Raw genomic sequence first — 55,727 nt, forward strand, 5'->3', positions numbered from 1 at the left:
GACTTCGCCAACACGAACGCAGCCGCAGTCAACGGCAACGGGCAGGTCGGCGCACTCGATGCGACAGCCCTGTTGAACCTGGCGGTCAATTTCGCCCTCGGCGAGAGCGGCTGGACGCTCTATGGCACGGTCAAGAACGCCACGGACCGGACGTACATCGCCGATCGCACGCGCGGAATCCTGCCGGGCGTGGGACGGCAGGTCGTGCTGGGTGCGAGCTATCGCTTCTGATCCCTCAGTGCGCCGTCTCGCTTGCCTCGGTCGGCCCGCCGCGGCTCAGATAAAGTGCAACTCCCCGTCTGTGGGGTTGTTGCCCTTGACGTCCTCGTACTCGGCGACGAGCTCGAAGTACGGATGGGTCTCGGTGAGCTGCTTGCGCTCGGCGAACCACAGGCGCTCGTAGGGCTCACCCTTGAAGTCGAAGTGGCAGAAGATGTGCGGGTAGCCGTAGAACTTGTCCCCATCGAGGTTCACCTCGACGATGGCGTCGTAGGGCACGTTGCCGATCAACAGCACCGTGCGGTCGGCGGATTCGTCGTTCACGTAGTCGACGAAGCGAAACCCGCCCTCGCACTCTTTCAGCCCGCCATAGCGCAGGCCCAGGCAGATGCCGCGCTCGTAAGTGTCGATCAGGCCGACGCGGAACCAGGCGGAGATGCCCTTCTCACCGGGATCGGCGTCGGGATAGACGTCCACGCGATCGGCATCTCGCACGATGACATCCTGTCGCAGTCCCTTGGCGCGGCAGGTGTAGATCTCCTCCTGCAGCAGCTGCCGCAGGCGTTCGCGATGACGCAGGCGCTCGGCCGGAGACGCGAAGCGATCCCCGGGCCCTGCCGGCACGCGTCGACGATAGATCTCCAATCCCGCGGTTGCTACCAAAACCAGCGCCAGGGCAGGCTCCCAGCGCCCGCCCGGGTCGGCGTTCCAAATCAGCGCGAGCGCCAGCGTGGCGATGAAGAACGCCACCTCCAGCACGATCGTCAGGCGCAGCGAGGGTCTGGGCAGCATCGTCGTCAATCCGGCCACATCCGCCGGATTGTGGCAAACGGCCGTCGCATGCCGTGACCCCGGTGCATCGACCCCCCAGCGAGGTGCCGTCCGCCGTTGGACGGCCCCGGCATCCCTCGATGCGAAGGAGGCCGGGCATGCGGTGTACAGCTTGGTGAATTGCTCCCGCCACGCATCCGTCGCGTCCTCTGGGGCCTGAGCAACGGGCTTGCCCACTCGATCCAGTTCGGGCGGCATGTAGATCTGCCGGGCGTCTTCGCCGACTGCGGTGATCCTGCCGCGAAACGTGTCCGACGTGATCTTGGTGGCGGGTACGACCTCGGAGCCCCGTCGATTGGGCGCGACGGGATGGCGCACTCGGATGAGCACGTCACGCGCCTTGCCGCCATCGACGGTCGTCAGCCGGCAGACTCGGTCAGCCTCAGGCGTCGAAGTCATCGAAGGCCACGCGATCGGGCGTCACGCCGATCTGCGCGAGCAGCTCGCGCGTGGCCTTGAGCATCGCCGGCGGCCCACACAGGTAGAACTCGCATTCGGCCAAGGCGCCGTGCGAGCGTAGTAGGCCCTCGTGCACCGCTTCGTGGACCCACCGCGGGCCGAATCCGCCGTTGTCGTCTTCGGAATAGACGACGTGGAAGTCGAATTGATCATGGGCGGCCGCTAAAGAGCGTAGCTCGGCCTCGTAGGGCACTTCGCCTGCGCGACGAGCGCCGTACCAGAAGTGGATGCGCTCCTTCCCGCCAGCCTGCAGGGCCTCCCACAGCATGGCGCGCAGCGGCGCCATGCCCGCACCGCCGCCGATGAAGATCTTCTCGTGGGCGCTTGGCCTGAGGCGGAAGTCGCCAAAGGGGCCCATGTAGCGCACGCGCGCACCGGGCTGTAGCGAGAACAGCCAGGCCGTGCCGCGGCCGACGACCATCGGGCGGTCGGGCTCGACGTCGAGCCGGACGAGCAACGGCAGGCGTCCGTCGCAAAGCTGCGGGGTCAGCGAGGGCGAGTAGGCTCGCTGCAGCGGCTCGGAATTGACCAGAGCCTTGCCGACGTGGTCCAGAAGTATTGTCGGCACGGGCGCGGTGTCGGTGATCCAGCGCTCGCGCTCGATACGGTAGGCGGGGATTTCGATGAGCACATAGCTGCCCGCCCGCATCGACAGGTCGCCATCGACCGGACGCAGCACGATCTCCCGCAGGCTCGCGCTGCAACCGCGCACCTGCTCGACGACGGCCTCCTGCCACCCGGGTCTCGTTCCCGACTCGATGATGTCCACGCGCAATCCTTCGCTGATGGGGAGTGTGCAGCCCAGGCGCAGGCCGGCCTGCAGTTCTTCGGATGTAAGCAGGCGGCGATCGCCATCGCTGATCGGTGCAGCGCCCGACGACCGTACGACGCACAGGCCACAGGTCTGGCCGCCGCCGCACCGCGATGGCAGCGGCCGGCCGCTGCGCGCGAAGGCCACGAGTACGGTTTCACCCGCACGTCCCGACAGGACCGAGCCGTGGGCATCGGCGGCTCCGCCAATCGGCACCGCGATGCGCTGCGCGAGCCAGCGCGGGCGCAGGTGGCCGGCCTTGATCGCGTAGCCCAGCAGCCACAGGCCGCTCAACGTCATCCAGAGGCCGGCAACGGCAAAAGTCACGATCAGCGGGTGGTTGAAATCCTCCCGCCCCGTGTAATCCATGATGTGCAGCGTCCAGGCGATGTCGAATACGCGCCACGTGTCGTTGCGCCGCTCGAGCACCGCGGCGTCCTGCGCATCGATGTACAGGCTCGTGCCGGCCGCATCATCGAAATCGACCTGCCACACCGGGCCCTCGTGGCCGCGCGCCTCCAGGGGCGCTTTCGCCCAGCGCTGCGGGCTTAACGCCCGGCCTGGCCCGCTGTAGTCCTCGCGCGCGAAGCGCAGGATCTCCTCACGGCTGGGCGTCCAGCGCGCGCCCGTGCGCGCGTCGGCGAGCCAGGTGCCCGCCTGCGTCTGCACGCGCCACACCGGGCGCTGCAGGCGCCACGTGCGCTCCACGAGCAGGACCTTGGACGCGCTGCGCGCGACGATCGCCTCCGGCGCCACCGCCCGCTCGGGCCAGTCCTGCGTCATCTCCGAGGCCTGCGCGCGCGTGCGCTCGCCGCTGACGGCCTCAGGATCGAGCAGGCCCATCAACAGGCCACTGCCCAGCCAGACGACGAGCTGGATGCCGACGATGACGCCGACCCACGTGTGCAGCCGCGCGAGCCAGGCCTTCACCGCGCCCTCCCGCGCAGCGCCCAGAACGAGAGCACGAGGCCCGCGAGCGTCAGCAGCAGGCCCAGGCCTGCGGCAATGCGCAGCAGCGGATTCCCGATGTCCTCGCGGGTGCGGTAATCCATGATGTGCAGCATCCACATCACGTCGAACGCGCGCCACAGCGTGTGCCGCGTGGCGAGGCGCTCACCGGTGAACGGGGAGATGTACAGCGTCGTCGCCACGCCGTCGGCGAAGCACACCTGCCACATCGGCACCGGCCGCGTGCCGACTTCCTGCGGCGCGGTCGTCAGCCAGCGGACCGATTCGACCGAGCCATCGCCTTGGTAGAGCGACTGCGCGATCGCCTGTGCCGTTGCCTTGCTGATCGGCGTGAGCGCGGCGCCCGTGCGCGCATCCAGGAGCCGTGCCTGCGCCCCCTTGCCGACTTCGAAAACCGGCCGGCCCAGCCATTGCTTCAGGCGCAGTGCCTCGCCCGGCGCGATGCCGATCTCGGCCGGTGCCTTGAGCCCGCCGACATCCGCGAGCGCAGGTCGGTGCGTATGCGCCAGGTGGTCGCCGTGGATGACGTCGATCGAGATCGCCGTCATGTACAGCCCACTCGCCATCCACAACAGCGCCTGCACGCCTACGATCAACGCCAGCACGCGGTGCGTCCGGCGCCAGAACAATGCCTTCCCCATGTCTCCCCCGCGCCCCGGGATGCGCTCCCGGGGCGTCCTGCATTATGTGGACCGCTCGAGCATCCGCTTCATCAGCTCGATCTCGGCCTTCTGCGAGTCGATGATCTGCCGGCACAGCGCCTGCAATTCGGGATCGGCCAGCTCGGCCTTGCCGCACATCAGGATCGCGCCGGAATGATGCGGGATCATCGAGCGCAGGAACTGGCGATCGGCGACGCCCGCCTGGGTGCGGATGAGCACCCAGAACAGCACCGCGAGCGCGACGCTTGTCGCCACCAGGATCCGGTTGAGCCGGCGATCGCGATACATCGCGCCCATGATCAGAAGTTCGATCGCCACCATCGGCGCGGCCATGAGCCCGGCCATGTAGACCTGATTGATGTTGGCGTAGACGCTCGCATAGCGATCGACCATCGCGTACATCAGGAAATACATCGCGACGAACGAAAGCCCGGCCATCCACGCCAGGCGGATGTACGCACTACGTCCGCCATGCGCCGATCCGCCGCCCGCGTGCTGCATGTTTTCCATGGTCATCCTCCCGAAAGGGCGCCCGATACCCAGCGAAACGGGCGCACCGTGGTCAGCCCTGCGTCGTGGTCCCGGCCATCGGGCAGTCGCGCACCGGCGTCGGCGAGCCGACCTGCGCCACACGCGTGACGTTGAACGCACCGTTCGCCGCGGCACCTTCCAGGCGCACGTAGACCGGATCGTTCGGGCTCATGTCGCCGGCGCGGATCTTCGCGTCGATGTCGGCGGTGCGGCTGACCGTATACGTCTGCGTGCTCCCGCACGGCTGGAACGTGCCACCGCGGTACCAGCCGGCCTGCGCGCCGCCGGTGGCAGCGCCCTGCTCTGTCGCCGGCGTCGCACCATGATTCATCCCGTCCATGCTGTCGGCCTGCCCCGCGGCGCTCGCGTCATGGCCTTCCGGATGCGCACCCGGTGCCGCGCCCGTGCCCGCGGTCATGGCGGCGTGCTCTTCGGCCGACATGCCGTCCATTCCTCCAGCCGGCGCCACCCCACTGGTCGGCGCCGACGCTGCGGCTTCGGTCGATGCCGCCGCGGCGGGGGCATCGGCGGCGGCGGACGCTGCGGTCGATTCGTCAGGGGTCGCCTGGCTGCAGGCCGAGAGCACGAGCGCGCCTGCGAGGAGGGCGATGAGGTTCAAGCGCATGGTGGAGACTCCTGTGATGCGGCCCGCGGGCCGGGAAAAGGGGTGCGGTGGCCCCGTGCCGACTGATTGACGGAGAAGCTCAGTGGCATGAGGCACACCGCGTAGAAGGCGCGGTCGGCGCCGCGCGGGCGACGTCGAGACGGTTGAGTCGAAGGGCATTGGTCACGACCGAGACCGAGCTCAGGCTCATGGCGAGCGCGGCGATCATCGGGCTGAGCAGCCAGCCCGTCGCCGGATACAGCACGCCGGCGGCGATGGGCACGCCGAGCGCGTTGTAGGCGAAGGCGAACGCCAGGTTCTGGCGCATGTTGGCCACGCACGCGGCGCTGATCGCGCGCGCGCGGCCGATGCCGCGCAGGTCCCCGCGCACCAGGGTCACCTTGGCCGTCGACATCGCGACATCCGTGCCCGTGCCCATGGCGATGCCGACGTCGGCCGCCGCGAGCGCCGGCGCATCGTTGATGCCATCACCCGCCATCGCCACGCGCCGGCCCTCGGCCTGCAGGCGCCGGACGAGCTCGGCCTTGTCCTCAGGGCGGACCTCGCCGTACACCTCGTCGATGCCCAGCGTGTGCGCCACGGCCTGCGCGGTCGTCGCGCCGTCGCCGGTCGCCATCACGATGCGGATGCCGGCCTGACGCAGCTCACGCAGCGCCGTGCCACTGGTGTCCTTGATCGGATCGGTCACCGCGATCAGCCCCGCCGGCTGACCATCCACCGCCAGGAACATCACGCTCGCCCCCTGCCCGCGCAGGCGCTCGCCTTCCATGCGTAGCGCGGAGATGTCGAGACCGGCCTGCTGCATCAGCCGGGTGTTGCCCAGCAGCAGCCGCCGGCCGTCGACCGTACCGCGCACGCCAAGCCCCGTCTCGGACTGGAAGTCGTCGACCCCCGAGAGCCGCAGGCCGCGCGATCGTGCTTCGGTCACGATCGCAGCGGCCAGCGGATGCTCGCTGCCCTGGTCCAGGCTCGCCGCCAGACGCAGGACATCGGCATGCTCGAACGGCGCGAGCGCCACGAGGTCATCGAAGGCCGCGCGGCCTTCGGTCAGGGTGCCCGTCTTGTCGACGATGAGTGTGTCGACCTGGCGCATGCGCTCAACCGCTTCCGCATCGCGAAACAGCACGCCGGCCTGCGCCGCCTTGCCGGTGGCCACCATCACCGACATCGGGGTTGCGAGCCCCAGCGCGCAGGGACAGGCAATGATCAGCACGGACACCGCATTGAGGATCGCGTAGGTCCACGACGGCTCGGGCCCCAGCAGGCCCCACGCCAGGAACGTCGCCACCGCGATCGCCATCACCGCGAGGACGAACCAGAACGCGACCCGGTCGGCCATGCGCTGCATCGGGGCGCGCGAGCGCTGCGCGCTGGCGACCAGCTGCACGATCTGCGCCAGCACCGTGCCGCTGCCGACCTGGTCGGCGCGGATGACCAGGCTGCCCGTCGTGTTGAGCGTCGCACCGATCACCGCATCGCCCACGCCCTTGGCGACCGGGATCGGTTCGCCGGTCAGCATGGACTCGTCCACATGGGACGTGCCGTCCTCGACGGTGCCATCGACCGGGACCTTCTCGCCGGGGCGTACTCGCAGGCGATCGCCGACCCTGACCGCCGAGAGGGGAACATCGGCTTCGCTGCCGTCAGGCATCAGCCGGCGCGCGGTCTTGGGCGCGAGTCCGAGTAGCGCGCGCATCGCGCCGGACGTCTGCGAGCGTGCGCGAAGCTCCAGCACCTGCCCGAGCAGTGTCAGGGAGACGATGACGCTGGCGGCTTCGAAATAGACGCCGATGCGCCCGTGCTCGCGGAACTCCACCGGAAAGAGGTTCGGCGCGAGGGTCGCGACCACGCTGTAACCGTAGGCCGCGGCGACGCCCGCGGCGATGAGCGTCCACATATTCGGGGAGCGGTTGCGGATCGAGGCCCAACCGCGCACGAAGAACGGCGCACCGGCCCAGAGCACCACGGGCGTGGACAGGAACAGCTCGAGCCACGTCCGCGTGGCGACCGGGATCGCCTCCACGCGATGGCCCAGCATCGCCAGCAGCAGGACGATGACGGTCAGCGGCAGCGTCCACCAGAAGCGGCGGCTGAAGTCGACGAGCTCGGGACTGGCGCCGTCGACCTCCCTCGGCACCTCAGGTTCCAGGGCCATGCCGCAGATCGGACACGTTCCCGGGCCGGGCTGGCGCACCTGCGGATGCATCGGGCACACATACGACGCCGCGGTGCCGGACATGCCACCTTGCGCGGACGCGGTCGCGCGCGGTGGGTGCCCGGGAGGAGTCACCGTACCGCGGGGCAGCGGCACGAGAAACGTCTGCGGCGAGGCGATGAAACGCGTGCGGCAGCGCTCGGAGCAAAAAAGCACCGTCAGCCCCTGGTAGTCGGTGCGATAGCGCGTATCGACGGGCACCTGCATGCCGCAGACCGGATCGATCGCGCCGGACTTAAGCGGCGAACCCTGCCCCGTCATCGGATCGGCTCCTGCAGGTCGAACAGCGCCGAACGGATCGGGCAGCCGCTGACATGGCCCCGGCCCGGGCAGGCCTCGACCAGCCCCTTGAGCGCATCGCGTACCCGCGCCAATTGGCCGATGCGCTGCTCGATGTCCTGGAGCTTGCTCGCCGCCAGCTCGCGAATGTTGCCCATGTCGCCTTCGGCCGCGTCCGACAGATCCAGCAGCTCACGGATTTCAATGAGGGTGAAACCCAGCGCCTTGGCGCGCAGCACGAAGTTCAGGCGCGCAATGTCGCTGTCGTGATAGTCCCGGTAGCCGGAGGCGCGTCGCGCCGGCGGCGGCAGCAGTCCATTGCGTTCGTAGTAGCGCACGGTGTCGATGGGAATCCCCACCCGGCGTGCGACCTCACCAATCTTCATGATCGATGCCCTCGAAAGAGAAACCGGCCGCGAACCCTCGACTCGGGTCCGGGGTCGAGACTTGTGTCACCGGCCTTGGACGGCACTCGTGCGAAACACGGCGCACCGCAGTTCGCGGTTTCAACAAGGAGATGCCCATGAACCGCATGACCACAGCGCTGCTGGCCGTATCGATGACCGCCCTGCTCGCGATGCAGGCGCATTCGCACGAGTCCGACAAGAAGGCCGCGCAAGGACACTCGGCGAGCCACGCCGGTCACAGCGCCGGCTCCATGGAACTGCATCGCATCATGATGCAGGGGCAGAAGATGCCCATGCCCATGAGTGGCAACGTCGACAAGGATTTCGCCGCGATGATGACCATGCATCACCAGCAGGCCATCCAGATGGCGGACGTAGTGGTCAAGCACGGCAAGAGCGCCGAGCTCAAGGCGCTGGCGCGCAAGATGCAGGAGGAGCAGCGCAAGGAGATCAAGCAGTTGGCTCCGTTCGCAAAGTAGGCCAGGGCGGCCCCGCCGCGCGGGGCCGCTTCGATCACATCGAGGCCATTGCGGCGCAGCTGCGCTCGCAGCGGCGGCAAGCGTCGATGCAGCGGCGCATCGCCTCGTCCTGGCCCCCGATGCGCTCGCACGATTCGGCGCACTGCCGACAGATCTCCGCGCAGGCGCGGCACGTCGCCGAGTGCGCACGCGTGCCCCGCAGCATCGCGTTGGCACTCACCGTGCAGATCTCGGCGCACGTCTGCATCAGCCCGATGTGATCGGCGCTGGCGTGCTCGCCGCCCATGCTCAGGCAGTGGTTGATCGTCTCGATGCAGACCGCTGCGCAGTTGAAGCAGTCGGCGATGCACTGGTTCATCTCGCTGCTTTGGTGTTCGGCGCTGTGATGGCTCATGAGGTAGTTCTCCGTAAGGTTGCGGGCGTGGATCGGCGCGCCCGCTTCACCGTCCCCGGTGCTACTCCCCATGCGTGGCAAACGGCGAGGTGCTGCCGTCCGCGTTGATCTTCTCGACCGTGTAGCGCTGCACGCGCCCGTCGGGCATCTCCATGCCCGGCGAACCTGCCGGCATCCCGGGCAGCACGAGCCCCTTGGCGCCATCGTTGGCGGCGAGCAGGCGCTTGATGTCCCCGGCCGGCACGTGACCTTCGACCACGAGCGTTCCCACCTGCGCCGTGTGGCACGAGCCCTTGCCCAGTGGCACGCCCAGGCGCTTTTTGACGGGCTCGAGGTTGTCGGTGTTGCGAACGTCGACGCTGAAGCCGGCCTCGCGCATGTGCTTCACCCACAGTCCGCAGCAGCCGCAACTCGGACTCTTGTGCACGACGACCTTGGGAAGGGCCGCGGGGCCACTGGCGACGACCGTCGTCTCCACACGTGCTCGGGACGCCGCAGCGCCCGCGTTAGCAGACGTGGCCGCCGGCGAAGTGGTCCTCGACGCCGCAGCGGGCGTAGTTCCTGCTGGCGCAGCGGTTCCCGGGCCCTGCGCGCAGGCAGCGAGTGTCACGAGGCTGGCCGCGAGTACTGACAGCCCGCGCATGTTCACGGGGCACCTGCCTTCTTCGGCCGCGACGACCAGTGGATGTGCACGATCTTCCAGGCGCCATCCACGTGGCGCAGGACCATCGTCTCGGTGCTCAGCAGTGTCTTGGCGTCCTTGCCCTGCCCCGCGCGGATCTCGCTCTCGCTGCCAACCCAGGCGGTGTCGCCATAGACCTGGGCATTTCGCTGCCTGGGCGTGATGGTCGCGCCTCCGAGGAACGCCGCGTCCGAGATCGCGTGGTGGCCGAGGTACTCCTCGCGCGAGCGCTCGGCGCCACCGCTTTCCAGGATCAGCACGCGCTCATCGAGCAGACGCGTGACGGTCGCCATGTCGGCGGCCTTGAGCGCGGTACCGAACTGCTCGACGACTGCGATCGCCTCCAGCATCGCTGGATCCATCGCCGGCGCGGCCGGCTTGGCGGCGTGCTGCGACGGCTCATGCGCGCTGACGGTGCCAGACGCGCATGCGAGCGCGGTCGCGAGGGCGAAGTGAATGCTCTTCATGGGAGGCTCCTGGGTCAGTGCGTGTGCGGCGGCGCGCCGGGCGGGTCGACGTGGGCCGGCTTGGCGGGCTTGGCCGGCGTGTCGTCATGCGGCGGCGTTCCCGGGGCGTGCTCGTGGCCACCGGCCGCCGGCTTGGCCGGCGTATCGTCATGTGGCGGCGTACCCTGCGCATGACCGTGCCCATCGGCCGCAGGTGCAGGTGCGTGGTGGTCGGCGGGCGTGCCCGGCGGGTGCGGGTGGTCGCCCGCGGGTGCCGCGCCGTCGTGGTGCGGCATCGTCTCCCCGCCGCCATGCGAGTGTCCGCCGCTGGACGCGACCATCGCCTGGTACTGCGCCGCGTCGAGCGTGGGCAGCTTCTGGATGAAGGCCGCCATGTTCCAGATGTACGCGTCATCCATGCTGCCGCCCCAGGCCGGCATGCCGGAGGCCTTGATGCCGTGCTTGATCACCCAGAACGCCTCGGCGGCGTCCACTGTCTCCTTCGTCAGGTTCGGCGGCGCCGGATACAGGCCGCGGGAGATCTCGGTGGGGCCCATGCCCGGAGCGAGATGGCACTGCGTGCACATCGCGGCGTAGTTGCCCGCGCCCTGCGTGATGCGCGCCTGAGTCATCAGGTCCTTGGGCACCTCGAGCTTGCTGGCGCGCGCCTGGATCGAGGCCTCGCGCAGCTGCTCGAGCACCGCATAGGTCGCGGGCAGGTGCGGATCGTCGGCGCCGACGTTGTAGATGCCGGCGCGGACGAAGGCGATCGCCCCGCCCACCAGCGCGAGGCTGGCGACGGTGGCGATCATGAGCGGAACGATCAGGCGTTTGCGTCGTGGATGCTGCATGTGGTCCATCTCCCCTAGAACCAGAACCGGATGCCGGCGACGAGCCGGGTGTCGCGCGTGGGCTCACCCTCGAGCCGGCGAAGCTGCGCCGTCTCGCCGAACGCGCGTTCGAATTCCACGCCGACATACGGCGCGAAGCGTCGGCTGAACTCGTAGCGAAGCCGCGCACCGGCCTCGATCGTCGACAGCCCCGAGCCCACGCCGATCTCGGGATCGTCCTTGGCGTAGAGCGTGGTCTCGCCCTGCCACTGCAGGATCAGGCGGTTGGTGATCAGCGTGTCGTACTCCGCCTCCAGCGTGGCGCCGCCGCGCCCGTTGGCACCGACGAACGCGGTCGCCTCCACCTCGAACTTGTAGGGCGCGAGGCCCTGGAAGCCAAAGGCGGCATACGTGCGAGACGGTCCGTGCCCGAAGTCGTGGCGCACGCCTGCAACCGCGTCCCACCACGGGGTGATCGATCGGCCGTAAAGCACCTCGGCATTCGCCGACTCGATCTCGCCATCGCTCGCCTCGCCCTCCGTGCGCAGCCACACGCGGTTGAGGTCGCCACCGACCCATGCGAGGCCCTCCCACCCCAGGCTGCCTTCCTCGGTGTCCTGCCACTCCAGGCGATCGACCAGCCAGTACGAGAACGTGCGCTCGTCGTGCACCTCGTGCCCGTGCGCATCGTCAGGAAAGGCCGCGGCGCGGTCGGCATCCGTCAGCGCGGGAATGGGAGTGCGCGGCGCGGCACTGGCCGGGAGGTCCGGGTCAGCGGCGTGGCCCATCGCGGCGTGGTCCATGCCCGACATCGCGCCATGATCCATGCCGCTGTGATCCATCGGCTCGGCGGTCGCGGGCGTGCCGTGACCCATCGCGGCGTGGTCAACCACGTTGGACGGCGGCGTCGCGACCGGCGTCCCGTGGCCCATCGCGGCGTGATCAACAGCGGCAGGCGCAGGCGTAGCCGGCGTGCCGTGCCCCATCGCGGCGTGATCAACCGCGTCGGCCGGCGGCGTGGCGACTGGCGTCCCATGCCCCATCGCCGCGTGGTCGACGGGGGCGGGCTTGGGTGCCGGCGTGGGTGCCCGCTTGGGCGCAGGGCGCGCCGCGGCCTTGGGCTTCGCCGCAGGTCGCGTGGCCGGCTTGGCGGGCTTCGGCGCCGCAGGGCCGTGCCCCATCGCCGCATGATCGACCGCCGCAGGCGCCGGCTTGGCGCCGGCGCGCACCGCGGGTTTCGGCGCGGGCTTCTTGGCGGCCGGTTTCGGCGCAGGTTTGGGGGCCGCTTTTTTGGGGGCCGGTTTGGGTGCTGGCTTGGGCGCCGGCATCGGCATCGTGTGCCCTTCGTGCTGCGCGAACGCAGGCGCGGCAGGGAATGCCAGTGCCGCGGCGAGAAGGCTGACAGAGAGGATCTTCAGGGCGTGCGTATTCATTCGCGCACCTGCACTTCGCGCATCATTCCCGACTCCATGTGGTAGAGCAGATGGCAGTGGTAGGCCCACCGCCCAAGCGCATCGGCGCGGACGCGGTAGCTGCGCTTGGAACCTGGCTGCATGTCGATCGTGTGCTTGCGCACCAGGAAGTTGCCGTTGTCGTCTTCCAGGTCGCTCCACATGCCATGCAGGTGGATCGGGTGCGACATCATCGTGTCGTTGACCAGCGTGATCCGCATGCGCTCGCCGTAGTTGAGCTTGATCGGCCCGGACTGCGAGTGCTTCACGCCGTTAAACGACCAGGCGAACTTCTCCATGTGTCCGGTCAGGTGCATCTCGAGCGTGCGACCGGGCTCGCGGCCATCCGGGTCTTCGAACAGGCTCCTGAGCATCGAGTAGCTCAGCGCCTTGCGGCCATCGGTGCCCATGCCGTTGCCGGGGTCGGCCAGCCGCGAGGTCGGCGTCATCGCCTGGTTGTCCACCAGCGGGTTGCCGTTCTCGGTCGCCGGATGCGTCTGCATGCCGGCCATGCCCGCCATCGCCGAATGATCCATCCCCGCCATCGAACCGCCCGCCGGCGTGCTGGAGGCCATCGCGGACATGTCGTGCCCGCTGTGGTCCATGCCCGCCATGGCGGCGGCCGGTGCCGCCGGAGTTGCAGGCGCGCCGTGGCCCATCGCGCTGTGATCCATCCCGGCCATCGAGCCGCCGCCATGGGCGCCGTGGTCGGCCATGCCCATGTCGGCCATGGTGAGGATCGGCCGCGGGTCGAGTTTGGGGATCGGCGCGCGCAGGCCTTCGCGCACGGCGAGAGTCCCGGACACGTAACCCGTGCGGCCGGAGTCCTGGGCAAAGATGGTGAACGCGTCCTGCCCACTGGGCTCGACGATAACGTCGAAGGTCTCGGCCGTCGCGATGCGGAATTCATCGATCGTGACCGGATGTACCGGCAGGCCATCGGCGGCGACCACGGTCATCTTCAGACCCGGGATGCGCACGTCGAAATACGTCATCGCCGAGCCGTTGATGAAGCGAAGGCGCACCTTCTCGCCCGACTTGAACAGCCCGGTCCAGTTGCCCAGCCCCGTGGTGCCATTCATGAGGTAGGTGTAGGTGTTCGCGTTGACGTCCGAGATGTCGGTCGGCGTCATGCGCATCTGGCCCCACATCTTCCGGTCCTCGAGGGTCGCCGAGAGCCCCTTCTTCTGGGCGTCGCGCATGAAATCGCCGACGGTCCGCTTGTAGGTGTTGTCGAAGTCCGCCATCTTTTTCAGGCGGGCGAACAACTGCTCGGGATTGAGGTCGGTCCAGTCGGTCAGCAGCACGACATAGTCGCGCTGGAACGCGATCGGATCCGGTCCCGCCGGATCGATGATCAGTGCGCCGTAGAGGCCCGCCTGCTCCTGGAACGCCGAGTGCGAGTGGTACCAGTAGGTGCCGGCCTGGTTGACGTCGAATCGATAGACGAACGTCTCGTCCCGGCCGATGCCATCAAAGCTGATGCCCGGCACGCCATCCATGTTGGCGGGCAGGATGATGCCGTGCCAATGGATCGAGGTCTGGTGCCCGTGGATCGAGCCGACGGGCAGCGCGTTGCGCACGCGCAGGGTGACCGTGGTGCCTTCCTTCCAGCGAAGGATGGGCGCGGGCACGGTGCCATTGACGGTCACGCCGGGGCGGACGCGGCCGGTGAAGTTGACCGGGGTTTCGCCGATGGTGAGGTCGAAATCGGTCCCGCGCAGTGTGTTGAAGTCACCGACCCGCAAGGCGGGCTGGGACCAGGCGGTGCGCGGCAGGAACGCGGCGGCCGCGCCGCCGAGCGCGAGGCCCTGGACGAAGCGGCGACGCGACAGCATGGGCACCCCGGAGGCGGGGTCGCCGTTGAATATGGAAGACATGGAGCACTCCAAATCGATTTCAGGCAGGTCCCGTGCGGGGACCGGGAGGCGCGAACGCGCCTGCCACGCCCGGAGGGCGTGGGGAGTGCCTTAGCCGATCGGAGGTCGGATCAGATGGGGCAGCCGCGGGGACGCGTGCTGCGACGTGCCGCTCATCACGAGGATCGAGTGCGGCAAAGCGGCCCCCGGCGCGACGGCCGGGATGAACGCGGTGGACGCGTGCTGCGTGCACGCACACTGGCAGGTCGTGCCGTCGCAGCAGTCGGCCGGCTCAGCAGGCCCGCCATCGGAGACGGCGTCCAACGGGCCCGCATCGCTGTCGCCATGGTCCATGGCCGCGTGGTCCATTGGCGGCATCGATGTGTCTGCGTGGGACGCCATGGTCATGCCAGGGTGGCATTCCTCGCCGACGGTCGATGCGACTTCCGCCTGGGCGCGATGCGCTTCGTGGCTGGCGTGCGCCAACTGCATGCGCGTGGACGCCTGCGCGAACCCGACGCCATTGGCGATCAGGGTCACGCACAGGAGCACACGCAGCAGCAGCGAAAAAAGGCTCACGTCCCTACTCTATCGCGAAGTTGAACAGCCCGTGTTCAGCAAGAGTGAACTTTGGACCCGGGTCCAAGGTGCAGCGCCGACAGGCGGCATGTCAGGTCGCGCAGCTGCCACAGCAACCACTGTGCGACGCGACTTCGGCGCCGGATGCGCCGACCACGCGATAGCCTTCCCCCTCGATCGCCGCGCGAACCTGCGACTCATCCGCCAGACCCTCGACCTCGACCGTACCGGCCGCGACATCGACGCGTGCCGTTCCACCCAAAAGGCCGACGGCCCGCGTGATGGCGCGCTCGCAGTGGCTGCAGGTCATGCCTTCGACATCGAATTTCATGGTGCGTTCTCCTCGCCGGCCCCATGCCGGTGATCGAAGCCTCCGGCCTGCCCCCATGGGAAGGTCAACCACCGGGTGATGGACAGCGGGCCAACATTCACGTGCGGGCGCGGTTGACCTTCCCATCATGGCAAGCTCCACGCTGCACCATACCGAATCCGTACGGGGTGCACGATGAACGCAATGACCGCTCGTTCCGAACCGACCGCGAGCCTGCGAGTTCCTATCGAGGGCATGACCTGCGCGTCCTGCGTCGGGCGGGTGGAGCGTGCGCTTTCGAAGCTGCCCGGCGTCGAGACGGCGCAGGTGAACCTGGCCACCGAGGTGGCGGAAGTCCAGGGCGCAGGGCCACTGGACGTCACCGCCATCAGCCGCGCGGTCGAGGACGCCGGTTACCGGATCGGAACGCGAACGGTCGACCTGGCCATCGAAGGGATGACGTGCGCCTCGTGCGTGGGACGCGTGGAGCGCGCGCTCAAGCGTGTGCCAGGCGTCATGGGCGCCACCGTCAACCTGGCCACGGAGCGGGCGAGCTTGACGGCGTTGGCCTCCGTCGCCGACGCCGCGCTGCTTCAGGCCGTGAGCGACGCAGGCTATGTGGCGCGCGCCCCGGCGGCCGTGGACCCGGGCCGCGCTGGAGGCGATATCTCGCACACCGCAGCCGGCATGAGCCGGGAGGCCCGCCACCTGCTGATCGCGGCCCTGCTCTCCCTGCCGCTGGCGGCGCCGATGGTCTCGCTGCTCTGGGGCGAGCACTGGATGCTGCCCGGCTGGGTCCAGTGGGCGCTCGCGACGCCCGTGCAGTTCTGGCTGGGTGCGCGGTTCTATCGAGCCGCGTGGAAGGCCGTGCGGGCTCGAACCGGCAACATGGACCTGCTGGTCGCGCTCGGCACGAGCGCGGGCTACGGCTTGAGCGTCTACCACCTGCTGCAGCCGCCCCATCATGGCGCGGGTCCGCTCTACTTCGAAGCCTCGGCGGTGATCATCACGCTGATCCTGCTGGGCAAATTCCTTGAGGCGCGCGCCAAGCGCCAGACCACCGAGGCGATCCGCGCGTTGCAGGCGCTGCGTCCCGGCACGGCCCGCGTACGCCGGGGTGGCAGCGACGTCGACCTGCCCATCAATGAGGTGCGGGTCGGGGATGTCGTGGTCGTACGCCCCGGAGAGCGCTTTCCGGTGGATGGCCGCATCCAGGACGGGCAGACGCACGCCGACGAGTCCCTGATCACCGGCGAATCGATCCCGGTCGCCAAGGGCGTGGACGACCGGGTCACCGGCGGCGCCGTCAACGGCGAAGGCCTTGTGCTCGTCGAGACGCTGGCCGTGGGCGCCGAATCGGCGCTCGCGCGGATCATCCGACTGGTCGAGGACGCGCAGGCCAAGAAGGCGCCCATCCAGCGCACGGTCGATCGGGTCAGCGCCGTATTCGTGCCGGTAGTCATCGCGCTGGCACTCGTCACGCTGCTCGGATGGGGTTTCTATGCCGGCGACTGGACGCAGGCGATCCTCAAGGCGGTCGCCGTGCTCGTCATCGCCTGCCCATGTGCGCTCGGGCTGGCGACACCGACCGCCATCATGGCGGGCACCGGCGTCGCGGCGCGCGCCGGCATCCTGATCAAGGATGCCGAGGCGCTCGAGGTCGCGCACACGATCGACGTCGTCGCATTCGACAAGACGGGCACGCTGACCGCGGGCAAGCCGCACCTGGTGGAAGCGGTCGCGAGCAACGGCCGCACCGGGCAGCTGGTCCAGCGCGCGGCCGCCCTCCAGTCCGGGAGCGAGCACCCCCTCGCCCACGCGGTCATCGAAGCCGCATCGGCCGATGCGCGTCTGTCCGTCCAGGACGTCCGGGCCGTCGCGGGCCGCGGCCTGCGTGGCCGGGTCGAGGGCGTCGATATGCTCATCGGCAGCAGCGCGATGATGCATGAGGCCGGCGTCGACCTGACCCCGATGGCCGGTCGCGCCGAGGGCCTCCAGGCCTCCGGACACACGGTGTCCTGGGTCGCCACGAGCGCGGAGGGTACCCTACAGCTCGACGGCCTGCTCGCCTTCCGCGACGAGCCCCGTGCCGGGGCGCGTGAGGCGATCGCCCGCCTGCATGCACTCGGTCTGCGGACCGCGATGATCTCCGGCGACAACGAGGGCGCGGCGCGGCACGTCGCGCTCTCGCTCGGGATCGACGAGGTGCGCGCCAACGTACAGCCCCACCAGAAGGTCGAGGCGGTCAACTCGCTCAAGGCCTACGGCGCAGTCGCCATGGTGGGCGATGGCATCAACGACGCCCCGGCGCTGGCCGCAAGCGACGTGGGGATCGCCATGGGCACGGGCACCGATGTCGCGATGCAGGCCGCGGGCGTCACGCTGATGCGGGCAGACCTTGGTCTCGTGGCCGCCGCGCTGGACATCTCCCGCCGGACGACCCGGAAGATCCACCAGAATCTGTTCTGGGCTTTCGGCTACAACGTCATCGGCATCCCGATGGCCGCGTTCGGGCTGCTGGATCCGGTGATCGCGGGCGCTGCGATGGCCTTTTCGTCCTTGAGCGTGCTCGGCAACACGCTGCTGCTCAAGCGCTGGACGCCCACTGATCCGCATGCCCTGTCCCAGGAGGTCCGTCATGCCGCGTAACGCGCCTCGTCCCGAGCTCGCTGAAGCCCGCGAGCAGGGCCTACACAACATCGGCGAGGCATCCCAGCTCACCGATGTATCGGCCAAGATGATTCGGCACTACGAGAGCATCGGCCTGATACCGGCGGCGGCCCGCACGTTCGCGGGCTATCGCCTCTACAACGACGCGGACCTGCACCGCCTGCGCTTCATCAAGCGCGCGCGCAACCTCGGGTTTTCGATGAAGCAGATCGAGGTACTGCTGTCACTCTGGGACGATCGCTCCCGTGCCAGCGCAGACGTCAAGCGCCTGGCGCGCCTGCATGCCGACGAGCTGGCTACCAAGATCGCGGAGATGCAGGCCATGCAGCGAACCCTCGAGACGCTGGCGCGGCGCTGCCATGGTGACGGTCGCCCGGACTGCCCGATCCTCGAGGACCTTGCTGCGATTGCTCCAGACCCTCGCCCATGAATCGTCCGCTTCCCTATGAGAACCAAATCATCGGGGTATTCCTCTACGCGCTCGGCTACGCCGAGGCCGCGCGCGTCGCTCGCGAAGGGGCTGCGCCCACCGCCGACCGACCACTGACGCTCAACCTGTTCCAGCAGACGCCGCTGGACTCGGCCTTCAGCGACCTGGTGGTCGGGCGCGACCAGTGCCTGGTGATCGAGTTCAAGCGGTCGGCCGCGGAGTTCGCAGCCGAACGCGGAAAGGATCGCGCGACGCTCCGTAATGCACTGGTTGCCAGCCCCGCTTTCAAAAAGCAAAGCGCCCATGGGCACCATGTGGTCTATGCACGCCCATCCGAGCAGGGCGTCGAGCTTCGCTGTTGCACCTACCTCGACGTCCTGGGTCTGCTTGATCCGCCCAAACTCGACCGGGGGTCTGCCGAGGCGATGGTGCGTGTTCTCGTCGACCCCAAGCCCGGCACCAAGATTGGGCTCGCCGCGCCTGACATGGTCACCTACCTCGACCGCTTGCGCCGCCTTCGGGCCGAACAGGTGGGCACCGGCGGTCGGGCCGGGACCGAGGCCTGGCTGGGGCTTGCCCGCGGTGCGGATGGTCTGAAGGCAGTGGTGGCTTCGTCGCTCGACGCCTTGCTCGGACTGGATCTCGACAGAGGGCCGACGCAAACGCAGGAGCTCCCGGAGCCGGAGCGTAATCGCGGAATGGATCTCGGCCGGTAGTGCGCGTTCGCCCCCGAGCCACATGCGTGCGGACCTGATCACTATTGGAGCCAGCGAGATCTGTCTGGCCTCCCCGCCACGCGCTTCCTCGCACGGCAGGCGCGGACCCACGCATTCACCGCCTGCTCCGTCGCGGGAGGGAAAAGCGCAGCCAGTGAGACAGGCGTGGAAATACTGGGCCCATGGACCCGCATCCCGACCTCGTATACAAGCGCAATGAGTCCACGGTGACCTGCCAGTTCCGTGAGGAACTGATCGCCGCGGCGTTTTTGACGCACGATGGGCAGTGGGAGCTGACCGCGATCGACCAGCAGCCCACGCTTCATGTGACTCGATCGGATGCGGTCCTCGCCCTGCAGGCGTGGGCACGCCGCTACGCCTGGTCGCGAACGACGGTCCACTGACATGTCGGGCGTTTTCTATGATGCTGCTCGAAATCCGGACCTAGAGACGTCAGATGGCGGACGATGATCGCGTACCGAAGGGATGGTGGAGTCGGCCTCCAACGGAGGGCGACAAGCCGCTCCTGCTCGCAGTACTGGCCGTCCTCATTGCGGGCCTGTACGCACTCGACTGGTACTTCAAATATGACGTCATGGCGCGATGCGTGCCTGCCGTAGGCGGCATGCGATGCGCGGTCTCGCACACCTCGGACTCTGCGCAGGACCTGACTCTATGTGTTGAGGTCAAGCGCCTGTGCGCCAACGGCAACCCGTCTTTGGCACGTGGCTGTTTTTCTGGCGTAGTGGCACCCAAGCGCGCTGGCAGCCTGCTGATCGGCGACCGCGAGTTTTCCAATGCAAGCGACTGCGTAGTCACCAAGGAACCGCATACAGCCCGCGTCTTTCTGCCGGGGGCCGAGAAGAAGGCAGCGCCTGAGAAGGCGAAGCAGTAAGGCGTCTAGATCCGGGCGGAAACGGCAACGTTTCCAAGGCACCCGGACTCAGCTACGGGTGTTCGGCTTGGGGTCGCCATTCGAACTTGCTGGATGTCCACGACCGAGTAGCCCGTGGCCCGGATGATGCGCTCGACGAGCTCTGTATCGAGATTGTCGGTGACTTGCACCACGCCCTCGCGAATGTCGACCCGTGCCCTGCCGCGCACCGATTCGATGGCTCGCGTGATCGCTACGGCGCAGAAGCCACAGCGCAGATTTTCGACCTGGAACTTCATGGCCACCTCGCGTTTGACCGCGGGAGATTCGAGCTTGCCCCCATGGGAGGGTCAATGCCTCGCAGCGCTTGAGGTGATCGGGGAAATCCTACGCACGAATGTATGGTCGTCCGAGCGCGCAGCTGGGGCCGCATCGCCATTCTTTACTTAGGCGCGGGCCACGCAGGCGCCGACATTCCCATCGTCGGGTTCACCGCAACGGCCCGCCAATTCACCCACATACGGATGCAAACAAGCATGGATGACCTCAAGGCGCTCCGTGTCGAATCGATCGAAGCTGCTGCTCGCGGGGATGTGCAGGCATTCCTGATCGCCCAGACCCTGCCTTCCCACCTCGGCGGTCGTATCGACCGATAAGCGTGCGGGGCCGCCGTGCGCGAGAGTTTCCTCGCCCGAACGGACGCCGGACAATCAGCTAGGCGGGAACTGCGCCCTAAGGCCTCGACTGAGAAACGTCAACGCGGCCATGGCCCATGGATCTCGCTTTTGCGCTGCGAATCGCAGTGCCTGCATGTCGCGAAGATGCCAATAGGGCAGTCGATCCAAGGGCTGCCCGGAGTCGCGAATTGCACGGCACCGATCGATAAATGCAGCCATGCGTTTCCCGATCTCCACCGGCTCGATCACCGCATCGGGTTCGAAGCGCATGCGCTCGCGATAGGCCATGTACGCAGGCAGCGCTGCGCGGGTCGACCAGCGAAGGGCAGGCAGCGCGGCGGCGGGGAATGGTGACTCGATCGGCAGGTAGGCCAGACCCAGATCGATGTGCTCGTCCGACGTCGCCACCCAGTAGTGGGAGGCCTCGCCGTTGCCCGTCGTCCCGAAGCCCTGGAGGCTCAGCTGTCGGCCGTCGCGGGAAACGACCGCACACAGGAAGTCCCCGCCTGCGACTTGGGTATCGATCCCGGCGTCGCCCAGAAGGGTCGCCACGCCGAACGCGGCGTACATGCAGCGCTTGTAGTAGTCGTCTGGGAACTGGGCGCGCAGCGCTGCGTCGGTGACGGTCAGCGAGCGGGTAACGGGATCGATCGCCCTCATGGTTTGGGGTGTTGCACTGGCGATACTCCCGGCGACAGCTTCATTCCCGATGGCCCCGAAGCTCGGCGAAGCGAGTGGCGGCGCTGACCGACGCATCAAGGTCGGGAGCCGGCCGCGCCGCCAAGGCCGCAGCGAGCGCCTGCGCCTGGAGCTCATCGCGGTTGGCGACGAAGCGGTCGACATCGAGGTTGCGCTGGACAAGGTAGGAGACAGGAATCTCTTCCGCATTCTCCTTTAGGCAAGCCCAGAGCCAGATCTGTTCCTCGAGCAACGCCTGCGCTTGCGGACTGGTGCAACGCGCGGCCCATCCGGCCAGCCATTCGCGTGCATCTGAGAGGGCCTTCGGCGTGTGCTCGAGGCAAGGCTGCCCGGCAAATACCCGGCGACGAGTAATGAACACCCAGAGCGTGTGCACGTCCCCATGAAACCCGGGGCGGGCGCAGTAGCGGTGAATGGCCTTCAGGACCGCATCCCGCACGTCGCGGGCCTCGCCAAGGCGCCCCCCCTCCAGGTAGCGCCGGTAGAACAGACAGAGCAGGAGGATCGCGTCGAGTAAGCGCTTGCGCGCCAGCGACTGCAGGACGCGCCGGAAGTGCGCACGGCTGCGCTTGACGCCACGAAAGTCCGGGGCATCCAAGGTATTGAGAATGAACTTGTCCTCCGGCCCACTTTCGTACAGGGCGAACTGCTGGAGCAGTCGCGCGATCTCGCTTTCGCGCTTCGTGGGGCTCCACGGCGCTCCACTCAGCAAATCCCAGAGCGGGCTCTCGTAGGCCGCTTGCGTATGGAGGTATCCGGGCTTCGCGGCGACGCGCTCCACCACGCTCGCGCCATTCAACTTGCGGTCCTTCAAGCCCGGATTCGAGCAGTGCTCACGGATCCGCTTGAAGACCCGATACGGACCGCGCTCAGGCTTCAGGAACAACCGGTCCATCGCCGCAGGATCGTCCCACGGCGTCTGCTTCTGGGCGCAGACCAGGCAGTACCAGACCTGGCTACGAAGGCGACCGATGGGGTCTGCCTTCCGGCGGCCCTTCCGAGCCGCCGCGTTCGTTTCGCTTCGGTTCGCTTTCGCGCCGGCCGTTGCGCCGGAGCCATTTGTGCTGACTTTTTTTGGCATGCCAGCACGAGGATTTCATGCTGGTATGCGCGCTGTCCAACGCAGCACTGCGAACCACACGTGCCCTTGACCCACGAAGAGACTCGGACCCTCACCCAGCGGCTGCTGGCCGAGCACGGCGAATTGATCGGCGGAAATGCGCTCGCCCGATGCCTGGGCTATCGCACGCAGCGAGCGTTCCAGATGGGGATCCAGCGCGGCCAGGTGCCGGTGGAGACGTTCACCCTGGCCGGGCGCCGCGGGCGCTATGCGCGCACGTTCCAGGTCGCGCAGTGGCTGGCGGACTGCGGACCGGCATTGTCGACGACTCAAACCCTCGAGGGCGACCCGCCGAGCCCGCCCGAAATCGACAAAGGCGCGGCGGCCTGACCGCGCGAGCCGCGACATTCGAGCGACATCCTAACCACCGACCGGAGGGCTGACCCGCCCAGACGAACTCACCTGCCCGCACGAAAAACATTTCCGGTCCCGGAAACGAGCACGGGCCCCCGAAGGGGCCCGTGAGACAGCATGAGGCGTGTGAGAACCCTCAGCTTCTTCGATTTTGGGGTCACGGTCAACTGCTGCCTGCGAAAAGCCAGGCACTACCCGGAAGCCTCGTGATGCCGACCTGCATCCCCGCCGCGCCGAGCTGACGGCGCGCCACCGCCCTGCACGCCCGCTTCGCCCGCATTGCCCGGCGAACGGCCCGCGCGTGCCTTGCGTTTCCTGACCTGTCGGCCTGACGCGCGCTCGCGCGCCGGGTCCATCACCCATGCCCGATGGCGACCGTGCGGTCGCCGTCGCAGGAGTCTGTATGTCCTACATTTCCGCGCCGCTCGCAAGTCGCAGCGGCAAGACCGGTCCGCTGCGTGCGTTCCTCGACGCCGACGCGCCCATCCATGTGCCGGGTGACCGGCCCTTCCAGCCGCGTGTCTACAAGCGTCGCGAGTTCGAGAACCGCGACGTCTACGGCTTCCAGTCCATCAAGGAGAACCGCGTCGTCGAGGTCGACGGCCTGGCGGCGATCGCGGTGGCGGTCGCGCTTGAGACCGACCCGCGCGTGCAGGCCTACACCGAGCGCCCGCGCATCCTCAAAGCCGGCGACCTCCAGGTGGAGCTCGACTTCTGGGTCCAGCACGCGATGGGCTTCGTCGAGTTCCTGCTGATCGTCGCCGACGGTGCGTGTGTGCAGGGCCCGGGCGGCACGCTGCGCCCCCGCGAAGCCGAGCGGCTCGAGGCCGCAGCGAGCGAGCAGAACGTGCGCCTTCGCTTCGTGACCGAGCAGGACGTGCGCGCCCAGGGCGGCGCGGTCAGCCAGAACATGCGCCTTCTGGGCTTCATGCAGCTCGCCCAGGGCTTGGGCAATCGCCTGGCCCTGCGCAGTCGGATCCTGGGTCACCTCGAGCGCGTCGAGCGCGCGCGCATCGACCAGCTCGAGGCCGCGCTCGCGCCGTTCCATCCCTGTGACGTGCAGGCCATCACCTGCGAGCTCATCTGCCTCGGCTTGCTGGACTTCGATCGGGCCGTGCGCCTGGGACGCTACACCCTCGTGTCGCGGAGGTCGCCGGCATGAGGTATCTCACCGAAGAAGACGTCGAGCGGCTGCTCGCGCTGCCCCGCCCGGACACGGAAGCCATGGTCGATCTGGACGAGGCGACGCGCAAAGCGATCGACAACCGCGTCAACGCGCTCGTCGAGCTCATCAAGGGCGAGCCGGTCAAGCGTGTTTCCACGCTGTACGGGATCCACCGCAAGACCTGCAAGCGCATGCTCGAGCTGTCCAACGAGCCGGCGCCGGGCGGCGGCGTGCATGGCTTTGCCGTGTGCATGCCGCAGGTGCGCCTGGTCGATCCCAAGCCGCGCGAAAAGGACGCGCCTGTCCTCAATCATGCCTACGGCATGACGCGGCTGGTCGACGCGGTCCCGGAGCTCAAGGCGGCGCTCGTCAAGTTCAGGGGCGCCCTGCCGTCCCGCCGCCAGACGAGCCCTGCCTTCAATCGCCTGTGCAGCGAGGTGAACCGGATCCTCGGCCGCGCCGGCCGCGGTGAGAACGACTACCCGCGTAACACCCGCGACGGCGGCCGCCGCGCCCTGGCCACCTTCATCGAGCGTCTGCGCACCCGCGCCGCGGAGCTCGCGATGAAGTTCGTCGTCGAGCCCACCTTGACCAAGTGGGCCGAGCTCTCCACGCCCGAGCCGTTCGACGAGGCGCAGGTCGACGGGCACTACATCGACCTCAAGGACCAGTGGTGCGCCATCCCGCTCTCGGACGGCTCCCACCGCCTGACGCGCGTGTCCGGCCTGATGCTGCTGGCGGAAATCGATGTCGGATCGCGTGCCTGCATGGGCTGGACGGTGATCGTCGACGAGGCGTACTCGCAGTTCGACTTCCTGCGCACGATCAAGCGCGCCCTGATGCCGTGGCGGCCCAAGGACATGACCGGCCGGCGGATGCAGTACCTGCCCAATGCGTGGATGCCCAATGCGATCGACGGCCCGCCCGCGCGCGGCCTTCGCATCTCGGTCGACAACTACAGCAGCCACCTCGCCAAGCACGCCAAGCGCGCGCTCGCTCAGGTGCGCCTTGGGATCTACCGCTTCGGTCACGCCGGCATCCCGGAAACGCGGCCGCACATCGAGGCGTTCTTCAAGTCGATCGAGGTGCAGGTCCTGCGCTACCTCGCAGGCGGCTTCGAGCCGGAGACCAAGGTGCGCGAGGAGCAGAAGGTCTCGGCGCAGAACAGCAAGGCGCACCCGATCTTCCTGCACCTGCTTGAGGACATGCTGGACATCGTCTTCTCCACCTACAACGTCACCGCCCACGAGGGCCTGCAGGGTCGCAGCCCGCGCGAGGTCATCGAAACCTACTTGGCCGAGGGCGGCATGCCGCTGCGCTCGAGCCGGACGGCCGAGGACGTGCGCGACCTAGGTCGCTTCCGCGTCCGCGTGACGATCCGTGGCGGCGACGGCGAGCTGCCCCACGTCAACTTCGGCTACGGGACGTATCGCAGCGAGAAGCTCAACACCCGTCCGGACCTGGTCGGCAAGACGTTCAACGGCTATATCGCGGAGGACGCGCGTTTTCTGCAGTTGCTGGACGCCACCGGGCAGCCGTACCTGGAGCTCAAGACGCTGCCTCCGTACGCGCTGACCCCGCACACGCTGGATGAGCGCAAGCGCGCGCATCGCTGGCGCAAGACCCGCGGCCAGCGCTGGAACGGCATCGGGGACCTCATTGACGCGTTCCACGCGGAGGTGCGCGATGCGGCCCGGCACCTGCGCTGGGCGGCCGATGACGTCGCGTCCGGACGCATTCCCAAGGCCAAGACGCCCACTCCTCAGCCGTCCCGCAGCGGTGCAGCTCGCACGCTGGAAGGCTTCGCCCCGCGCGGCGGCGCCGTCTCGCTGCGCCGTCGCTAATCACCCCATCCCTTATCGGCCGCGGCAACGCGGCCCCGTGGAGTCTTTTCGCAATGACGACCCCTGAAGTGCATCCCCTGCTTCGCTGCAAGCGTCCCCTGATCTTCACCCGTCCTGGTGAGCGTCTGGCCGGCGCCACCCGCGCCACCATCGAAATGGGCTGCGACGCCCTCTGGATCGAAGGCAACGGGCGCGTCGGCAAAACCTTCGGCGCCCAGCAGCTCGTCCAGACGGACGCCTGGCGCCCGTACCCGATGTACATGATGGCATTCACCTACACCAAGCCGACCAAGCCCACGGAAGGCTATTTCATGACCTCCTTGCTCACCCAGATGGGCCAGAACGTGGCCGCCAGCGCCAGCAGCAACATGCTGATGACCCGCGTGGTGCGCACGCTCAACGAGCAGCGCGTCAAGCGCGGCGCCGACATGATCGGGTTGGTCCTCAACGAGGCGAACCGCTTCACCTCGGAGGAGTACGAGCACGCGATGTCGATCGGTAACGAGCTCGAGAAGACCACGCGCGTGTTCTACCTTTTCATCAACCAGAACGATGCCGGGCGGCTCGGCCGCGGCGACACCGACGCGCGTCCGCCCCGGCACATCTTCGGGCGCTACTTCATCAACTCGCACCACTACACCGGGCTGCTCTGGGACGTTCCGGCCGAGGACCGGCCGCACCAGACGATGTCGGACGTCGCCCTGGCGTTCCTGGAGTACGACAAGGAACTCACGTGGCCCGAAGGCTCGGGCATCTCGTTCACCCAGCACTGCGCGCCCAAAGCCTGGGCGAATGGCTGGCGCCTGGGCAGCCAGATCGACATGATCCGAAAGGTCATGAACGAGGTCCGAGCCGAGGCGGGGCTGGGGGCTGCGACCACATGGCCGATGCTGACCTTCGAGAAGTTCGTCTACATGGTGCTCGTGCGCATCGCCATGGAGGACGAGGACTTCCTCGCGCTGACCGAGGCGCAGGTGCGCGAGGCACTTTTCCGGGTCGGATACCTCGAGATCGAGCCGGGCTACGAGGGGATGCCGGCATGAGCACCGTCATCACGGCCCCCTATATCGAGCTGCGCGGCACCGTGCCGCGCAACCAGCTCTCCCCGTTCGCGGAGGTTCTGACCTCTCCGTTCGCGGGTGCCGACCGGTCCGATACCCCGGCCGCCTCGGGTTTTGGCACGCTCGCCAAGATCGTCCGCCTCAACCACCTTGCACCGACCGAGCTCTCCAGCCTGCTGGGCATCCGAGTCCGACGCGCCGACGACCTGTCGGCCGTCATGACCTTTTCCGAGGCCCGTCAGATCGCCGTCGCGCGGGCCCTGCGTCTTCCGGAGGTGCCCGCGGAGTGGAACCTGTCCACCTGGTTCCCGTTCAAGGCACCCTCCTCGCTGCTGGCCACGGGCTGGAAGTTCCGGTACTGCCCGGAATGCCTGCGGGAGGGTTACCACACCCTGCTGCATCAGCTCCCCTGGAGCCATCGCTGTGCCTGGCACGGCGTCGCGCTTCGGGACGACTGCCAGCACTGCGGCCTGCCGGCCGCGGTGAAGGCGGACTGGGAGGCCGGCGCGAACCTCAAATGCGCCTGCAGCCAGAGCCCGCTGGACACGGACCTGATCCTGCACGCGTCCGCGCCCGACGGCGCGAAGGACTTCACCGACAGCTACCTTCGATGGGCTGCCGAGGAACGAACGCGCTCGGCGCTGGTGATCCCCGACCTCGCGGGAGATCCCCGCCCGGCGCTCGCAGCACTGGTCGAAATGCCCGGGCCGTGGCGCAGGCAGGTGAAGCCGACCACGCTGCCCGGTGCCGAGTCCCAGCCCGCGCTAGCGCCCTCGGCTGACCGGCTTCCAGTCCACGTCCGCACGACCGGTATCGCGGCCCGCGCGCCGACCTCGGATCGCGATGGCCTGCTGGCGCTCGAAGAACTTAGGCGGGACCGACCAGGGTTCCTGATCACGCCCAAGCGGGTCGCGCCGATCATGTCGGCCGTAGCGGTGGACCTCGCGCTCCGCCTGCCTGTGAAGTCGCTGACGGATCGGGAGATGAGCCTGTTCCTTGCGGGGATCGGAGTCGAGGCACCGAAGTCGTTCGACCCGGCCAGCCGGCGGTTCTCCGGGGAGGTGTCGATGTTGCCGCCCACCTACGTCGGGGGCCGGCAGTTCCTCAACCTGCTGTGTGTGCATCCGTCCGCCTACCGTCTGGTGGTCGGGCTCGTGGACGCTGCGCTGGACGGTCGAAACCTCTTCGACTTCCACGCCCAGGCCAGCCACCGCGAGTTTGACCTGCTGATGCGGGCCTGCGGGCAGATCCTGGCCCGTGGGTATGCCGAGGGCCTGCGCTCGACTCTCGCGGTCCACGTGCCGGAGCTCTACAGCGAGCCGCGCCTGCGCCCCCGGTTGCGCCAGCCGTGGGCCCTGGTGCGCCGGGAGAGTGGACGACTGTCCAGCGTCGGGGTCGCTTGGGTGCCCCTGTCCTACGCCAGCCGTGGGGAAGCGGCGGTGCTGGAAGCCGAGGATCTGGCGAACCAGCGTCGACAGCGCTCTGCGGGTCGCCGGCGGAAATAGGCCCCGTCGAGAGTGCGGCTCCCGGATGGGTGCACACCTCGTTGTGGTGGGGCCGGTCGCCTGGCCCCACCACAGTGCGCAACCGGCAAAGGGGGACCCGCAACGGTGCGGCGGCTCGCCCAGAAAAAGGTGTGCATGAGCACACCCCGGGTATTGAAAATCAATTAGTTACTGTGGGCACTCGAGAGTGCGCTGCCCAGCTGCACGTGGCCCTAGCATCCAATGTCCACACTGATCGCGCCGTTGATACGGACTGCGCTGGCTTGAGCGTCCCAGCGTGCACACTCGGCTGGTCGGCGTAAGCGTCGTCACGGTGGCAGCTGCGATTCCTTGGGGCCACAGTGCGAACGTGCGTAAAGCCAGTTGTCGGTCGGCGTTCGATTCGCCGGCCCATCCGGCTTCCCTGATGTGGCGCAGGCATGCGTCACGTCGCCCGTTACGGCTGCCCCATTGCATCCCACCCAGCGCACAAGTTCCGACCGACCGCGCGCATGCACGCCGATGTCCGAACCTCCAAAACAAAGAGGGCCCTTTCGGGCCCTCTCGGTTCGACGTGCGCCGTACCGGCGCGACGTCGCGAACTGCAGCGGGATCAGACCGCCGCGTCCTTGAGCTTCTTCAGCGGACGGGCCTTGAGCTTGACGCTCGCCGGCTTCGCGGCGAACCACTGCTCTTCCTTGGTGAACGGGTTGATGCCCTTGCGCTTCGGCTTGGCCGGGACGTCGACCTTGGTGACCTTCAGCATGCCGGGGAACGTAAACGTGCCGCAGCCCTTCTTGTGCAGCGAGCCGTGAGCCGCCTCTTCGAGCGAGGCCAGCACGGCGCGCACGTCGCGCGGCGCGAGCTCGGTGCGCTCGGAGATGTAGTTCACGAGGCCACTCTTGCCCAGGGGCTCGGTCACGGGCTTGATCTTGGTGGCACCGCTCGCGGTCTTCTTCGCCATGGTCAGCAATTTCCGGGTGGAAAGGAATGCGCGTTATCGCGCGTGTGCGGCCCGGATGCAAGGCCCCATCCGCATTTTTTCGCGGAAAACGCGCATTTCCTGCCGGACGGTCGCATCCGGATCGCTCGCGCGCGGCGCCGGGTGCGCCGCCTCCTTCGACGCGGACCCGCCGACGGCGCTCACTTGCAGGCGTCATAGACCTGCCGGCTCAATGCACTCAGGAGCTCGTACGTGCGCGCCAGGCCGACCCGCCGCTCGACAGCGTCGCGATAGGCCTTCGCGGCGGCGCATGAATCGACGGACTGCTCGCTCCGCGTGGCCGCGGCGAGGCGGATGCGCGGCGGCCGTGCAGCCGCGCGGCGGGAACGCGGCGCGCGCTGGGCCTCGCTGCTGGCGCGGCGCACGGGCTCGGGGTCCGGCACCGCCTCCCACCTCTCCAGCGTCCGCTCGCCCTGCGCGCACGGCGCACTCTGGTAGCGCACCTGCCCGCTCCGGTCCTGGCACTTCTGCACGGATTGCGCCCGCGCCACAGGCAGCCCGCCGATGCCGACCGCTACAGCAAGGGCGAATGTGCCCCGGATGATCCATGTCACGTCCATGCGCTCTCCTCCTTTCCTGCAGGATCGCCATCGGCATCGCTACGCGCAGTCGGAAGCGACCGGGTTCGCTGTCGGATTGTTCCTGTGCGGGCACGGCGGGGAGGCGGCATCATGTCTCCCTGACTCCGGATGGCCCGACATGCACGACGCTCCCCTTCCCGCCTTGAGCGATGCCCGCATCGCGGTGATCGGCCTCGGCTACGTGGGATTGCCCCTGGCCGCGGCGTTCGGCGCGCGGCAGCCGACGCTCGGCTTCGACATCGATCCGGAACGCATTGCCGAGCTGCGGGGTGGCCTCGATCGCACCGGCGAGATGGAGGCGGGCGCGCTGCAGGTCCCGGCACTGCGCTTCGAGAGCGATCCCGCCGCGCTCGCCGACTGCGACGTCTTCATCGTCACCGTTCCCACGCCGGTGGACGCCTACAAGCGTCCCGACTTCTCTCCACTCGAATCGGCCAGTTCCACCGTGGGACGTGTGCTCCGCCGCGGCGGCGTGGTGATCTTCGAGTCGACCGTGTATCCCGGCGCGACCGAGGAACTCTGCGTGCCGCTCATCGAGCGTGCCTCCGGGCTCACGTATCGCCGCGACTTCCACGTCGGCTACAGCCCCGAGCGGATCAATCCGGGCGAAGGCGGACGGCGGCTGCCGGATATCGTCAAGGTGACATCGGGATCGTCGGACGAGGCAGCGGCATTCGTCGATGCGCTCTATCGCTCGATCGTGCCGGCGGGCACGTACCGCGCGTCGAGCATCCGTGTCGCCGAGGCGTCCAAGGTGATCGAGAACATCCAGCGCGACGTCAACATCGCGCTCATGAACGAGCTGGCGCTGATCCTCGACAAGTTGGGCATCGATACCGTCGAGGTGCTCGAGGCCGCGGGCACGAAGTGGAACTTCCTGCCGTTCCGTCCGGGCCTGGTGGGCGGCCACTGCATCGGCGTGGACCCCTACTACCTCGCGCACAAGGCGCAGGAAGTGGGCTACCACGCCGAGCTCATCTCCGCGAGCCGCCGCATCAACGACGGCATGGGCACGCACGTGGCGCGGCGCGTGATCAAGCTCGCGGCGGCGCGCGGCGCGACGCGTCCGCGCGTCCTCGTTCTGGGACTCGCGTTCAAGGAGAACTGCGGCGACCTGCGCAACACGCGCGTCGTCGACATCGTCGCCGAGCTGCGCGCCTTCGGTGCCGAGGTGGATCTGCACGACCCACGGGTCGATGCGCGGGAGGCGCACCACGAGTACGGTTTTGCGCTGGTCGACGCTCCGGCGGCGGGCGCGTATGACGCCGTGGTGCTCGCGGTGCCGCACCGCGAGTTCCTCGACTCGGGTGTCGACGCGATCCGCGCCTACGGGCGACAGGGCGCGGTGATCTACGACGTGAAGGGCGCCCTGCCCCGCGCCGACGTCGACGGGCGGCTCTGACGTGCGGGTGCTCGTCACCGGCGCGGCCGGCTTCATCGGCGCGCACCTCGCGCGGCGCCTCATCGAGCGCGGCGACGAGGTGCTCGGCTACGACGACCTCAATCCCTACTACGACCCGCGCCTCAAGCGCGACCGCCTCGCGCAGGTGGTGCCGGCCGCGGGCTTCCGGTTCGTCGAGGCGCGGCTCGAGGATCGCGACGCGCTCGATCGCGCGTTCGCGGAGTTCCGGCCCCAGCGGGTGGTGAACCTCGCTGCGCAGGCCGGTGTGCGCTACTCGCTCGAGAACCCCCGCGCCTACGTCGACAGCAACCTCCTCGGCTTCATCGACGTGCTCGAGGCATGCCGCGCGAGCGACGTCGACCATCTCGTCTACGCGTCGTCGAGCTCGGTCTACGGTGCGAACCGCACGCTGCCGTTCTCGGTCGAGCATGCCGTCGACCATCCGGTGAGCCTGTATGCCGCGACCAAGAAGGCGAACGAGCTGATGGCGCACACCTACAGCCATCTGTACGCGCTGCCGACGACGGGCCTGCGCTTCTTCACGGTGTACGGGCCGTGGGGCCGGCCGGACATGTCGCCCTTCCTGTTCGCGGCGCGCATCGCCGCGGGTGAGCCGATCGACGTCTTCAACAACGGGCGCCACAGCCGCGACTTCACCTACATCGACGACATCGTCGAGGGCGTCGTCCGCGCGCTCGACCGCCCGCCCGCCGCACACGACGATCCGGCACTGCTCGCGTCGCCCGCGACCTCCACGGCGCCGTACCGCGTCTACAACATCGGCAGCCATCGGCCGGTGGAGCTCATGCGCTACATCGAGGTGCTCGAGGACTGTTTCGGGCGGCGCGTCGAACGGCGCCTGCTCCCATTGCAGCCGGGCGACATGCCCGACACCTATGCCGACGTCGAGGCTCTCCGGCGGGATACCGGCTACGCGCCGTCGACGCCGGTGGAAGTCGGCGTGGCGCGGTTCGTGGAGTGGTATCGCGCGTATTACGGGGTCTGAGCGCGCCTGCCGCCGCCGGACGGCATACGCCCGGTTCGAATCCGACCGCATACGCTGCGCATCGAGTTACGGTACCGCCGGCCTACGCCGTCCCTACAACCCAGCGGTACACGCCCAGATCGCATCTGCGCAAGGCGACCAGCGTTTCCTGTGCGCCGCACACCAGGCGCGCGAAACGGATGACGAGCCGGCGCCCTATTCCGTGGCCGTACCCGGTTTCTGCACATCACCGCGCGCCTCCGCCCGCAGGGCACGCAGCCGCCCGAGCTTCTCGCCGAGCTTGATCTCCAGTCCCCGATCGACCGGCCGGTAATAGACGCGCTCGCCCATCGCGTCCGGAAAGCCCGTCTGCTCGAGCGCCACGCCGCCCTCGGCATCGTGGTCGTAGCGGTAGCCCTTCGAATAGCCGAGCGACTTCATGAGCCCGGTCGGTGCATTGCGCAGGTGCAGAGGCACGTCCTGCGTGCCGTGCCGATGCACGTCGCCGCGTGCCTCGCCCCATGCGACATAACCGGCATTCGACTTCGCGGTGGTGGCCATGTAGATCACGACCTGCGCCAGCGCGAGGTCGCCTTCCGGGCTTCCGAGCCGGTCGTGGGTCTCCCAGGCGTCGATCGCCATCTCGAGCGCGCGCGGGTCCGCGAGGCCGACGTCCTCCACCGCCATGCGCGTGATGCGCCGCGCCAGGTAGTGCGGGTCCGCCCCACCGTCGAGCATGCGCGCGAGCCAGTAGAGCGCGGCGTCGGGATTGGAGCTGCGCACCGACTTGTGCAGCGCCGAGATCTGGTCGTAGAACTGCTCGCCGCCCTTGTCGAAGCGACGGGTGCGGTCCGCGAGCACCTGCGCGAGGAGGGGCGCATCGATCGTGCCGTCGCCGCCCGAAGCCAGTTCGGCGGCGATCTCCAGCAGCGTCAGTGCGCGACGCACGTCCCCGTCGGCCGCGCGGGCGATGGAGGCGAGCGCCTCGTCGTCGATGCGGAGCCCGTGCGCGCCCAGGCCGCTCTCGCTATCCGCGAGCGCGCGGCGGAGCGCGTCGACGAGGTCCTCCGTGGAGACCGCGTCCATCACGTGAACGCGGCAGCGCGAGAGCAAGGCGGAGTTGAGCTCGAAGGACGGGTTCTCGGTGGTGGCGCCCACGAAGGTGATCGTGCCGCGCTCGATCGCGGGCAGGAATGCATCCTGCTGCGCCTTGTTGAAGCGGTGCACCTCGTCGACGAACAGCACCGTGCGACGCCCGTCGGCGAAGAGCTCGGCCGCCTCCCCGAGCACCTGCCGGACGTCGGCCAGCCCGCTCAGCACCGCGGAGATCGCGCGAAACTCGGCGTCCGCATAACGGGCCAGAAGCAGCGCGAGCGTCGTCTTGCCGCAGCCCGGCGGGCCCCACAGGATCATCGAATGCACCCGCCCGCCCTCGACCGCGCGACGGAGCGCGGTGCCGGGCGCGAGAAGCCTGCGCTGGCCGACCATGTCGTCGAGCGTGCGCGGACGCATGCGCTCCGCGAGCGGGCGCAGGGCGTCGGGGCCGGTGTCGGCTACGGGTGGGCGGACGGTTCTGCGGGAGGGCACGGTGCGCCGGTGTCATCGACCGGCGCCCACCTTAGCAGCGGCGGATCAAAGGCTGGCGACGGCCGGCGTCTCGAACGAGGGGTCTACCCCCAGCTCGTAGTTCACGCGCAGCCAGCGGCCCTCGCGGGCGTCGTACAGCGCCTGCACCCGCGTCGGCGCGGTGCCCTCGGCCCCGAAGTCGGCAAGGCCGTCGGCCTCGACGAGCAGGTAGCGCCCGGTCGGCGCGGCGCTCGCGCGGGCGAGCGACCAGGCCACCGGCTGGTCGGCGAATTCGGCGCGGAGTGCGCCGCCAATCGCGCGATCCAGCGAGCGCGCGAGCGCCGGCTGCAGCTGCGAGCCCGCGCCCTGCCCGTCACCCAGCTGGAGCTGGGGATAGGTCACCTCCGCGCTCGCGGTGTCATAGAGCGCGGCGAAACGGAACGGGATCCAGGTCGGATCGCCAGCGAGCTGGAGGCGCCCTGTGCCCACCACCTGACGGTCCTGAATGCTGGCCGGCACTGCATCGACCTTATCGAGCCTGACCACGACGTCCGCCGTGTCGAACTGGCGAGAGATGCTGCCGATCACCGCCGCGGCGACCACGTCCTCCAGCACCATCGTCTCGTCCGCCTGCTGCACGCTATTGACGGCGCGCGGCACAGCGACTGGCCCCGGGTCGGCGCCCGCGACGAGCGAGCCCACCGCCAGCGTGGAGATGGCGCCCAGCGAGAGAAGGACGGAACGGACCATGGTGGAACCCCCTGCAGGCGCCGACGTGCGCCACGGGGCCACTCTCGGATCGCAGGCGTGCACGAGCCGTGATAGGAGGCGGATGATATTCCCTGTATTTCCAAACGGTTAAGTCAGGCTCTTGCCCCGTTGGACGAGCATTCATCGGCAGCGGCCGAAACGCAAAAGGGCGGCACTAGGCCGCCCTCTATACCGTTCGCACGGAGCGCTCAGCCGCCGATCACGTCCACGCCCTTCGGCGGCGCGAAACGGAAGGTGCTCGGCGGCAGCACCGCGTTGCGCTTCCAGCCGGCGAACGAGATCTCGGTGCGCTGGCCGAGCTGGTCGATGACCTGCATGCGCACCAGGCCGCCCGCCTTGAATCCCAGCCGAGCGCTGCGAACGCCGGCCGCCGTGCCCTCGCCCCTTGGCGTGAGCGCGAGCCACTCCAGGCCGTCCGATACGCCGGCCTCGCGCACCGCGAACTGCGCCTCGAGCCGCTTCGGATCGAGCAGCGCCGTGAGCGGGCTGTTCCGCTCCTCGGCACCCTGCGGGCGCTTGGTCACCTGCTGCAGGTCCGGCTCGTAGATCCAGACCGTGCGCCCGTCCGCGATCACCTGCTGCGGGTAGGGCGTCGAGTATTCCCAGCGGAAATGGCGCGGCGCGGCGAGCGCGACACGGCCCGCGGACTTCTCCTTCAGCTTCCCCTTCGGGTCGAAGACCTGCTGGCTGAAGCGGCCATCCAGGGACTTCAGCCCCTTGGTGAACGCGGCGAAGTCATCGCGCGCACCAGCGGACGCGGTGCCGGTGGCGAGCATCAGGCCGGCGGCAATGATCGAAAGGGCACGCATGGGTCGTCTCCTCGAAAACTGCGGCGAGTCTGACCTGAATTGGATGAACGGAGCGAGAGCCCCGCAACGCGCGAGGCGCCCTGTTCAGTTCTTGGGCGGCGGCGGCGCGAGTACGCTGCGGTCGCCGTTGTGCTCGGGCGGGCTCACGACGCCCGCGGCTTCCATCGCCTCGATCAGGCGCGCGGCGCGGTTGTAGCCGATCTTCAGGCGTCGCTGCACGCCCGAGATCGAGGCGCGGCGGCTCTCGGTCACGATCTTCACCGCCTCGTCGTAGAGCGGATCGGACTCGTCCCCGCCCCCGCCGCTGCTCTCGGGCAGCCCGGTCGGGCCGACGACCACGCCGTCGCCCATCGTCTGCACTTCCTCGAGCACGCCCTCGATGTAGTCCGGGCCGCCGCCGATCTGCTTGAGGTGCTCGACCACCCGGTGCACCTCCTCGTCCGACACGAACGCACCATGCACGCGCTCGGGCATCGAGGTACCGGGCGGCATGTAGAGCATGTCGCCGTGGCCCAGCAGGGTCTCGGCGCCGGACTGGTCGAGGATCGTGCGCGAGTCGATCTTGCTGGAGACCTGGAAGGCGATGCGCGTCGGAATGTTGGCCTTGATCAGGCCCGTGATCACGTCCACCGACGGGCGCTGGGTCGCGAGGATGAGATGCATGCCGGCCGCGCGCGACTTCTGCGCGAGCCGGGCGATCAGCTCTTCGACCTTCTTGCCGACGATCATCATCATGTCGGCGAATTCGTCGATGAAGATGACGATGTAGGGCAGCGGCTCGAGCTCGCGCGGCACTTCGCCGGCCTCGGCGTTCGGCCGGAACAGCGGGTCCATCAGCGGCTGGCCCGCGTTGATCGCGTCGGTCACCTTCTTGTTGAAGCCCGACAGGTTGCGCACGCCGACCGCCGACATGAGCTTGTAGCGGCGCTCCATTTCCGCCACGCACCAGCGCAAGCCGTTCGCGGCCTCCTTCATGTCGGTGACCACTGGCGCGAGCAGGTGCGGGATTCCCTGGTAGACCGAGAGCTCCAGCATCTTCGGGTCGATCATCAGCACCCGCACGTCCTTCGCGGACGCCTTGTAGAGCAGCGAGAGCACCATCGCGTTCACCGCGACCGACTTGCCCGAGCCGGTGGTACCGGCGACGAGCAGGTGCGGCATGCGCGCGAGGTCGGCGACGGTCGGCCGGCCGGCGATGTCCTTGCCGAGCGCGAGCGTGAGCGGGCTCGCCGACTTGTCGTACTCCTTGGATCGCAGGAGCTCGGACAGGTAGATCATTTCCCGGTTGACGTTCGGGATCTCCAGGCCGATCACCGACTTGCCCGGGATCACGTCCACCACGCGCACGGACTTCACTGAAAGTCCGCGCGCTATGTCTTTGTCCAGGCTGGAAATCTGGCTGACCTTGATGCCCGGCGCCGGCTCGATCTCGAAGCGCGTGATGACCGGGCCCGGATACGCACCCACCACGTGAGCATCGATCCGGAAGTCCTTGAGTTTGAACTCAATCTGGCGCGAGAGCGTCTCGAGCGTCTCCGGGTCGTAGCCCTTCGGCTGCGGCTTGGGATCATCCAGCAGCGCCAACGGTGGGATACCGGTGCCATCGGGCACGTGGAAGAGCGGAATCTGCTGCTCCCGCTTCGCACGCTCGCTCTTCTCCACCACGGGCGCGGGCGGCGGCTCGATCTTCACCGGCGCGCGCTTCTCGCGCTTCTCGGTCTCGACCTTGCGGACCTGCTCGCGCTCCTCGCGCAGGACGCGCACCTCGCGCCGCACCTCGACCTCCCGTGCCCCGCGGCGGAACAGGCGCGAGAACAGAGGCCCCGTCGCGAGCGCCCACTGCCCGAGACGGTCCATCACGGCGAGCCAGGAGAGCCCGGTCGCGAGCGTCACCGCGGTGAGCAGCAGCGCGAGCAGGAACAGGTTGCCGCCGAGGTGCCCGAAGCCGCGGGCGAGCGAGCGTCCGACGAGCTGTCCGAGGATGCCCCCGGCGCGCGTGAGGTCCTCCGCCCCCAGGCGAAGGTGCAGCAGCCCGGTCATCGCGACGAAGAACGCGACCAGGCCGACGAGGCGCAGCGCGGGGCCGAGATCCGACTGCTCGCCCTCGCCTTCCTTCGAGAACATCGCGAACCATGCGACCGCGCCGAGGATCACGGGCAGCAGATAGGCCGCGAAGCCGAACAGGTTCATCAGCACGTCGGCGACCTTCGCGCCCACGATGCCACCGAGGTTGTGCAGCGGCGCGGTCACAGACCCGGCGGTCGACCAGCCCGGATCCTGCGGCGAATACGTGAACAGGCAGGCGACGAGGTACAGCAGCGCCGGCGCAATGAAGATCAGCGCGATATCGCGCGCCATGCGCTGCCGGCGCGGCGACGGCGCCGGTCGGGCGGGAGGAGCGGATGTCTTCTTGCGGCTCGCCGCGGGTGCCTGCGCCACGTGAGGTGCTGCCTTAGATCGAGCGTCTTAGTCGTTGAATATACGTGAAAACCCGCGCCACGAACCCGGCGCTCCGGCCGCTTCAACACCCGGAACGCAGATCGCCGGCACGAGGCCGGCGATCCACGCGAAGGGGCGACACCGTCGATTACAGCGCCATGCCCTGCAGCGCCGGATGCACGATCTGGCCGCCTTCCACGTTGATGCCGCGGATCAGCGCCGGGTTGTCGCGCCAGTTGCCGGCCGCGAGCTTGTTGACCCACGGCAGGATCGCGGCGCAGATCGCCTGCGACGAGGTCTGCGGCACCGCACCCGGCATGTTCGTCACGCAGAAGTGGGTCACGCCCTCCTCCACGTAGGTCGGCTCCTTCCAGGTGGTCGGGCGCGAGGTCTCGAAGCAGCCGCCCTGGTCGATCGCGATGTCGACGACCACCGAGCCGTCCTCCATGTCGCGCAGCATCTCGCGCGTCATCACGTGCGGCGCCTTGGCGCCGGTGATCAGCACGGCGCCGATCACGAGGTCGGCCGAGCGCACTTCGCGCGCGACGACGTCGTGGTACGGATAGAGCGCCGTGACGTTGTTGCCCAGGCGCATCATCTCTTCCTGGCGGTCGGTGCGCATCTCGAAGACGGTGACGTTTGCGCCGGCCGACGCCGCGAGGGCCGCCGACGCGCCGCCGGCCTTGCCCGCGCCGAACACCACGACCTTGCCGCGCTCGGTGGCGGCGAGGCCGCCCAGCAGCTTGCCCTTGCCGCCCATGGGCTGGTGCAGCAGGTGCGTGCCGACCTGCACGCCGATCTTGCCGGCGATGACCGACATCGGCGCCAGCAGCGGCAGGTCGCCGTTCGGCAGCTCGACGGTCTCGAAGGCGACACCTGTCAGGCCGATGTCGAGCAGGTGCTTCGTGAGCGCCGGCTCGGCGGCGAGGTGCAGGTAGCAGAACAGCAGATGGTCGCGGCGCAGGTGCTGAAGATCGCCGGCGATCGGCTCCTTCACCTTCACGATCATCTCGCCCTTCTCGTACAGGGCGGCCGCATCGGGCGCGATGTTCACGCCCAGACGGGTGTACTCCTCGTCCTTGAAACCGCTCTTGAGCCCTGCGCCCTGCTCGAGCCACACCTCGTGGCCGCGCTTGACGAGATCGCCGGCCGCGGCCGGGACGAGCGCGACGCGCCCTTCGAGGGTCTTGGTTTCCTTGGGTACACCGATACGCATTGCGGTCTCCGTGGACGCCCGTCGGCACCGGAGTGCGGCAGGGGCGAGGTTCTGCGGGGATGGGTCGCGGCGTTTCGCCACCGCGCCTTGTGTTGCCGTCATGCGGTCGCCAAGCTATGGCGATCCCTGTCGTCCGATCACGGCGGCGGAATGATGCCGGAGCCCCGTCATCGTTCCACGTGCCGAAACGGCCGCATCACATAACGCGCCATTATATCCATGACCCTTTCGAAGCACTCGCGGCTGATCATTCTCGGCTCCGGCCCCGCCGGCTGGACCGCCGCCGTCTACGCCGCACGCGCCAACCTCAAGCCGACGGTGATCACCGGGCTGCAGATGGGCGGCCAGCTCATGACGACCACCGAGGTCGACAACTGGCCGGGCGACCCGCACGGGCTCATGGGTCCGGACCTGATGGCGCGCATGCAGGCGCATGCCGAGCGCTTCAATACCGAGGTCATCTTCGACCACGTCCACACGGCGGACCTCTCGCAGCGCCCGTTCCGCCTGCGCGGCGACAGCGGCGAGTACACCTGCGACGCGCTGATCATCGCGACGGGCGCGACCGCCAAGTACCTCGGCCTGCCCTCCGAGGAGGCCTACAAGGGCCGCGGCGTCTCCGCCTGCGCCACCTGCGACGGCTTCTTCTACAAGGACCAGGACGTCGCCGTGGTCGGCGGCGGCAATACCGCGGTCGAAGAAGCGCTGTACCTCTCCAACATCGCCCGCAAGGTCTACCTGGTGCACCGCCGCGACACGCTGCGCGCCGAGAAGATCATGCAGGACAAGCTCTTCGCGAAGGTGCAGGCCGGCAAGATCGAGACGGTCTGGCACCACGAGGTCGACGAGGTCCTCGGCAACGAGGCCGGCGTCACCGGGCTGCGCGTGCGGTCCACGCAGGACGGCAGCCTGAGGGAAATCCCGGTCCATGGCTTCTTCGTCGCGATCGGCCACACGCCGAACACCGCGTTGTTCGAAGGCCAGCTCGACATGCGCAACGGCTACATCCAGGTGCGCACGGGGCTCGAGGGCGACGCCACGCTCACCTCCGTCCCGGGCGTGTTCGCCGCCGGCGACGTCGCCGACCAGGTCTATCGCCAGGCGATCACCTCCGCCGGCTCGGGCTGCATGGCCGCGCTCGATGCGGAACGCTATCTCGACAAGGCCTGAGGCCGCGCGCGGCGGCGGCATCTGATGACCGCTGACGTCGCGCTCAAGGCCCGATGGCTCGACGGCCTGCATGCCGTGCCGGCCGCGGCATGGGACGCACTCACGGGGACCGAGCATCCCTTCGTCTGCCACGCCTTCCTCGCAGGGCTCGAGTCGACCGGCTCGCTCCAGTCGGCGCTCGGCTGGCAGCCGCGGCACCTCACGCTCTGGGCGGGCGACGCCCTGGTCGCTGCAGCCCCCTGTTACGTCAAGACGAACTCGCATGGCGAGTTCGTCTTCGACCACGGCTGGGCCCAGGCCTACGCCCGCTATGGCCTGCATTACTACCCCAAGCTGCTCTGTGGCGTCCCCTACTCACCCGTCACCGGCCCGCGGCTGCTGGCGTCGACGCCGGAACTGCGACGAGCGCTGGTCGAGCAGCTCGGGGCAGCGTGCACGACGGAGGGGTTCTCGTCGGCCCACGTCAATTTCCATGTCGAGTCGGACGAGGACGCGTTCGGTGATGGCTGGCTCGCGCGCGTCGACGTCCAGTACCACTGGCGCAATCCGGGCGATTGGCGTGGTTTCGACGACTACCTCGCGGCGATGGACCATCGCCACCGCAAGAACATCCGGCAGGAGCGCGCGAAGGTCGTACGCTCCGGGCTCACGTTCCGCGTCCTGCACGGGGACGAGGCGACGGACGACGACCTCGCGGCGATGCATCGCTTCTACCGGACGACGTTCGCCGAGTACGGCAATCGCCCCGCGCTCACGCTCGACTTCTTCCACCACCTCGCGCGCGAAATGCCCCGCCAACTGGTGCTCGTGCTTGCCGACCGCGACGGCTCGCCGATCGCCGGCGCGCTGTCCCTGCGCGGTGCCGACACCCTGTACGGCCGCTACTGGGGCGCCGTCGAGCAACATCCGGGCCTGCACTTCGAGGCCTGCTACTACCAGGGCGTCGACTACTGCCTGCGCGAGGGCCTGACCCGGTTCGAGCCGGGCGCGCAGGGTGAGCACAAGCTCGCGCGCGGCTTCCTGCCCACGCTCGTCCGCAGTCGGCACTGGATCGACGAGCCGGCGTTCCGCGACGCGCTGCGCGACTGGTGTACGGACGAGGCCGAGGCCGTGCGCGGGTATGCATCGCGCCTGCAGGGCTCCACGCCCTTTCGGTGCGGCGAGTGAGCCTGCGCGGACTGATCTGGCTCGACGACGACCCGGCCGCGGGCTTCCCCGATCCCGCGCTCGCCCTCCGCGATCCCGACGGCCTGCTCGCGGCAGGCGGCGATCTCTCGACGACACGCCTGCTCAACGCCTACCGCGCCGGCGTCTTCCCGTGGTTCTCGGAAGGCCAGCCGCCGCTGTGGTGGTCGCCCGATCCACGCGCCGTGTTCCGCACCGATCGTGTCGCGCAATCGAGGCGCTTCCGGCGCGCCCTCCGCACGTCGACCTGGATCGTCCGCGCGGATACGGCGTTCGGCGACGTGATCCGGACCTGCGCCCGCATACCCCGCGCCGGCCAGCCGGGCACGTGGATCACGGCATCGATGATCGAGGCCTACGAGGAACTGCACCGTCTCGGCCACGCCCATTCCGTCGAAGTCTTCGACGACGAGACGCTGGTCGGTGGCATCTATGGCGTCGCGATCGGCGAGGCGTTCTTCGGGGAGAGCATGTTCAGCCGGGTGCCGGACGGCTCGAAGGTCGCGATCGCGGCACTCGCGTCGATGCTCCGCGCCTGGGGCTGGCCGCTGATCGATGCGCAGGTGGAGAACGACCACCTGCTCCGCCTGGGCGCGGAGCGATGGCCGCGCGAGCGATTCCTTGCGACCCTGGCACCGCTGGTCCAGCGGCCCGGTCGATCCGGCTCGTGGAGCATCGCATTCGGGGACTTCCCTGCCGCGCGCCTCGCCGCTCAACCGGAGTGAACGGCCGCTTCCCGGCCCGCCGGCCGTTTTGCGCGCCGTCCGCCCCGCGTGGCACAATCCACGGCTTCACCCGGGCGATACGCCCAGCGAGCCGACAGGAACCCATGGCAAAAGACGATGTGATCGAATTCGAAGGCACCGTGTCGGAGACCCTTCCGAACACGATGTTCCGCGTTCGCCTCGAAAACGGCCACGAGATCATTGCCCACATCTCCGGTCGCATGCGGAAGAACTACATCCGCATCCTCACCGGTGACCGGGTCAAGGTCGAGATGACGCCCTACGACCTCACGAAGGGCCGTATCACCTACCGCATGAAGTGAGCCGTCACCGGCTCATGCAAAAAGGCCAGGGACGATCCCTGGCCTTTTTTGTTGCTCAGTTCACGACGGGCGATTGGACGCGCTTCTGCTTCTGCGGCGCGAAGGCGCTCGCGGTCGAGTCGTCCGTGCCGCAGCGGTTCTGCCGCATGCAGATCTCGTAGCGCATCGTGCAGTAGTCGTCGGAACCACCGCCGCACTGCATCCACTTGTTGTAGCACTCGGCGCACGCCGTCGAGCTCTGTGCGACCTGGCGCTCGGGCGCCTTCGTGCCCGCCATGGCGAAACCGGCCATTCCGAGCGCTGCGAGTGCGACGGCGAAGATTGCGTGCTTCATGCTCACCTCCTTGGTGAAAGTCCAGCCCCGAACCAGGGCACGCCGACTTTCCCAAGTTCTGCGCGGCAGGGCACGCCGCAGCGCGTCAAAGAGAGAGGGCCGCACGGTGGCGGCCCTCTGCGCTGCACATAAAGGCTTGCAGACTCAGTTCTCGATCGTCGCCGGAAGCAGCTTCTCGGGCTCCGCGGTCGAGTTCACCACGAGCTTGCCGTCCTGCACGTCGATCGTCACGCGGCCACCACCCAGCAGCTTGCCGAACAGCAGTTCGTCGGCGAGCGGGCGCTTGATGTTGTCCTGGATGATCCGGGCCATCGGGCGCGCGCCCATCTGCGGGTCGAAGCCGTTCTGGGCGAGCCAGTCGCGGGCTTCGGGCGTGGTCGACAGCGTCACGTTCTTCTCGTGCAGCTGCGACTCGAGCTCGATCAGGAACTTGTCCACCACGCGCAGGATGTGGTCCATGCCCAGCGCCTGGAACTGCACCACCGCGTCGAGGCGGTTGCGGAATTCCGGGGAGAAGCTGCGACGGATGACTTCCATGGCGTCCGAGGCATGGTCCTGCTTGGTGAACCCGATCGAACGGCGCGACGCCTGTGACGCACCGGCATTCGTCGTCATCACCAGGATCACGTTGCGGAAGTTCGCCTCGCGCCCGTTGGTGTCGGTCAGCATCCCGCGGTCCATCACCTGCAGCAGGATGTTGAAGATGTCCGGATGCGCCTTCTCGATCTCGTCGAGCAGCAGCACGCAGTGCGGCGTCTTGACGATCTTCTCGGTCAGCAGACCGCCCTGGTCGAAGCCGACGTAGCCCGGGGGCGCGCCGATCAGGCGGCTCACCGAGTGGGCCTCCATGTACTCCGACATGTCGAAGCGCACCAGTTCGATGCCCAGCTGCAGCGCGAGCTGCTTGGTCACCTCGGTCTTGCCGACGCCGGTGGGCCCGGCGAAGAGGAAGTTGCCGATCGGCTTGTCGGGATTGCCCAGGCCGGAGCGGGCCAGCTTGATCGCGGAGGTCAGCGAGTCGATCGCCGGGTCCTGGCCGAAGATCACCATCTTGAGGTTGCGCTCGAGGTTGCGGAGCACGTCCTTGTCGGTGGCCGTGACCTGCTTAGCCGGGATGCGCGCCATCTTCGCGACGATGCGCTCGACCTCCTCGACGTCGATGATCTGCTTGCGCTCGGCCTCGGGGAGCAGGCGCTGGCGGGCGCCGGCCTCGTCGATGACGTCGATGGCCTTGTCGGGCAGCAGGCGGTCGCCGATGTGCTTGACCGAGAGGTCGACGGCGGCCTGGATCGCGTCGTCGGCGTAGGACACGCCATGGTGCGCTTCGTACTTGGGCTTGAGACCCTTGAGGATTTCCACGGCTTCGCTCACCGTCGGCTCGACGATGTCGATCTTCTGGAAGCGCCGCGCGAGCGCACGATCCTTCTCGAAGATGCCGCGGTACTCCTGGAACGTGGTGGAGCCGATGCAGCGCAGCTCGCCCGACGACAGTGCCGGCTTGATCAGGTTCGAGGCATCCATCGTGCCGCCCGACGCCGAGCCCGCACCGATGATCGTGTGGATCTCGTCGATGAAGAGCACCGCGCCCGGGATCTTGCGCAGCTGCGTGAGCACCGACTTCAGGCGCTTCTCGAAGTCGCCGCGGTATTTGGTGCCCGCCACCAGCGCACCCAGGTCGAGGGCGTAGATCGTGGCGTCCTGCAGCACCTCCGGCACGTCGCCGTCGACGATCCGCTTGGCCAGGCCCTCGGCGATCGCGGTCTTGCCGACGCCGGCCTCACCGACGTAGAGCGGATTGTTCTTGCGCCGGCGGCAGAGCACCTGGATGGTGCGCTCGACCTCGTCGGCGCGGCCCACGAGCGGGTCGATCTTGCCCTCGCGGGCCTGCTGGTTGAGGTTGGTCGCGAACTCGGTGAGCGAATCGCCCTTGCCCTCGCCCTCGCCGCCCTCGGCCGAACCGCCGCTCTCGTCGCGCGGGGACTCCTCGCCGCCCTGCTTGCTGATGCCGTGCGAGAGGTAGTTGACGACGTCGAGCCGCGCGATGTCCTGCTGGTTCAGGAAATAGACCGCGTGCGAGTCCTTTTCGCCGAAGATCGCCACCAGCACGTTCGCACCGGTGACCTCCTTCTTGCCCGACGACTGCACGTGGTAGACCGCGCGCTGGAGCACGCGCTGGAAGCCCAGCGTCGGCTGCGTGTCGCGGTCGCTCTCGTCGGGCAGGACCGCGACGGACGTCGCGATCGCGTCTTCGAGCTCGCGGCGCAGGCGCGGCACGTCGGCCTCGCAGGCACGGAGCACGCCCTCCGCGGACGGGTTCTCGAGGAGCGCCAGGAGCAGGTGCTCGACGGTCATGAACTCGTGGCGAGCTTCCCGGGCGCGCTTGTAGCACTGCCCGATGCTGTACTCGAGATCCTTGCTAAACATGGTTTGAGCCTCCGAAGCGTCTGCGGTACGAGATGGGGCCCGAAACCGCGGTTTAAACCGCTTTTAGGCCTTTTCCATCGTGCACAGCAAGGGATGCTGATTGAGCCTTGCGTATTCGTTCACCTGGGACACTTTCGATTCGGCAATCTCGCGCGTGAAAACCCCGCATACGCCGCGGCCGCGCGTGTGCACGTGGAGCATCACCTGGGTGGCCTTTTCGATATTCATCGAGAAAAACCGCGTCAGGACGTCGACGACGAAGTCCATCGGCGTGTAGTCGTCATTCAGCAAGAGCACCGAATACATCGGCGGTGGCGCCGTTTCCGGCCGGCCGCTCTCGACCGCGAGGCCGTGGTGGTGTTCGTGGTGGGTCTGCTTCGGCATCCGCCCAGTATAAAGCGCCCTCCCCGCCCCACCGCCGCCGCATGGACGCCCGCGCGCCCGCACCGGCAGAATGGCCGCCATACACAGGGGAAAACAATGACGATGCGCACCTTTCCGATCCTCGCCCTGCTCGGTCTCGCCTTCTGCGACAGCGCCTTCGCGGGGACGCCCGACGCCGCCTTGGCCAAGCAGCTCGAGTCACTCGACTACAAGTACGAGGTCGACAAGGACGGCGACTTCGAGATGGTCTTCGAGGCGGGCGAGAAGGGCGAGCGCAGCCAGATCGTGTACGTGCGCTCACCGGTCGAAACGTACGGTGCACTGCGGGTCCGCGAGGTGATGTCGCCGGCCTACGAGGCCAGCGGCGATGCACTCCCGGCCGCGATCGCCAACCGCCTGCTCGAATCGGCGCAGGAACAGAAGCTCGGCGGCTGGGTCAAGCAGGGCCGGTACGCGATCTTCGTGGTGAAGATCGATGCCGCTGCGAGCGCGGAACAGCTGCGCGACGCCCTCGAGGCGGCCGTCGAGGTTGCCGACCGCATGGAAGCCGAGCTCACGCCGGGCAAGGACGCGCTCTGAATGACAGGCGGGAGCCGCTTCTGGCAGCCCGACGTCACCGTGGCCACGGTGGTGATCGACGACGGCCGCATCCTGATGGTGGAGGAGCGCGTCGCGGGCCGGCTCGTTCTCAACCAGCCGGCCGGGCACCTCGAGCCGGATGAGCCGATGACCGACGCCGCCGTGCGCGAGGCGCTCGAGGAGACCGGCTGGGACGTGCGGCTCACCGCCTTCGTCGGTGCCTACCAGTGGAAGGCGCCCTCCGTGAGCGCCGGCGGTGCGGAACGGCACTACATCCGCTTCGCCTTCATGGGCGAGCCACTCGCCTTCGACCCTGCACGCGTGCTCGACGACGGCATCGTCCGCGCCGTCTGGATGACGCCCGCCGAGCTCCGCGCCGACGCCGCGCGCCATCGCAGCCCGCTGGTCTGGCGCGTGGTCGAGGATGCGTTGGGCGGCCGTCGCTATCCGCTCGAGGCGGTCCAGTCGGTCGCATGAGCAACCCGCCGCGGACGATCGTGGGCGTGTCCGGCGGCGTCGACTCGTCGGTCGCCGCCCTGCTCCTGCGCGACGCCGGGGAGCCGGTGGCCGGGCTCTTCATGACCAACTGGGCGGACGATGGCAGCGGCGACTGCCGCGCCGAGGACGACCGCCGGGACGCGGTCGCCGTCTGTGGTCGGCTCGGGCTGCAGGTCCATTTCCGCGATTTTTCACAGGCCTACTGGGACGGGGTCTTCGAGCACTTTCTCGCCGAGTACGCGGCCGGCCGCACGCCCAACCCGGACGTGCTCTGCAACCGCGAGATCAAGTTCAAGCATTTCCTCGACGCCGCGCACGCGCTCGGCGCCGAGCGAATCGCCACCGGGCATTACGCACGCGTGGCGCATCTCGGCGGCCGTTGGCGGCTGCTCCGCGCCCGGGATGCCGCGAAGGACCAGACCTACTTCCTGCACCAGCTCGGCCAGCCGCAGCTCGCCGCGACCCTCTTCCCGCTCGGCGACCTGCCGAAGGCGGACGTCCGCCGGATCGCCGCCGAAGCCGCACTGCCGACGGCGGCCAAAAAGGATTCGACCGGCATCTGCTTCATCGGCGAACGCGACTTCCGAGAGTTTCTCGGCCGCTACCTACCGGCACGGGAGGGCGAGATCCGGACGCCGGCCGGCGAGGTGCTCGGCCGGCACCCGGGCGTCTTCTACTTCACACTTGGCCAACGCGAAGGCCTGGCGCTCGGCGGGGTGCGTGGCCGCGAGCCGGCTCCCTGGTACGTCGTGGGCAAGGACGTGGCCGCCAACGTCCTCTACGTCGAGCAGGGCAGCGCGAATCCATGGCTGATGTCGACGTCGCTGCGCTCGGAGCTGGCGCACTGGATCGGTGGCGCGCCACCCGCGGCGCGGTTCCTCTGCACGGCGCAGACACGCTACCGGCAGAATGCCGAGGACTGCGAGGTCGAGGTCCTGCCGGACGGCGCCCTCCGCGTCCGTTTCGCCCGCCCGCAACGCGCGGTGACGCCGGGACAGTCGGTCGTGCTCTACGACGGCGACGAATGCCTCGGCGGTGCCGTCATCGCGACCACCGACGCGCCGCTCGAGCGCGGCACGAGCCCAGCCGAATGACCCGCACGTCCTCCGAAATCGCCTCCTCCATCGCCTCCGTCGAGCCGATCTACGACCGCGTGCTCGCGCTCGCCGGCATGCTGCAGGCCCTCGCGCAGGTCCGCCGCATCGCTGACACGGGCGAGGCGAACGAGCGCGTACTCGAGACGTCGGTCGAATCGCTGTTCCGGTTCGATGCGCGCTCGACCGCCGAGGTGTACGGCGGCATCGACGGCGTCCGTCCCGGGCTGATGCTCCTGCGCGACTACCTCGGCGGCCGCCTCGACGACGCGAGCCTGCCGCGGCTGGCGATGCCCGTCGTGCAGCTGGAGCGCCGGTTCGTGCGGGACGAGGCGGCGGTCGCCGCAGTCCGTCGCGGCCTCGAGGCCCTGCTCGAGCGCGTGGAGGCCGACGGACCCACCCATCCGGACGTGCTGGCGGCGCTCGGAGACCTCTATGCGCGGACGTTGAGCGGCATACGCCCGCGCGTGCTCGTGCAGGGCAATCCGCACTACCTCAGCCAGGCGCGGGTGGTGGGCGAAGTGCGGGCGATGCTGCTGGCGGCCGTGCGCTCGGCCGTTTTGTGGCGACAGCGCGGCGGCACGCTGTGGGACTTCGCGTTCCAGCGGCGGGCGATGTCGGCGGCGGTGGACGCGCACCTCGGCTGAGCGGCGGCCGGCCGCCGGATGCGGCATAATTGCGCGGTTTTCCGCGGCGTTTCCTCGCGGCCGGCGACTCCGCCGAGCCCGGCGCCGTGCCCCGCCGCCTCCACGGAGCCCTCATGGCCGACTCCTTCTCCACCCGCGCGCAGCTCGCCGTCAACGGCAAGTCGTACACCTATTTCAGCCTGCCCACGCTCGGCCAGCGCTTCAACCTGGCGCACCTGCCCTACTCGATGAAGATCCTGCTGGAGAACCTGCTCCGGCACGAGGACGGCGTCACGGTGCTGCCCGAGCACATCGAGGCGGTCGCGAAGTGGAACCCGCAGGCCGAGCCGGACACCGAGATCGCCTTCATGCCGGCGCGCGTGGTGCTGCAGGACTTCACCGGCGTGCCCTGCGTGGTCGACCTCGCGGCGATGCGCGACGCGGTGACGAAGCTGGGCGGCTCGCCGGCGCAGATCAACCCGCTGATCCCGTCCGAGCTGGTGATCGACCACTCGGTGCAGGTGGATATCTACGGCCGTCCCGACGCCGCGGACCTCAACGGCCAGATCGAGTTCAAGCGCAACATGGAGCGTTACAGCTTCCTGCGCTGGGGCCAGAAGGCATTCGACAACTTCAAGGTCGTGCCGCCCAACACCGGCATCGTGCATCAGGTCAACCTTGAGAACCTCGCGCGCGTCGTGGTCGAGCGTGACGTCGACGGCGTGCTGCAGGCGTTCCCGGACACGGTGTTCGGCACCGACTCGCACACCACGATGATCAACGGCATCGGCGTGCTGGGCTGGGGCGTGGGCGGCATCGAGGCCGAGGCCGCGATGCTCGGCCAGCCCTCGTCGATGCTCATCCCGCAGGTCGTCGGCTTCAAGCTCAAGGGCGCGCTGCCGGAAGGCACCACCGCGACCGACCTCGTCCTCACCGTCACCCAGATGCTCCGTGCGCTGGGCGTGGTCGGCAAGTTCGTGGAGTTCTTCGGCGAGGGCCTGCAGCACCTCCCGCTCGCCGACCGCGCGACGATCGCGAACATGGCGCCGGAGTACGGCGCGACCTGCGGCATCTTCCCCATCGACGCCGAGGCGCTGAACTACCTGCGCCTGTCCGGCCGCCCCGACGACACCATCGCGCTCGTCGAGGCGTATGCCAAGGCGCAGGGCATGTGGCACGACGCGTCGACGCCGGAGGCCTCGTACTCGGCCGTGCTCGAGCTCGACCTCGCCGACGTCAAGCCGTCGCTCGCCGGCCCGAAGCGCCCACAGGACCGCGTGCTGCTCGAGCAGGTCAAGGACAACTACCGGCAGAACCTGCCGGCGCTGACGAAGAACCGCAAGGTGAAGAGCCTCGACGCGGCCGACGTCTCGCACCAGGACACGGCGCATGCGCCGCACTCGGTCGTGCAGATGCTCGGCCAGGACGTGCAGCTGAAGGATGGCGCAGTCGTCATCGCGGCGATCACCTCGTGCACGAACACGTCGAACCCGGCGGTGATGCTGGGCGCGGGCCTGCTCGCGCGAAACGCCGTGGCCAAGGGCCTGAAGTCGGCCCCGTGGGTGAAGACCTCGCTCGGCCCGGGCTCGCTGGTCGTCACCGATTACCTGCGCAAGGCCGGTGTGCTGGGCGACCTCGAGCAGCTGGGCTTCCACGTCGTCGGCTACGGCTGCACCACGTGCATCGGCAACTCCGGCCCGCTGCCGGAGGAAGTCTCGCGCGGTATCGCCGAGAACGACCTCGTGGTCACCTCGGTGCTTTCGGGCAACCGCAACTTCGAGGGCCGCGTGCACCCCGAAGTGAAGATGAACTACCTCGCCTCGCCGCCGCTGGTCGTCGCCTATGCACTCGCCGGCACGGTCGACATCGACCTGACCACCGAGCCGCTCGGCACGGGTTCGGACGGCCAGCCGGTGTACCTGCGCGACATCTGGCCGTCGAACAAGGAGATCGGTGACACGATCGCGGCGACCATCGGCCCGGACCTGTTCAACCAGGCCTATGCCGACGTCTTCAAGGGCGACTCGCGCTGGAACCAGATCGCCTCGCCCGAGGGCGAGTCGTTCGCCTGGGACGAGGTGTCGACGTACATCAAGAACCCGCCCTACTTCGACGGCATGTCGATGCAGGTCGGCTCGATCGCCGACATCGCCGGCGCGCGCATCGTCGGCCTGTTCGGTGACTCGATCACCACCGACCACATCTCGCCGGCCGGCAACATCAAGAAGGACTCGCCGGCGGGCCGCTACCTGATGGAGCGCGGCGTGCAGCCGGCCGACTTCAACAGCTACGGCAGCCGCCGCGGCAACGACGACGTCATGGTGCGCGGCACGTTCGCCAACATCCGCATCAAGAACCTGATGCTGGGCGGCGAGGAAGGCGGCAACACGCTGTACTTCGCGAAGGATGGCGGCGCGCAGCCGGAGAAGCTCGCGATCTACGACGCGGCGATGAAGTACAAGGCCGACGGCGTGCCGCTGGTGGTGTTCGCGGGCAAGGAGTACGGCACCGGCTCGTCGCGCGACTGGGCGGCCAAGGGCACCAACCTGCTCGGCATCAAGGCCGTCGTCGCCGAGAGCTTCGAGCGCATCCACCGGTCGAACCTGGTCGGCATGGGCGTGCTCCCGCTGCAGTTCGTCAACGGCGAGAACGCGCAGTCGCATGGCCTGGACGGCTCGGAGACGATCTCGATCGAGGGCCTGCAGGACGGCGCGAGCAAGACCGCTACGGTCGTGGCGCGCCGGGCCGATGGCAGCGAGAAGCGCTTCCAGGTCGCGGTGCTGCTGCTGACGCCCAAGGAAGTCGAGTACTTCCGCCACGGCGGCATCCTGCATTACGTGCTGCGCCAGCTCGCCGCACGCAAGGCGGCCTGACCGGCACGGGCGGCCTCACCGTCGGGGACCATGGAGCGGAGGCACCCTGCCTCCGCTCTTTTTTTGTGCGCCGCGGCAAGCGCCGTGCACGTCGCCTCGCCCGCGCCTTGATAGCCGCGCGAGCCGTATGATCCAATCGAGCGATACCGTACGGGCGCGGATTTCACCGTCGCCGCGGCAGCGATGAAAGGGGAATCGCATGATGAATGAGCGTCCGTGGCTGGCGAGCTATCCCGCCGGCGTCCCGGCGGAGATCGACGTCGACGAGTACCCGTCGATCGTCTCCGTCCTGGAGACCGCGATCACCAAGTATCGCGACCGGCCGGCGTTCTCCAGCCTCGGCAAGACGATCACCTACGGCGAGGTCGATCGCCTCAGCGCGCAGTTCGCGGCCTACCTGCAGCACGAGCTCAAGCTCAAGCGCGGCGATCGCGTCGCGATCATGATGCCGAACTGCCTGCAGTATCCGATCGCGACGTTCGGCATCCTGCGCGCCGGCCTGACGGTGGTGAACACCAATCCGATGTACACGGCGCGCGAGCTGAAGCACCAGCTCGTCGACTCCGGTGCGACGGCGATCCTGGTGCTCGACAACTTCGCGCACACCGTCGAGGAAGTGCTCGCCGAGACGTCCGTCCGCCACGTCATCACCACGGGGCTCGGCGACCGCCTGAACTTCCCGAAGCGCGCGATCGTCAATTTCGTCGTGCGCCACGTCAAGAAGATGGTGCCCGACTACGACCTGCCGAAGGCCGTGCGCTTCAATGACGTGCTCGATGCGGGCGCGCGCCACGCGATGACGCCGGTCGCGATCGCGCCGGACGATATCGCCTTCCTGCAGTACACCGGCGGCACCACGGGCGTGGCGAAGGGCGCGATGCTCACGCATCGCAACCTGGTGGCGAACATGCAGCAGGCCTCGGCCTGGATCGGCGGCAACCTGCGCGAAGGCCAGGAGACGATCATCACCGCCCTGCCGCTGTACCACATCTTCGCCCTGACGGCGAACGGGCTCGTCTTCATGAAGTTCGGCGGGCTCAACCACATGATCACGAACCCGCGCGACATGCCGGCGTTCGTCAAGGAACTGAAAGGCGTCCGCTTCAGTGCGATCACCGGCGTCAACACGCTGTTCAACGGCCTGCTCAACACGCCCGGGTTCGATCAGATCGACTTCTCGACCCTGCGCCTCACGCTCGGTGGCGGCATGGCGGTGCAGCGCGCGGTGGCGGAGCGCTGGAAGCAGGTCACGGGCTGCACGCTGGTCGAAGCCTACGGCCTCACGGAGACCTCGCCCGCGGCCTGCATCAATCCGATGGACCTCGCCGACTACAACGGTGCGATCGGGCTGCCTATCCCGTCCACCCAGGCCTGCGTGAAGGACGACGACGGCAGGACGCTCCCGGTCGGTGAGATCGGCGAGCTGTGCATCAAGGGCCCGCAGGTGATGGCCGGCTACTGGAACCGTCCCGACGAGACCTCGAAGGTGATGGACGCCGAAGGCTGGCTGCACACCGGTGACATGGCACGGATGGACGAGAACGGCTTCTTCTACATCGTCGATCGCAAGAAGGACATGATCCTCGTCTCGGGCTTCAACGTGTATCCGAACGAGGTCGAGGACGTCATCGCGATGATGCCGCAGGTGCTCGAGGTCGCCGCGGTGGGCGTGCCGGACGAGAAGTCCGGCGAGGCGGTGAAGGTGGTCATCGTGCCGAAGGACCCCTCCTTGACCGCCGAGCAGGTGCTCGCGCATGCCCGCGAGAACCTCACCGGCTACAAGCTCCCGCGCTTCGTCGAGTTCCGCAAGGAGCTGCCGAAGACCAATGTCGGCAAGATCCTCCGGCGCGAGCTGCGCGATCCGACGCCCGCCTGACGGCGTTCCGTCGTAGTGCGTGACCCCAGGCCCGCCTCGAGCGGGCCTGTCTTTTGCATGCGCGGCCGGGGTGTAGGATCAGCTGGTGGGCACCACCTGACCGCCCGCGCCCACCAGCCCACGCGGGCGGTTCCCCATTCGAGGAACCGCGACATGAGCACGAAGGAACCGCTGTACCGCGCGCGTACGTATCCCACCGTACGCGTCGAGAGCGAACAGGGCACAGCCTGCGACTGGCTGTACATGCACTCGGACCACGCGACCGGAATCCGCCCGTGCTTCCGCACCGAGCTGATGCACGACATGTGGTCGATGCTCTCGTCGGTCACGTCGCCGGCGCTCCATGCCGTCGGTGCACCGCCCCGCGGCCTGCGGCATGTCGTGCTCGCATCCGATGCGCCCGGCGCATTCAACCTCGGTGGGGACCTGGCGCTGTTCTCGAAGCTCATCCGTGCCGGCGATCGCGACGGGCTGCTCGACTACGCGACGCGCTGCGTGGAAGGCGTGCACCTGCTGCACGGCGGGCTGGGCGGCGACGTGCGCACCATCGCGCTCGTGCAGGGCGATGCACTGGGCGGCGGCATGGAGCTCGCGCTGGCCTGTCAGGTGATCGTCGCCGAGGAAGGCGTCGAGATGGGCCTGCCCGAGGTGTTGTTCGGCCTGTTCCCGGGCATGGGCGCCTACTCGTTCCTCAGCCGCCGCATGCCGCCGCAGCAGGCCGAGCGCCTGATCCTCGAAGGGCGCATCCTCGCCGCGGACGAACTGCAGCGGCTCGGCGTGGTCGACGTCGTCGCGCCCAAGGGCGAAGGCGAACGCGTGGTCCGCGAACTGATCGAGAAGGAGCAGCGTGCACCGTTCGCGCACCTGGCGCTGAACCGCGTGCGGCGCGCGGCGAATCCGGTGACGCGCGACGAGCTGATGGCGATCACCGAGATCTGGGTGGACGCGGCCCTGCAACTGGGCGAGCGCTCGCTCAGGACGATGGAGCGGATCGTCCGCGCGCAGGCGCGGCGCGCGCTGCGCTGATCAATCGCCGTTGCCGGCCGAGCCGTCCTGCGCTGTGCGGCGGCGCGCGGCGAGGATGTCACGGCCCTCGGACAGGCGCTCGCGGAGCGCCTCGAAACGCGCTTTCCATTCGCCGGCCATCTGCCAGTCCTGCAGGCGCATCAGTTCGCCCGCCTCGAGCGAGAGTGCGACCAGGCCGACGTTTCCCGCCACGCCCTTGACGGCGTGGGCGTGTTCGCGGAGCGGGTCCCAGGCCCCGACGGCACCCGCCTCGGCAATGAGCCGCAGCCCACGCTCGGCATCGGTCAGGCACTGGCTGCAGAATTCCCGCTCGAACGCGTCGCCGAGCCCGAGTGCACCGAGCTCGTCGAGCACGGTCGGATCGAACGACACGCGTTCCGGCGTGCGCGCCGGCTCGACGCGGAGCGCAGGCGCCGACGATGTGGCCGGCCGCTGCTCCGCGATGTCAGCGAGCGTGTCGAGCAGGCGGGCGGTGGACACGGGCTTGGCGAGAAAGCCCCAGGCACCCGCGTCCTGGCACGACTGGATCGCCGTCGGCGTGACGTCGGCGCTCAGGATCACCACCGGCGTGCGCGTGCCGCCGGCCTCCATCAGGCGCAGCTGGCGGAGCATGTCGACGCCACTCATGCCGGGCATGTGCAGGTCGGTGATCACGAGGTCATAGCTCGACTCCGCGAGCAGGTCGAGCACCTGTTCCGCACCGTCGACACAGGTCGCACGATGGCCGGCCTTCTGCAGCAGCCGCTGCAGCACCATCCGGTTGGCCTCGTGGTCGTCGGCGACGAGCACGTCGAGCGGGCGCACGCGCGCGCGGTGGCGCAGGAACGGATTGCTGAAGGCGATGACGTTCCCGCCGGCGGTCTCCGCCGCATCGCGCGCATCGTCCGTAGTGGCGGCAGCGGTTCTTTCGACCGGGGCCACCGGCTGGAACGGGATGTCGACCCAGAAGCGGCTGCCCTGCCCCTCCGAGCTCTCGAAACCGATCGTGCCGCCCATCGCCTCGGTCAGCCCCTTGGCGATGGTCGTGCCGAGGCCCGTGCCGCCGTAGCGGCGCGCGAGGCCGGCATCGGCCTGCTCGAAGGCATCGAACAGGCGGCGTCGCATCGCGACCGGAATCCCGACGCCGGTGTCGGTGACGGTGAAGCGCAGGCGTCCGCGCTGGGCGTCGCCACCCACCGGCTCGACGTCGAGGCGCACGCTCCCCGCATCGGTGAACTTCACCGCATTGCCGACGAGGTTGATCAGCACCTGGCGCACGTGCGCGACATCGCCGCGCAGCAGCGCGGGCACCTCGTCGGCGACGCGGGCGCGGTACTCGAGCCCCTTGGCCCGCGCCTGCGGCTCGAGGATCAGCCCGATGCTCGCGACGAGCTCGCGGAGCTCGAACTCGGTGGCATGCAGCTTGAGCTTGCCGGCCTCGATCGCCGAGATGTCGAGCACATCCTCGACGAGCCCCATCAGCGTGCGGGTCGACGCCTGCAGGGTACGCACGCACTCGCGCTGCTCGGCGTCCAGGCGGGTCGCCGAAAGCAGCTCGGTCATGCCGGCGAGGCCGTTGAGCGGGGTGCGGAACTCGTGGCTCATGTTCGCGAGGAACCGGCTCTTGGCCTCGTTCGCGCGGCGTGCCTCGTCGGTGGCGCGGGTGAGTGCCTTGAGAAGGCCGGTGAGGTACATCGGAATCGCGAACAGACCGATCCAGAGGCCGA

54 protein-coding genes (2 of these 54 only partly in view) are annotated in these 55,727 nt (G+C 68.6%); 25 read left to right on the plus strand and 29 right to left on the minus strand.

Annotated elements, in window-relative coordinates:
* On the plus strand, window positions 1–231 hold the end of the coding sequence (locus ACYVJJ_RS11305; RefSeq protein ID WP_460833646.1) for a TonB-dependent receptor family protein. 1,881 nt of this gene lie to the left of the window's left edge; only the last 231 of its 2,112 coding nucleotides appear in the window; its start codon lies off the left edge, out of view; the stop codon is at window positions 229–231.
* 45 nt (window positions 232–276) lie between these two features.
* Here the strand turns inward: ACYVJJ_RS11305 and ACYVJJ_RS11310 are convergent, their stop codons facing one another.
* From ACYVJJ_RS11310 to ACYVJJ_RS11340, 7 genes are all read right to left on the minus strand, one after another.
* Window positions 277–1,449, minus strand: coding sequence for a hypothetical protein (locus tag ACYVJJ_RS11310; RefSeq protein ID WP_460833648.1), 1,173 nt, complete (start codon window positions 1,447–1,449; stop codon window positions 277–279).
* Window positions 1,433–3,250 (minus strand): 2Fe-2S iron-sulfur cluster-binding protein, encoded by a 1,818-nt coding sequence (locus ACYVJJ_RS11315; RefSeq protein WP_460833650.1) that lies wholly within the window; start codon window positions 3,248–3,250, stop codon window positions 1,433–1,435. Before ACYVJJ_RS11315 ends, ACYVJJ_RS11310 begins: the two co-directional genes overlap by 17 nt.
* Complete coding sequence (locus ACYVJJ_RS11320; protein ID WP_460833652.1) at window positions 3,247–3,894, minus strand: hypothetical protein; 648 nt, start codon at window positions 3,892–3,894, stop codon at window positions 3,247–3,249. The genes ACYVJJ_RS11315 and ACYVJJ_RS11320 overlap by 4 nt, the downstream gene beginning before the upstream one ends.
* Before the next feature lie 78 nt (window positions 3,895–3,972).
* Window positions 3,973–4,461: a DUF305 domain-containing protein gene (locus ACYVJJ_RS11325; protein WP_460833654.1), complete on the minus strand. Its 489-nt coding sequence runs from the start codon at window positions 4,459–4,461 to the stop codon at window positions 3,973–3,975.
* Window positions 4,462–4,513: 52 nt separating this feature from the next.
* A complete protein-coding gene (locus ACYVJJ_RS11330) occupies window positions 4,514–5,107 on the minus strand; it encodes a hypothetical protein (RefSeq protein ID WP_460833656.1) in 594 nt (197 codons plus the stop codon).
* Window positions 5,108–5,186: 79 nt separating this feature from the next.
* Window positions 5,187–7,583: a heavy metal translocating P-type ATPase gene (locus ACYVJJ_RS11335; RefSeq protein ID WP_460833658.1), complete on the minus strand. Its 2,397-nt coding sequence runs from the start codon at window positions 7,581–7,583 to the stop codon at window positions 5,187–5,189.
* The gene (locus ACYVJJ_RS11340; protein WP_460833660.1) at window positions 7,580–7,987 is read right to left on the minus strand and encodes a heavy metal-responsive transcriptional regulator; all 408 of its coding nucleotides are present in this window, start codon (window positions 7,985–7,987) and stop codon (window positions 7,580–7,582) included. Before ACYVJJ_RS11340 ends, ACYVJJ_RS11335 begins: the two co-directional genes overlap by 4 nt.
* Before the next feature lie 137 nt (window positions 7,988–8,124).
* Between ACYVJJ_RS11340 and ACYVJJ_RS11345 the strand changes: the two genes are divergently transcribed.
* On the plus strand, window positions 8,125–8,487 hold the full coding sequence (locus ACYVJJ_RS11345) for a DUF305 domain-containing protein (RefSeq protein WP_460833661.1): 363 nt from the start codon (window positions 8,125–8,127) through the stop codon (window positions 8,485–8,487).
* 34 nt (window positions 8,488–8,521) lie between these two features.
* On the opposite strand, the gene ACYVJJ_RS11350 is transcribed toward ACYVJJ_RS11345, so the two are convergent.
* From ACYVJJ_RS11350 to ACYVJJ_RS11385, 8 genes are all read right to left on the minus strand, one after another.
* Window positions 8,522–8,881 carry a four-helix bundle copper-binding protein gene (locus ACYVJJ_RS11350; protein WP_460833663.1) on the minus strand — a complete coding sequence of 120 codons (360 nt, stop codon included), beginning with the start codon at window positions 8,879–8,881 and terminating at the stop codon, window positions 8,522–8,524.
* Between the two features lie 61 nt (window positions 8,882–8,942).
* Entirely contained in the window at window positions 8,943–9,524 is a 582-nt protein-coding gene (locus ACYVJJ_RS11355) for a DUF411 domain-containing protein (RefSeq protein WP_460834670.1), read from the minus strand.
* 2 nt (window positions 9,525–9,526) lie between these two features.
* Complete coding sequence (locus tag ACYVJJ_RS11360) at window positions 9,527–10,030, minus strand: nuclear transport factor 2 family protein (protein ID WP_460833664.1); 504 nt, start codon at window positions 10,028–10,030, stop codon at window positions 9,527–9,529.
* Window positions 10,031–10,044: 14 nt separating this feature from the next.
* Window positions 10,045–10,860 carry a c-type cytochrome gene (locus ACYVJJ_RS11365; protein ID WP_460833666.1) on the minus strand — a complete coding sequence of 272 codons (816 nt, stop codon included), beginning with the start codon at window positions 10,858–10,860 and terminating at the stop codon, window positions 10,045–10,047.
* Window positions 10,861–10,874: 14 nt separating this feature from the next.
* On the minus strand, window positions 10,875–11,771 hold the full coding sequence (locus ACYVJJ_RS11370) for a copper resistance protein B (protein WP_460833668.1): 897 nt from the start codon (window positions 11,769–11,771) through the stop codon (window positions 10,875–10,877).
* A gap of 497 nt (window positions 11,772–12,268) precedes the next feature.
* Window positions 12,269–14,170 carry a copper resistance system multicopper oxidase gene (locus ACYVJJ_RS11375; protein ID WP_460833670.1) on the minus strand — a complete coding sequence of 634 codons (1,902 nt, stop codon included), beginning with the start codon at window positions 14,168–14,170 and terminating at the stop codon, window positions 12,269–12,271.
* A gap of 90 nt (window positions 14,171–14,260) precedes the next feature.
* A complete protein-coding gene (locus ACYVJJ_RS11380) occupies window positions 14,261–14,728 on the minus strand; it encodes a CopL family metal-binding regulatory protein (protein ID WP_460833672.1) in 468 nt (155 codons plus the stop codon).
* Window positions 14,729–14,819: 91 nt separating this feature from the next.
* Window positions 14,820–15,059, minus strand: a complete 240-nt coding sequence (locus ACYVJJ_RS11385) for a heavy-metal-associated domain-containing protein (RefSeq protein WP_460833673.1) — start codon at window positions 15,057–15,059, stop codon at window positions 14,820–14,822.
* Window positions 15,060–15,233: 174 nt separating this feature from the next.
* On the opposite strand from ACYVJJ_RS11385, the gene ACYVJJ_RS11390 reads away from it, so the two are divergent.
* From ACYVJJ_RS11390 to ACYVJJ_RS11410, 5 genes are all read left to right on the plus strand, one after another.
* Window positions 15,234–17,687, plus strand: coding sequence for a heavy metal translocating P-type ATPase (locus tag ACYVJJ_RS11390; RefSeq protein ID WP_460833675.1), 2,454 nt, complete (start codon window positions 15,234–15,236; stop codon window positions 17,685–17,687).
* A complete protein-coding gene (cueR, locus tag ACYVJJ_RS11395) occupies window positions 17,677–18,138 on the plus strand; it encodes a Cu(I)-responsive transcriptional regulator (protein ID WP_460833677.1) in 462 nt (153 codons plus the stop codon). The genes ACYVJJ_RS11390 and cueR overlap by 11 nt, the downstream gene beginning before the upstream one ends.
* A complete protein-coding gene (locus ACYVJJ_RS11400; protein ID WP_460833679.1) occupies window positions 18,135–18,854 on the plus strand; it encodes a hypothetical protein in 720 nt (239 codons plus the stop codon). The genes cueR and ACYVJJ_RS11400 overlap by 4 nt, the downstream gene beginning before the upstream one ends.
* A gap of 182 nt (window positions 18,855–19,036) precedes the next feature.
* On the plus strand, window positions 19,037–19,258 hold the full coding sequence (locus tag ACYVJJ_RS11405; protein ID WP_460833681.1) for a hypothetical protein: 222 nt from the start codon (window positions 19,037–19,039) through the stop codon (window positions 19,256–19,258).
* Between the two features lie 53 nt (window positions 19,259–19,311).
* Window positions 19,312–19,749, plus strand: a complete 438-nt coding sequence (locus ACYVJJ_RS11410; RefSeq protein WP_460833682.1) for a hypothetical protein — start codon at window positions 19,312–19,314, stop codon at window positions 19,747–19,749.
* Window positions 19,750–19,754: 5 nt separating this feature from the next.
* Here the strand turns inward: ACYVJJ_RS11410 and ACYVJJ_RS11415 are convergent, their stop codons facing one another.
* The 3 genes from ACYVJJ_RS11415 to ACYVJJ_RS11425 form a co-directional block, all read right to left on the minus strand.
* Window positions 19,755–20,027 (minus strand): heavy-metal-associated domain-containing protein, encoded by a 273-nt coding sequence (locus tag ACYVJJ_RS11415; RefSeq protein ID WP_460833684.1) that lies wholly within the window; start codon window positions 20,025–20,027, stop codon window positions 19,755–19,757.
* 411 nt (window positions 20,028–20,438) lie between these two features.
* Window positions 20,439–21,065, minus strand: coding sequence for a hypothetical protein (locus tag ACYVJJ_RS11420; protein ID WP_460833685.1), 627 nt, complete (start codon window positions 21,063–21,065; stop codon window positions 20,439–20,441).
* Between the two features lie 40 nt (window positions 21,066–21,105).
* A complete protein-coding gene (locus tag ACYVJJ_RS11425; protein ID WP_460833686.1) occupies window positions 21,106–22,185 on the minus strand; it encodes a hypothetical protein in 1,080 nt (359 codons plus the stop codon).
* Window positions 22,186–22,245: 60 nt separating this feature from the next.
* Here ACYVJJ_RS11425 and ACYVJJ_RS11430 point away from each other — a divergent pair, with 60 nt between their 5' ends.
* The 5 genes from ACYVJJ_RS11430 to ACYVJJ_RS11450 all read left to right on the plus strand — a co-directional run bounded on the left by ACYVJJ_RS11430 (window position 22,246) and on the right by ACYVJJ_RS11450 (window position 28,153).
* A complete protein-coding gene (locus tag ACYVJJ_RS11430) occupies window positions 22,246–22,554 on the plus strand; it encodes a hypothetical protein (RefSeq protein ID WP_460833688.1) in 309 nt (102 codons plus the stop codon).
* A 427-nt stretch (window positions 22,555–22,981) separates the two neighbouring features.
* Window positions 22,982–23,740: a hypothetical protein gene (locus tag ACYVJJ_RS11435; RefSeq protein WP_460833690.1), complete on the plus strand. Its 759-nt coding sequence runs from the start codon at window positions 22,982–22,984 to the stop codon at window positions 23,738–23,740.
* The gene (locus ACYVJJ_RS11440; RefSeq protein ID WP_460833691.1) at window positions 23,737–25,587 is read left to right on the plus strand and encodes a hypothetical protein; all 1,851 of its coding nucleotides are present in this window, start codon (window positions 23,737–23,739) and stop codon (window positions 25,585–25,587) included. Before ACYVJJ_RS11435 ends, ACYVJJ_RS11440 begins: the two co-directional genes overlap by 4 nt.
* A gap of 53 nt (window positions 25,588–25,640) precedes the next feature.
* Window positions 25,641–26,630: a hypothetical protein gene (locus ACYVJJ_RS11445; RefSeq protein WP_460833693.1), complete on the plus strand. Its 990-nt coding sequence runs from the start codon at window positions 25,641–25,643 to the stop codon at window positions 26,628–26,630.
* Window positions 26,627–28,153: a hypothetical protein gene (locus tag ACYVJJ_RS11450; RefSeq protein WP_460833695.1), complete on the plus strand. Its 1,527-nt coding sequence runs from the start codon at window positions 26,627–26,629 to the stop codon at window positions 28,151–28,153. Before ACYVJJ_RS11445 ends, ACYVJJ_RS11450 begins: the two co-directional genes overlap by 4 nt.
* Window positions 28,154–28,745: 592 nt before the next feature.
* On the opposite strand, the gene ACYVJJ_RS11455 is transcribed toward ACYVJJ_RS11450, so the two are convergent.
* Both ACYVJJ_RS11455 and ACYVJJ_RS11460 read right to left on the minus strand, forming a co-directional pair.
* Complete coding sequence (locus tag ACYVJJ_RS11455) at window positions 28,746–29,096, minus strand: HU family DNA-binding protein (RefSeq protein ID WP_460833697.1); 351 nt, start codon at window positions 29,094–29,096, stop codon at window positions 28,746–28,748.
* 179 nt (window positions 29,097–29,275) lie between these two features.
* Window positions 29,276–29,695: a hypothetical protein gene (locus ACYVJJ_RS11460; RefSeq protein ID WP_460833699.1), complete on the minus strand. Its 420-nt coding sequence runs from the start codon at window positions 29,693–29,695 to the stop codon at window positions 29,276–29,278.
* 139 nt (window positions 29,696–29,834) lie between these two features.
* Between ACYVJJ_RS11460 and ACYVJJ_RS11465 the strand changes: the two genes are divergently transcribed.
* Both ACYVJJ_RS11465 and ACYVJJ_RS11470 read left to right on the plus strand, forming a co-directional pair.
* Entirely contained in the window at window positions 29,835–31,118 is a 1,284-nt protein-coding gene (locus ACYVJJ_RS11465) for a nucleotide sugar dehydrogenase (RefSeq protein WP_460833701.1), read from the plus strand.
* A gap of 1 nt (window position 31,119) precedes the next feature.
* Entirely contained in the window at window positions 31,120–32,124 is a 1,005-nt protein-coding gene (locus ACYVJJ_RS11470; RefSeq protein ID WP_460833703.1) for an NAD-dependent epimerase, read from the plus strand.
* Between the two features lie 195 nt (window positions 32,125–32,319).
* On the opposite strand, the gene ACYVJJ_RS11475 is transcribed toward ACYVJJ_RS11470, so the two are convergent.
* From ACYVJJ_RS11475 to ACYVJJ_RS11495, 5 genes are all read right to left on the minus strand, one after another.
* Window positions 32,320–33,615 carry a replication-associated recombination protein A gene (locus ACYVJJ_RS11475; RefSeq protein ID WP_460833705.1) on the minus strand — a complete coding sequence of 432 codons (1,296 nt, stop codon included), beginning with the start codon at window positions 33,613–33,615 and terminating at the stop codon, window positions 32,320–32,322.
* Between the two features lie 120 nt (window positions 33,616–33,735).
* Window positions 33,736–34,419 (minus strand): hypothetical protein, encoded by a 684-nt coding sequence (locus tag ACYVJJ_RS11480; protein ID WP_460833707.1) that lies wholly within the window; start codon window positions 34,417–34,419, stop codon window positions 33,736–33,738.
* Window positions 34,420–34,628: 209 nt separating this feature from the next.
* On the minus strand, window positions 34,629–35,249 hold the full coding sequence (gene lolA / locus ACYVJJ_RS11485; protein ID WP_460833709.1) for an outer membrane lipoprotein chaperone LolA: 621 nt from the start codon (window positions 35,247–35,249) through the stop codon (window positions 34,629–34,631).
* Window positions 35,250–35,333: 84 nt separating this feature from the next.
* Entirely contained in the window at window positions 35,334–37,607 is a 2,274-nt protein-coding gene (locus tag ACYVJJ_RS11490; RefSeq protein WP_460833710.1) for a DNA translocase FtsK, read from the minus strand.
* Window positions 37,608–37,836: 229 nt separating this feature from the next.
* Window positions 37,837–38,904, minus strand: coding sequence for an alanine dehydrogenase (locus ACYVJJ_RS11495; protein WP_460833712.1), 1,068 nt, complete (start codon window positions 38,902–38,904; stop codon window positions 37,837–37,839).
* Between the two features lie 219 nt (window positions 38,905–39,123).
* Between ACYVJJ_RS11495 and trxB the strand changes: the two genes are divergently transcribed.
* The 4 genes from trxB to infA all read left to right on the plus strand — a co-directional run bounded on the left by trxB (window position 39,124) and on the right by infA (window position 42,307).
* Window positions 39,124–40,074, plus strand: a complete 951-nt coding sequence (gene trxB, locus ACYVJJ_RS11500) for a thioredoxin-disulfide reductase (protein ID WP_460833714.1) — start codon at window positions 39,124–39,126, stop codon at window positions 40,072–40,074.
* Window positions 40,075–40,098: 24 nt separating this feature from the next.
* Entirely contained in the window at window positions 40,099–41,241 is a 1,143-nt protein-coding gene (locus tag ACYVJJ_RS11505; protein ID WP_460833716.1) for a GNAT family N-acetyltransferase, read from the plus strand.
* Window positions 41,238–41,984, plus strand: coding sequence for a leucyl/phenylalanyl-tRNA--protein transferase (aat, locus tag ACYVJJ_RS11510; protein WP_460833717.1), 747 nt, complete (start codon window positions 41,238–41,240; stop codon window positions 41,982–41,984). Before ACYVJJ_RS11505 ends, aat begins: the two co-directional genes overlap by 4 nt.
* A 104-nt stretch (window positions 41,985–42,088) precedes the next feature.
* The gene (infA, locus tag ACYVJJ_RS11515) at window positions 42,089–42,307 is read left to right on the plus strand and encodes a translation initiation factor IF-1 (protein WP_027083105.1); all 219 of its coding nucleotides are present in this window, start codon (window positions 42,089–42,091) and stop codon (window positions 42,305–42,307) included.
* A gap of 55 nt (window positions 42,308–42,362) precedes the next feature.
* Here infA and ACYVJJ_RS11520 read toward each other — a convergent pair whose 3' ends face one another.
* The 3 genes from ACYVJJ_RS11520 to clpS form a co-directional block, all read right to left on the minus strand.
* A complete protein-coding gene (locus ACYVJJ_RS11520; protein WP_460833719.1) occupies window positions 42,363–42,641 on the minus strand; it encodes a hypothetical protein in 279 nt (92 codons plus the stop codon).
* Window positions 42,642–42,785: 144 nt separating this feature from the next.
* Window positions 42,786–45,065, minus strand: coding sequence for an ATP-dependent Clp protease ATP-binding subunit ClpA (clpA, locus tag ACYVJJ_RS11525; protein ID WP_460833721.1), 2,280 nt, complete (start codon window positions 45,063–45,065; stop codon window positions 42,786–42,788).
* 63 nt (window positions 45,066–45,128) lie between these two features.
* Window positions 45,129–45,449 (minus strand): ATP-dependent Clp protease adapter ClpS, encoded by a 321-nt coding sequence (gene clpS, locus ACYVJJ_RS11530; RefSeq protein WP_460833723.1) that lies wholly within the window; start codon window positions 45,447–45,449, stop codon window positions 45,129–45,131.
* A 96-nt stretch (window positions 45,450–45,545) separates the two neighbouring features.
* Between clpS and ACYVJJ_RS11535 the strand changes: the two genes are divergently transcribed.
* From ACYVJJ_RS11535 to ACYVJJ_RS11565, 7 genes are all read left to right on the plus strand, one after another.
* Complete coding sequence (locus tag ACYVJJ_RS11535) at window positions 45,546–46,028, plus strand: hypothetical protein (protein ID WP_460833725.1); 483 nt, start codon at window positions 45,546–45,548, stop codon at window positions 46,026–46,028.
* Entirely contained in the window at window positions 46,029–46,505 is a 477-nt protein-coding gene (locus ACYVJJ_RS11540; protein ID WP_460833727.1) for an NUDIX hydrolase, read from the plus strand.
* Window positions 46,502–47,620: a tRNA 2-thiouridine(34) synthase MnmA gene (gene mnmA, locus ACYVJJ_RS11545; RefSeq protein WP_460833729.1), complete on the plus strand. Its 1,119-nt coding sequence runs from the start codon at window positions 46,502–46,504 to the stop codon at window positions 47,618–47,620. Before ACYVJJ_RS11540 ends, mnmA begins: the two co-directional genes overlap by 4 nt.
* Window positions 47,617–48,267: a lysogenization protein HflD gene (locus ACYVJJ_RS11550; protein ID WP_460833730.1), complete on the plus strand. Its 651-nt coding sequence runs from the start codon at window positions 47,617–47,619 to the stop codon at window positions 48,265–48,267. The genes mnmA and ACYVJJ_RS11550 overlap by 4 nt, the downstream gene beginning before the upstream one ends.
* A gap of 113 nt (window positions 48,268–48,380) precedes the next feature.
* Complete coding sequence (gene acnA, locus ACYVJJ_RS11555) at window positions 48,381–51,119, plus strand: aconitate hydratase AcnA (RefSeq protein ID WP_460833731.1); 2,739 nt, start codon at window positions 48,381–48,383, stop codon at window positions 51,117–51,119.
* Window positions 51,120–51,318: 199 nt separating this feature from the next.
* Window positions 51,319–52,995, plus strand: a complete 1,677-nt coding sequence (locus tag ACYVJJ_RS11560; protein WP_460833733.1) for a long-chain fatty acid--CoA ligase — start codon at window positions 51,319–51,321, stop codon at window positions 52,993–52,995.
* Window positions 52,996–53,148: 153 nt separating this feature from the next.
* Window positions 53,149–54,021, plus strand: coding sequence for a crotonase/enoyl-CoA hydratase family protein (locus ACYVJJ_RS11565; RefSeq protein ID WP_460833735.1), 873 nt, complete (start codon window positions 53,149–53,151; stop codon window positions 54,019–54,021).
* Here the strand turns inward: ACYVJJ_RS11565 and ACYVJJ_RS11570 are convergent, their stop codons facing one another.
* Window positions 54,022–55,727, minus strand: the 3' portion of a protein-coding gene (locus ACYVJJ_RS11570) for an ATP-binding protein (protein WP_460833737.1). 463 nt of this gene lie beyond the right edge of the window; 1,706 of the gene's 2,169 nt are visible here — the last part of the coding sequence; the start codon falls outside the window, past its right edge; its stop codon occupies window positions 54,022–54,024.

The sequence above is a fragment of the Lysobacter humi (ex Lee et al. 2017) genome (genome assembly GCF_054781815.1).

What these genes read in the sequence shown, in the direction of transcription:
- ACYVJJ_RS11440 (WP_460833691.1), top strand. Translation starts at nt 23,737, where the DNA reads ATGAGGTATCTCACCGAAGAAGACGTCGAGCGGCTGCTCGCGCTGCCC.
- ACYVJJ_RS11425 (WP_460833686.1), bottom strand. Translation starts at nt 22,185, where the DNA reads ATGCCAAAAAAAGTCAGCACAAATGGCTCCGGCGCAACGGCCGGCGCG.
- ACYVJJ_RS11540 (WP_460833727.1), top strand. Translation starts at nt 46,029, where the DNA reads ATGACAGGCGGGAGCCGCTTCTGGCAGCCCGACGTCACCGTGGCCACG.
- ACYVJJ_RS11410 (WP_460833682.1), top strand. Translation starts at nt 19,312, where the DNA reads ATGGCGGACGATGATCGCGTACCGAAGGGATGGTGGAGTCGGCCTCCA.
- ACYVJJ_RS11560 (WP_460833733.1), top strand. Translation starts at nt 51,319, where the DNA reads ATGATGAATGAGCGTCCGTGGCTGGCGAGCTATCCCGCCGGCGTCCCG.
- ACYVJJ_RS11415 (WP_460833684.1), bottom strand. Translation starts at nt 20,027, where the DNA reads ATGAAGTTCCAGGTCGAAAATCTGCGCTGTGGCTTCTGCGCCGTAGCG.
- ACYVJJ_RS11355 (WP_460834670.1), bottom strand. Translation starts at nt 9,524, where the DNA reads ATGCGCGGGCTGTCAGTACTCGCGGCCAGCCTCGTGACACTCGCTGCC.
- ACYVJJ_RS11490 (WP_460833710.1), bottom strand. Translation starts at nt 37,607, where the DNA reads ATGGCGCGCGATATCGCGCTGATCTTCATTGCGCCGGCGCTGCTGTAC.
- clpA (WP_460833721.1), bottom strand. Translation starts at nt 45,065, where the DNA reads ATGTTTAGCAAGGATCTCGAGTACAGCATCGGGCAGTGCTACAAGCGC.
- ACYVJJ_RS11390 (WP_460833675.1), top strand. Translation starts at nt 15,234, where the DNA reads ATGAACGCAATGACCGCTCGTTCCGAACCGACCGCGAGCCTGCGAGTT.
- ACYVJJ_RS11330 (WP_460833656.1), bottom strand. Translation starts at nt 5,107, where the DNA reads ATGCGCTTGAACCTCATCGCCCTCCTCGCAGGCGCGCTCGTGCTCTCG.
- ACYVJJ_RS11475 (WP_460833705.1), bottom strand. Translation starts at nt 33,615, where the DNA reads ATGCGTCCGCGCACGCTCGACGACATGGTCGGCCAGCGCAGGCTTCTC.
- ACYVJJ_RS11310 (WP_460833648.1), bottom strand. Translation starts at nt 1,449, where the DNA reads ATGACTTCGACGCCTGAGGCTGACCGAGTCTGCCGGCTGACGACCGTC.
- ACYVJJ_RS11445 (WP_460833693.1), top strand. Translation starts at nt 25,641, where the DNA reads ATGACGACCCCTGAAGTGCATCCCCTGCTTCGCTGCAAGCGTCCCCTG.
- acnA (WP_460833731.1), top strand. Translation starts at nt 48,381, where the DNA reads ATGGCCGACTCCTTCTCCACCCGCGCGCAGCTCGCCGTCAACGGCAAG.
- ACYVJJ_RS11420 (WP_460833685.1), bottom strand. Translation starts at nt 21,065, where the DNA reads ATGAGGGCGATCGATCCCGTTACCCGCTCGCTGACCGTCACCGACGCA.
- ACYVJJ_RS11505 (WP_460833716.1), top strand. Translation starts at nt 40,099, where the DNA reads ATGACCGCTGACGTCGCGCTCAAGGCCCGATGGCTCGACGGCCTGCAT.
- ACYVJJ_RS11345 (WP_460833661.1), top strand. Translation starts at nt 8,125, where the DNA reads ATGAACCGCATGACCACAGCGCTGCTGGCCGTATCGATGACCGCCCTG.
- ACYVJJ_RS11495 (WP_460833712.1), bottom strand. Translation starts at nt 38,904, where the DNA reads ATGCGTATCGGTGTACCCAAGGAAACCAAGACCCTCGAAGGGCGCGTC.
- ACYVJJ_RS11335 (WP_460833658.1), bottom strand. Translation starts at nt 7,583, where the DNA reads ATGACGGGGCAGGGTTCGCCGCTTAAGTCCGGCGCGATCGATCCGGTC.
- ACYVJJ_RS11325 (WP_460833654.1), bottom strand. Translation starts at nt 4,461, where the DNA reads ATGGAAAACATGCAGCACGCGGGCGGCGGATCGGCGCATGGCGGACGT.
- ACYVJJ_RS11385 (WP_460833673.1), bottom strand. Translation starts at nt 15,059, where the DNA reads ATGAAATTCGATGTCGAAGGCATGACCTGCAGCCACTGCGAGCGCGCC.
- ACYVJJ_RS11405 (WP_460833681.1), top strand. Translation starts at nt 19,037, where the DNA reads ATGGACCCGCATCCCGACCTCGTATACAAGCGCAATGAGTCCACGGTG.
- infA (WP_027083105.1), top strand. Translation starts at nt 42,089, where the DNA reads ATGGCAAAAGACGATGTGATCGAATTCGAAGGCACCGTGTCGGAGACC.
- ACYVJJ_RS11480 (WP_460833707.1), bottom strand. Translation starts at nt 34,419, where the DNA reads ATGGTCCGTTCCGTCCTTCTCTCGCTGGGCGCCATCTCCACGCTGGCG.
- trxB (WP_460833714.1), top strand. Translation starts at nt 39,124, where the DNA reads ATGACCCTTTCGAAGCACTCGCGGCTGATCATTCTCGGCTCCGGCCCC.
- lolA (WP_460833709.1), bottom strand. Translation starts at nt 35,249, where the DNA reads ATGCGTGCCCTTTCGATCATTGCCGCCGGCCTGATGCTCGCCACCGGC.
- ACYVJJ_RS11350 (WP_460833663.1), bottom strand. Translation starts at nt 8,881, where the DNA reads ATGAGCCATCACAGCGCCGAACACCAAAGCAGCGAGATGAACCAGTGC.
- ACYVJJ_RS11400 (WP_460833679.1), top strand. Translation starts at nt 18,135, where the DNA reads ATGAATCGTCCGCTTCCCTATGAGAACCAAATCATCGGGGTATTCCTC.
- ACYVJJ_RS11460 (WP_460833699.1), bottom strand. Translation starts at nt 29,695, where the DNA reads ATGGACGTGACATGGATCATCCGGGGCACATTCGCCCTTGCTGTAGCG.
- ACYVJJ_RS11455 (WP_460833697.1), bottom strand. Translation starts at nt 29,096, where the DNA reads ATGGCGAAGAAGACCGCGAGCGGTGCCACCAAGATCAAGCCCGTGACC.
- ACYVJJ_RS11435 (WP_460833690.1), top strand. Translation starts at nt 22,982, where the DNA reads ATGTCCTACATTTCCGCGCCGCTCGCAAGTCGCAGCGGCAAGACCGGT.
- ACYVJJ_RS11465 (WP_460833701.1), top strand. Translation starts at nt 29,835, where the DNA reads ATGCACGACGCTCCCCTTCCCGCCTTGAGCGATGCCCGCATCGCGGTG.
- cueR (WP_460833677.1), top strand. Translation starts at nt 17,677, where the DNA reads ATGCCGCGTAACGCGCCTCGTCCCGAGCTCGCTGAAGCCCGCGAGCAG.
- ACYVJJ_RS11520 (WP_460833719.1), bottom strand. Translation starts at nt 42,641, where the DNA reads ATGAAGCACGCAATCTTCGCCGTCGCACTCGCAGCGCTCGGAATGGCC.
- ACYVJJ_RS11535 (WP_460833725.1), top strand. Translation starts at nt 45,546, where the DNA reads ATGACGATGCGCACCTTTCCGATCCTCGCCCTGCTCGGTCTCGCCTTC.
- ACYVJJ_RS11340 (WP_460833660.1), bottom strand. Translation starts at nt 7,987, where the DNA reads ATGAAGATTGGTGAGGTCGCACGCCGGGTGGGGATTCCCATCGACACC.
- clpS (WP_460833723.1), bottom strand. Translation starts at nt 45,449, where the DNA reads ATGCCGAAGCAGACCCACCACGAACACCACCACGGCCTCGCGGTCGAG.
- ACYVJJ_RS11565 (WP_460833735.1), top strand. Translation starts at nt 53,149, where the DNA reads ATGAGCACGAAGGAACCGCTGTACCGCGCGCGTACGTATCCCACCGTA.
- mnmA (WP_460833729.1), top strand. Translation starts at nt 46,502, where the DNA reads ATGAGCAACCCGCCGCGGACGATCGTGGGCGTGTCCGGCGGCGTCGAC.
- ACYVJJ_RS11375 (WP_460833670.1), bottom strand. Translation starts at nt 14,170, where the DNA reads ATGTCTTCCATATTCAACGGCGACCCCGCCTCCGGGGTGCCCATGCTG.
- ACYVJJ_RS11370 (WP_460833668.1), bottom strand. Translation starts at nt 11,771, where the DNA reads ATGGGCCACGGGACGCCGGTCGCGACGCCGCCGTCCAACGTGGTTGAC.
- ACYVJJ_RS11360 (WP_460833664.1), bottom strand. Translation starts at nt 10,030, where the DNA reads ATGAAGAGCATTCACTTCGCCCTCGCGACCGCGCTCGCATGCGCGTCT.
- ACYVJJ_RS11450 (WP_460833695.1), top strand. Translation starts at nt 26,627, where the DNA reads ATGAGCACCGTCATCACGGCCCCCTATATCGAGCTGCGCGGCACCGTG.
- ACYVJJ_RS11550 (WP_460833730.1), top strand. Translation starts at nt 47,617, where the DNA reads ATGACCCGCACGTCCTCCGAAATCGCCTCCTCCATCGCCTCCGTCGAG.
- ACYVJJ_RS11365 (WP_460833666.1), bottom strand. Translation starts at nt 10,860, where the DNA reads ATGCAGCATCCACGACGCAAACGCCTGATCGTTCCGCTCATGATCGCC.